General features: G+C 35.2%; 49 protein-coding genes and 4 tRNA genes (1 of these 53 running past the window's edge). 27 read left to right on the top strand and 26 right to left on the bottom strand.

Annotated features, from left to right (window positions below; translation table 11 throughout):
- From NBRC110019_RS07915 to NBRC110019_RS07880, 8 genes are all read right to left on the bottom strand, one after another.
- Positions 1 to 219, bottom strand: the beginning of a protein-coding gene (locus NBRC110019_RS07915; protein ID WP_281753836.1) for a DUF262 domain-containing protein. 1,749 nt of this gene lie to the left of the window's left edge; the window shows 219 of its 1,968 coding nt (coding positions 1–219); it begins with the start codon at positions 217 to 219; its stop codon lies beyond the left edge, outside the window.
- Positions 207 to 1,634: a DUF262 domain-containing protein gene (locus NBRC110019_RS07910; RefSeq protein ID WP_281753834.1), complete on the bottom strand. Its 1,428-nt coding sequence runs from the start codon at positions 1,632 to 1,634 to the stop codon at positions 207 to 209. Before NBRC110019_RS07910 ends, NBRC110019_RS07915 begins: the two co-directional genes overlap by 13 nt.
- A gap of 306 nt (positions 1,635 to 1,940) precedes the next feature.
- Entirely contained in the window at positions 1,941 to 2,900 is a 960-nt protein-coding gene (locus tag NBRC110019_RS07905; RefSeq protein WP_281753832.1) for a restriction endonuclease subunit S, read from the bottom strand.
- The gene (locus NBRC110019_RS07900) at positions 2,900 to 4,990 is read right to left on the bottom strand and encodes a type I restriction-modification system subunit M (RefSeq protein ID WP_281753830.1); all 2,091 of its coding nucleotides are present in this window, start codon (positions 4,988 to 4,990) and stop codon (positions 2,900 to 2,902) included. The genes NBRC110019_RS07905 and NBRC110019_RS07900 overlap by 1 nt, the downstream gene beginning before the upstream one ends.
- Positions 4,991 to 5,131 carry a helix-turn-helix domain-containing protein gene (locus NBRC110019_RS07895; RefSeq protein ID WP_309297643.1) on the bottom strand — a complete coding sequence of 47 codons (141 nt, stop codon included), beginning with the start codon at positions 5,129 to 5,131 and terminating at the stop codon, positions 4,991 to 4,993.
- 441 nt (positions 5,132 to 5,572) lie between these two features.
- Positions 5,573 to 7,420, bottom strand: a complete 1,848-nt coding sequence (gene glmS / locus NBRC110019_RS07890) for a glutamine--fructose-6-phosphate transaminase (isomerizing) (protein ID WP_281753828.1) — start codon at positions 7,418 to 7,420, stop codon at positions 5,573 to 5,575.
- Between the two features lie 11 nt (positions 7,421 to 7,431).
- The gene (gene bamH / locus NBRC110019_RS07885; protein WP_281753826.1) at positions 7,432 to 9,078 is read right to left on the bottom strand and encodes a BamH family beta-barrel-assembly machinery protein; all 1,647 of its coding nucleotides are present in this window, start codon (positions 9,076 to 9,078) and stop codon (positions 7,432 to 7,434) included.
- Between the two features lie 7 nt (positions 9,079 to 9,085).
- Complete coding sequence (locus NBRC110019_RS07880; RefSeq protein ID WP_281753824.1) at positions 9,086 to 9,904, bottom strand: glycogen/starch synthase; 819 nt, start codon at positions 9,902 to 9,904, stop codon at positions 9,086 to 9,088.
- A 105-nt stretch (positions 9,905 to 10,009) separates the two neighbouring features.
- On the opposite strand from NBRC110019_RS07880, the gene panC reads away from it, so the two are divergent.
- The 10 genes from panC to NBRC110019_RS07830 all read left to right on the top strand — a co-directional run bounded on the left by panC (position 10,010) and on the right by NBRC110019_RS07830 (position 16,605).
- A complete protein-coding gene (panC, locus tag NBRC110019_RS07875; RefSeq protein WP_281753823.1) occupies positions 10,010 to 10,858 on the top strand; it encodes a pantoate--beta-alanine ligase in 849 nt (282 codons plus the stop codon).
- A gap of 13 nt (positions 10,859 to 10,871) precedes the next feature.
- The gene (gene panD, locus NBRC110019_RS07870) at positions 10,872 to 11,222 is read left to right on the top strand and encodes an aspartate 1-decarboxylase (protein WP_281753821.1); all 351 of its coding nucleotides are present in this window, start codon (positions 10,872 to 10,874) and stop codon (positions 11,220 to 11,222) included.
- 8 nt (positions 11,223 to 11,230) lie between these two features.
- Positions 11,231 to 12,187 (top strand): lysylphosphatidylglycerol synthase transmembrane domain-containing protein, encoded by a 957-nt coding sequence (locus NBRC110019_RS07865; RefSeq protein WP_281753820.1) that lies wholly within the window; start codon positions 11,231 to 11,233, stop codon positions 12,185 to 12,187.
- A 47-nt stretch (positions 12,188 to 12,234) separates the two neighbouring features.
- Positions 12,235 to 13,374: an alpha/beta hydrolase gene (locus NBRC110019_RS07860; protein WP_281753818.1), complete on the top strand. Its 1,140-nt coding sequence runs from the start codon at positions 12,235 to 12,237 to the stop codon at positions 13,372 to 13,374.
- The gene (gene radA / locus NBRC110019_RS07855; protein ID WP_281753816.1) at positions 13,374 to 14,741 is read left to right on the top strand and encodes a DNA repair protein RadA; all 1,368 of its coding nucleotides are present in this window, start codon (positions 13,374 to 13,376) and stop codon (positions 14,739 to 14,741) included. Before NBRC110019_RS07860 ends, radA begins: the two co-directional genes overlap by 1 nt.
- Before the next feature lie 163 nt (positions 14,742 to 14,904).
- Positions 14,905 to 15,303, top strand: coding sequence for a lipocalin family protein (locus NBRC110019_RS07850; protein WP_281753814.1), 399 nt, complete (start codon positions 14,905 to 14,907; stop codon positions 15,301 to 15,303).
- Between the two features lie 729 nt (positions 15,304 to 16,032).
- Positions 16,033 to 16,115, top strand: a tRNA-Tyr gene (locus NBRC110019_RS07845).
- 12 nt (positions 16,116 to 16,127) lie between these two features.
- Positions 16,128 to 16,199: transfer RNA gene (locus NBRC110019_RS07840), tRNA-Cys, on the top strand.
- Between the two features lie 162 nt (positions 16,200 to 16,361).
- Positions 16,362 to 16,432: transfer RNA gene (locus NBRC110019_RS07835), tRNA-Gln, on the top strand.
- Between the two features lie 100 nt (positions 16,433 to 16,532).
- Positions 16,533 to 16,605: transfer RNA gene (locus NBRC110019_RS07830), tRNA-His, on the top strand.
- A gap of 4 nt (positions 16,606 to 16,609) precedes the next feature.
- Here NBRC110019_RS07830 and NBRC110019_RS07825 read toward each other — a convergent pair.
- The 8 genes from NBRC110019_RS07825 to NBRC110019_RS07790 form a co-directional block, all read right to left on the bottom strand.
- Positions 16,610 to 18,913, bottom strand: a complete 2,304-nt coding sequence (locus NBRC110019_RS07825) for a TonB-dependent receptor domain-containing protein (RefSeq protein ID WP_281753812.1) — start codon at positions 18,911 to 18,913, stop codon at positions 16,610 to 16,612.
- A gap of 52 nt (positions 18,914 to 18,965) precedes the next feature.
- Positions 18,966 to 19,979 carry a response regulator transcription factor gene (locus tag NBRC110019_RS07820; protein WP_281753810.1) on the bottom strand — a complete coding sequence of 338 codons (1,014 nt, stop codon included), beginning with the start codon at positions 19,977 to 19,979 and terminating at the stop codon, positions 18,966 to 18,968.
- Between the two features lie 99 nt (positions 19,980 to 20,078).
- Positions 20,079 to 20,372 carry a hypothetical protein gene (locus NBRC110019_RS07815; protein WP_281753808.1) on the bottom strand — a complete coding sequence of 98 codons (294 nt, stop codon included), beginning with the start codon at positions 20,370 to 20,372 and terminating at the stop codon, positions 20,079 to 20,081.
- 69 nt (positions 20,373 to 20,441) lie between these two features.
- The gene (locus NBRC110019_RS07810) at positions 20,442 to 21,161 is read right to left on the bottom strand and encodes an RloB family protein (RefSeq protein WP_281753807.1); all 720 of its coding nucleotides are present in this window, start codon (positions 21,159 to 21,161) and stop codon (positions 20,442 to 20,444) included.
- Positions 21,154 to 22,440: an AAA family ATPase gene (locus tag NBRC110019_RS07805; RefSeq protein WP_281753805.1), complete on the bottom strand. Its 1,287-nt coding sequence runs from the start codon at positions 22,438 to 22,440 to the stop codon at positions 21,154 to 21,156. The genes NBRC110019_RS07810 and NBRC110019_RS07805 overlap by 8 nt, the downstream gene beginning before the upstream one ends.
- Before the next feature lie 176 nt (positions 22,441 to 22,616).
- The gene (locus tag NBRC110019_RS07800) at positions 22,617 to 24,155 is read right to left on the bottom strand and encodes a TolC family protein (RefSeq protein ID WP_281753804.1); all 1,539 of its coding nucleotides are present in this window, start codon (positions 24,153 to 24,155) and stop codon (positions 22,617 to 22,619) included.
- A 20-nt stretch (positions 24,156 to 24,175) separates the two neighbouring features.
- On the bottom strand, positions 24,176 to 27,376 hold the full coding sequence (locus tag NBRC110019_RS07795) for an efflux RND transporter permease subunit (protein WP_281753802.1): 3,201 nt from the start codon (positions 27,374 to 27,376) through the stop codon (positions 24,176 to 24,178).
- Between the two features lie 32 nt (positions 27,377 to 27,408).
- Positions 27,409 to 28,572, bottom strand: a complete 1,164-nt coding sequence (locus NBRC110019_RS07790) for an efflux RND transporter periplasmic adaptor subunit (protein WP_281753801.1) — start codon at positions 28,570 to 28,572, stop codon at positions 27,409 to 27,411.
- A 494-nt stretch (positions 28,573 to 29,066) separates the two neighbouring features.
- Between NBRC110019_RS07790 and NBRC110019_RS07785 the strand changes: the two genes are divergently transcribed.
- The 3 genes from NBRC110019_RS07785 (at position 29,067) to NBRC110019_RS07775 (ending at position 30,524) form a co-directional block, all read left to right on the top strand.
- Positions 29,067 to 29,273, top strand: a complete 207-nt coding sequence (locus tag NBRC110019_RS07785) for a hypothetical protein (protein ID WP_281753800.1) — start codon at positions 29,067 to 29,069, stop codon at positions 29,271 to 29,273.
- A 43-nt stretch (positions 29,274 to 29,316) separates the two neighbouring features.
- Positions 29,317 to 29,718 carry a hypothetical protein gene (locus NBRC110019_RS07780; protein WP_281753798.1) on the top strand — a complete coding sequence of 134 codons (402 nt, stop codon included), beginning with the start codon at positions 29,317 to 29,319 and terminating at the stop codon, positions 29,716 to 29,718.
- A 203-nt stretch (positions 29,719 to 29,921) separates the two neighbouring features.
- Positions 29,922 to 30,524 (top strand): hypothetical protein, encoded by a 603-nt coding sequence (locus NBRC110019_RS07775; protein ID WP_281753796.1) that lies wholly within the window; start codon positions 29,922 to 29,924, stop codon positions 30,522 to 30,524.
- Here the strand turns inward: NBRC110019_RS07775 and NBRC110019_RS07770 are convergent.
- Positions 30,521 to 32,302, bottom strand: coding sequence for a helix-turn-helix domain-containing protein (locus tag NBRC110019_RS07770; RefSeq protein ID WP_281753795.1), 1,782 nt, complete (start codon positions 32,300 to 32,302; stop codon positions 30,521 to 30,523). The two genes, NBRC110019_RS07775 and NBRC110019_RS07770, sit on opposite strands and share 4 nt — an antisense overlap.
- 132 nt (positions 32,303 to 32,434) lie before the next feature.
- Between NBRC110019_RS07770 and NBRC110019_RS07765 the strand changes: the two genes are divergently transcribed.
- The 11 genes from NBRC110019_RS07765 (at position 32,435) to NBRC110019_RS07715 (ending at position 44,228) form a co-directional block, all read left to right on the top strand.
- A complete protein-coding gene (locus NBRC110019_RS07765; RefSeq protein WP_281753793.1) occupies positions 32,435 to 33,496 on the top strand; it encodes a serine hydrolase domain-containing protein in 1,062 nt (353 codons plus the stop codon).
- 37 nt (positions 33,497 to 33,533) lie between these two features.
- Positions 33,534 to 34,115, top strand: coding sequence for a putative outer membrane beta-barrel protein (locus NBRC110019_RS07760; RefSeq protein WP_281753792.1), 582 nt, complete (start codon positions 33,534 to 33,536; stop codon positions 34,113 to 34,115).
- Between the two features lie 167 nt (positions 34,116 to 34,282).
- The gene (locus NBRC110019_RS07755; RefSeq protein ID WP_281753790.1) at positions 34,283 to 36,274 is read left to right on the top strand and encodes an alpha/beta fold hydrolase; all 1,992 of its coding nucleotides are present in this window, start codon (positions 34,283 to 34,285) and stop codon (positions 36,272 to 36,274) included.
- 6 nt (positions 36,275 to 36,280) lie between these two features.
- Positions 36,281 to 36,910, top strand: a complete 630-nt coding sequence (locus NBRC110019_RS07750; RefSeq protein ID WP_281753788.1) for a CatB-related O-acetyltransferase — start codon at positions 36,281 to 36,283, stop codon at positions 36,908 to 36,910.
- Between the two features lie 393 nt (positions 36,911 to 37,303).
- Positions 37,304 to 37,891, top strand: coding sequence for a hypothetical protein (locus tag NBRC110019_RS07745; protein ID WP_281753786.1), 588 nt, complete (start codon positions 37,304 to 37,306; stop codon positions 37,889 to 37,891).
- 534 nt (positions 37,892 to 38,425) lie between these two features.
- Positions 38,426 to 39,586 carry a DUF418 domain-containing protein gene (locus NBRC110019_RS07740; RefSeq protein ID WP_281753784.1) on the top strand — a complete coding sequence of 387 codons (1,161 nt, stop codon included), beginning with the start codon at positions 38,426 to 38,428 and terminating at the stop codon, positions 39,584 to 39,586.
- Between the two features lie 357 nt (positions 39,587 to 39,943).
- Positions 39,944 to 40,426, top strand: a complete 483-nt coding sequence (locus NBRC110019_RS07735; RefSeq protein WP_281753782.1) for a DUF6265 family protein — start codon at positions 39,944 to 39,946, stop codon at positions 40,424 to 40,426.
- A 744-nt stretch (positions 40,427 to 41,170) separates the two neighbouring features.
- Positions 41,171 to 42,034 (top strand): sigma-70 family RNA polymerase sigma factor, encoded by an 864-nt coding sequence (locus NBRC110019_RS07730; RefSeq protein ID WP_281753780.1) that lies wholly within the window; start codon positions 41,171 to 41,173, stop codon positions 42,032 to 42,034.
- Positions 42,035 to 42,430: 396 nt separating this feature from the next.
- The gene (locus NBRC110019_RS07725; protein ID WP_281753778.1) at positions 42,431 to 43,546 is read left to right on the top strand and encodes a DEAD/DEAH box helicase; all 1,116 of its coding nucleotides are present in this window, start codon (positions 42,431 to 42,433) and stop codon (positions 43,544 to 43,546) included.
- Positions 43,547 to 43,579: 33 nt separating this feature from the next.
- Positions 43,580 to 44,014: a cold-shock protein gene (locus NBRC110019_RS07720; RefSeq protein ID WP_281753776.1), complete on the top strand. Its 435-nt coding sequence runs from the start codon at positions 43,580 to 43,582 to the stop codon at positions 44,012 to 44,014.
- A gap of 22 nt (positions 44,015 to 44,036) precedes the next feature.
- Entirely contained in the window at positions 44,037 to 44,228 is a 192-nt protein-coding gene (locus NBRC110019_RS07715; protein ID WP_281753774.1) for a cold-shock protein, read from the top strand.
- 407 nt (positions 44,229 to 44,635) lie between these two features.
- Here the strand turns inward: NBRC110019_RS07715 and NBRC110019_RS07710 are convergent, their stop codons facing one another.
- Complete coding sequence (locus NBRC110019_RS07710) at positions 44,636 to 46,192, bottom strand: M1 family metallopeptidase (protein WP_281753772.1); 1,557 nt, start codon at positions 46,190 to 46,192, stop codon at positions 44,636 to 44,638.
- Between the two features lie 393 nt (positions 46,193 to 46,585).
- Here NBRC110019_RS07710 and NBRC110019_RS07705 point away from each other — a divergent pair, with 393 nt between their 5' ends.
- Complete coding sequence (locus tag NBRC110019_RS07705; RefSeq protein WP_281753770.1) at positions 46,586 to 47,335, top strand: helix-turn-helix domain-containing protein; 750 nt, start codon at positions 46,586 to 46,588, stop codon at positions 47,333 to 47,335.
- 35 nt (positions 47,336 to 47,370) lie between these two features.
- Positions 47,371 to 47,772, top strand: a complete 402-nt coding sequence (locus NBRC110019_RS07700) for a VOC family protein (RefSeq protein ID WP_281753768.1) — start codon at positions 47,371 to 47,373, stop codon at positions 47,770 to 47,772.
- 272 nt (positions 47,773 to 48,044) lie between these two features.
- Here NBRC110019_RS07700 and NBRC110019_RS07695 read toward each other — a convergent pair whose 3' ends face one another.
- The 6 genes from NBRC110019_RS07695 to NBRC110019_RS07670 form a co-directional block, all read right to left on the bottom strand.
- Positions 48,045 to 49,073, bottom strand: coding sequence for a cytochrome-c peroxidase (locus tag NBRC110019_RS07695; protein ID WP_281753766.1), 1,029 nt, complete (start codon positions 49,071 to 49,073; stop codon positions 48,045 to 48,047).
- A 58-nt stretch (positions 49,074 to 49,131) separates the two neighbouring features.
- Positions 49,132 to 49,992: an MbnP family protein gene (locus tag NBRC110019_RS07690; protein ID WP_281753764.1), complete on the bottom strand. Its 861-nt coding sequence runs from the start codon at positions 49,990 to 49,992 to the stop codon at positions 49,132 to 49,134.
- Between the two features lie 31 nt (positions 49,993 to 50,023).
- A complete protein-coding gene (locus NBRC110019_RS07685; RefSeq protein ID WP_281753762.1) occupies positions 50,024 to 52,012 on the bottom strand; it encodes a TonB-dependent receptor plug domain-containing protein in 1,989 nt (662 codons plus the stop codon).
- Position 52,013: 1 nt separating this feature from the next.
- On the bottom strand, positions 52,014 to 52,937 hold the full coding sequence (locus NBRC110019_RS07680) for a hypothetical protein (protein ID WP_281753760.1): 924 nt from the start codon (positions 52,935 to 52,937) through the stop codon (positions 52,014 to 52,016).
- Between the two features lie 221 nt (positions 52,938 to 53,158).
- A complete protein-coding gene (locus NBRC110019_RS07675) occupies positions 53,159 to 53,527 on the bottom strand; it encodes a hypothetical protein (RefSeq protein WP_281753758.1) in 369 nt (122 codons plus the stop codon).
- A gap of 252 nt (positions 53,528 to 53,779) precedes the next feature.
- On the bottom strand, positions 53,780 to 54,163 hold the full coding sequence (locus tag NBRC110019_RS07670) for a hypothetical protein (RefSeq protein ID WP_281753756.1): 384 nt from the start codon (positions 54,161 to 54,163) through the stop codon (positions 53,780 to 53,782).
- Positions 54,164 to 54,499: 336 nt separating this feature from the next.
- On the opposite strand from NBRC110019_RS07670, the gene NBRC110019_RS07665 reads away from it, so the two are divergent.
- A complete protein-coding gene (locus NBRC110019_RS07665) occupies positions 54,500 to 55,108 on the top strand; it encodes a hypothetical protein (RefSeq protein ID WP_281753754.1) in 609 nt (202 codons plus the stop codon).
- Between the two features lie 566 nt (positions 55,109 to 55,674).
- On the opposite strand, the gene NBRC110019_RS07660 is transcribed toward NBRC110019_RS07665, so the two are convergent.
- Together NBRC110019_RS07660 and NBRC110019_RS07655 are read right to left on the bottom strand one after the other, a co-directional pair.
- Positions 55,675 to 56,589 carry a helix-turn-helix domain-containing protein gene (locus NBRC110019_RS07660; protein ID WP_281753752.1) on the bottom strand — a complete coding sequence of 305 codons (915 nt, stop codon included), beginning with the start codon at positions 56,587 to 56,589 and terminating at the stop codon, positions 55,675 to 55,677.
- A 59-nt stretch (positions 56,590 to 56,648) separates the two neighbouring features.
- Positions 56,649 to 57,473 (bottom strand): SDR family oxidoreductase, encoded by an 825-nt coding sequence (locus NBRC110019_RS07655; RefSeq protein WP_281753750.1) that lies wholly within the window; start codon positions 57,471 to 57,473, stop codon positions 56,649 to 56,651.
- Positions 57,474 to 57,671: the final 198 nt, after the last annotated feature.

Here is a 57,671-nt window from a genome sequence, read left to right as displayed (position 1 = left end):
GTCATACAACTTATCGCTGTTTTCATTATTTACGGTTATGACTCCACCTATGTAGTATATGTCCTTATCTGCTTTATAAGCTGTAAGTAAATCTTCAAATAAGGTTTTTACTTGCTCCTCTGTCCAAACATATAAGCGTTGATAAATAGGAATATTGAACTCATATTCTTGTGCTACAATAGACTTTATATCTGTTAAATTTGATGCTATGCTATCCATTGCTTTCTGCTCTTAACTTCTATTAATCTATTATCAATATCTTTATGATATAACTTGCACAACCTTTGTATATATCTGTCTATTACCTTGTTTTTTACTTCTTTTTTGCCATTTAAGAACCCATTATTGACATAGATGCTTTCAGTAGCTTTTGCTTTATTAATAAAGCTAAACACCTCATTTGGCAAATAGGCATTACATATGACATCCAATAAGCTATTAGACGCATTTTTTAAACTGTTTTTTATGGCTTCTTGACGCACATAATATTTCTCTAACCTAATGGCTCCTAAATAATAATCGAAATACTGTATGGCTTTAAAGAACAGTTCTTCCTTAAAATTGTCATAGTAGGCTACTAAACACATTTGCATATAATACCGTAAATACTCCGACATATCTTTAGTGTACAAAGCATTATAAAAATGCAATGCATTTTCTATTTCAAGAGACTTCTGTTCTTTGGTGTTAAAAAGAAAACGAAATATGGCGTGATATTTATCTGTATAATCAAAAAAGTTTTGTCCTTTATAGATGGGTTGCCTTATAGCAAAAGGATAGTCTTTTTTAGCTAAAGGTTTTTCTGCTGATACCAGTAGTACACCATTATCTGTATATTCTAATTGATGATAACGCATATTGTTATTATTAGGAAATAAACGAAAAGCGTTTTTAGTCTCTGTACTGTACGTGTTTTTTTGAAACTCTGTTAACACTTCCGTTTTATTGGGATACGGAAAATGCGATTGTCCTTTCCATTGTCTCACCTTAAACAATATTTCATTGAATAAATGTTTGAGGTCTAGCAAATGGTTATCTTCTTTTCTGGCTTTAAAGGTAATGTCTTCCCAAGATTTTGCTTTTTGCTCTTGTAGTTTTTCTGGTAATGCTCTAAGATGATATGCTTTTAGATAATCATCTACGCCAAGACTAACACCTCTATTGTTTTGTGAATCGAAAAACGCAAAAGCGTGGTCTTGATTATCACTTACAATTACCGTAAATTCTAGCTTGTGGAAAATTTCAGAATCCTTTAATTTTTCTAATCTAGCTATGGATTGCTTTGCAAAGTTTAAGTTTTTGGCAATGTTAAAACCTGAAACACTTTGATTGTATTGTACATTTTGCCCTTTTAGCAACGAGCCAAATAGTTGGTAATAGATTAGTGTTAATGTTGTAAGTCTTTGTTGACCATCTATAATTTGAAAATTAGCATCTTTAGTGTTGGCAAACAACAATACAGAACCCATATAATAGGTTTGTTTAGGACTTGAAGCAATGTATTCTTCCCAATCTTGTAGCAACTCTTGTACTTTGGCAACATCCCAAGTATAAGCACGCTGGTAATCTGGTATAACCAAATTTGGAAATTTCTCATACAAGTCAAAAAAGCGGTATGTATTAACTTGTATCAAATTAGTTTGTTTCTTTATTATAATTAGCAGCTTCTTCAGCTACCATTGCCAAAGGTGTTTCTGCTGTTGGTATTTTAAAATCTCTTACATCTATTTTGCCTGTAACGGCTTCTGCTATTAATGCTTCTTTGTATTCTTCTACTAAAGTGATTTCTTTTTCTACTAAATCATTTAAAGCAATCTCACTTTTTATAATCTCGATAAGTGACTTTTGTTCCGATAGAGAAGGAACAGGAATCTTCTCTTTAATTAACTTCCTAGGGTTTAATGGACGATTTCTTCCTGCTGCACCTATAGAATTAGTTTCTAAAAGAAAATGCCCATCAGAAATAGTGAAAAAAGAAATTCAGGTAAAATAAATTTTTGATTACATTCTAAAATTGGATATCTATGTGAAGCAATACAACCCTCGTCTGATTGTTTTGCTAACGCAACTGAACCTTCCCAAGCGAATTGACCACTTAAAATCACATCTCCTTTGTTGATTTTAAAAAATGTAGAATCTCCTAAATCCTTTCCTAAAGTTTTTGGTTTATGAAAGATTCCTCTTCCTCTATTGTATAAACCTATCGGAATAAAACTACTATTATCCTTACGGTTAATAGGTCTTTCAATTAAATTTGTAATTACAGATAGCCTTAAATATTTAACAGTATTAGAATTTATTATTTGAGTAGTTATGGATTTTCTGCGTTCAATTTTATGCAAAAGAAGTTGCCTTTTATTTTTAATAAAACGGTCTATTTTTTCCGTTTTGTAGTCGAGAAAATTAGCTATAGCAATTTGTTCTGGTTTTGGTGGAATTGGAATAATCATATTCTTCATTTCAGAATACCTAGTAGTCCAAAGGTCTTCTACAATACCTCTACCATATCTATAATACTCTTCTTTAAAAAAGTATGATTTTAATAGATATTGAGAAAAAATAGGAACTATGTCTATCGGTTTTAAGACAATATTTATTAGCGAAACAGAGCCATCATATATAGATAAGCCACTAGAACCTTTTCTATCTGAACGACTATTAATTGCAAAATCTCCACTTAATACTAATTTTCTGTTATCGCCATCATTAGATTTAGCCGCATTATCTAATTGTGGAACAACTCCATTTTTAGTAACAGAAAGCGGTGAGAAATCTTTATCAGATACCTTCTCTTTTCTTTCATTAAAAACACTTCCAAGTCTAACTTCTTTCCAATGATTTGGAATTTTATTTAGCCAATCAATTTTTGATGTATTTATATAACTGTGGTTGTTTTTCATTAGTCAATAATTTCTTTTAACAAACCATCTGTTTCTTGTTCTAAAGAGAGTATTTCTTTTGTGATAACATCAAGATTTCTAAGTTCATCATACTTGTAAAAATGCTTAGTTAATGGAATATTATAACCTACTTTCATTTTCTTTTTATCGTACCAAGCGTCAGGTGCAAATGGTTTTACCTCTCGTTGAAAATATGTTTCAATATTTTCAGTCATTGGCACATTTTCAAAATCTTTTAAATCTTTATCAATTATATATTTTGTATTCTCTACTCTTTTTTCGGGTTGAGTTTTATGTTTCTTATAATCATTTATATTTTTAAAGACTGGTTTAGCATCACTATTTGTTTCTGCAAATACAGACAAAACATCCCTTATGGTTTTATTTATAAATCCTTCCTTTTTAACTCCCAAATGACTAGAAAAATCAATTATAGATTTATTGAAATCTAAATGGATATCATCTCCAAAAAAGTCTGCTATTACTTCAATGTTAAAACCTGCAACATTCAATAAATCTTCTAAATAAGCTCCTTTACCATTTCTAATTTTTTCTTTACAATTAGTAATAGCTAATTTTAATGGCTGTTGCGTTGTAATTTGGTAAAAGCCAAAATCCTCATTATCGAATATTTTAGAATATTCATTTTCTTCAAAGGCAAAATATAAATTTTGAATATCTAAAATATGGCTAGGATTTAATTCAACTCTTTTATCTCCTAAAGGCTTTCTCATTTTTTTAGAAAACTCACCTTTAGAAGAGGCATTTATCAACTGTACTTTTCCTTTTCGTTTGTCTTCTTTTACATTGCTTAAAATCCAGATATAGGTGGCAATACCTGTGTTGTAAAACATATCGTTGGGCAATTGTATAATACACTCTAGCAAGTCGTTTTCTAAAATGTATTGGCGTATACCACTTTCACCACTCCCTGCATCTCCTGTAAATAGGGCAGAACCATTGTGTACAGAAGCAATACGGCTACCACCATCTTTTGGGGCTTTCATTTTAGAAAGCATATGTAGCATAAACATTAACTGTCCGTCATTGCTACGTGAAGTCAAACATGTTTCTTCGAGTTCGCCTTTAAAGTTTTTAATAGGTAGGTTAAAACGTGTATCGTTTATTTCTATTTTTTTGGCTGTCCCTACGTTCAGTTCTTTTTGGTCTTCTTTCCAACTTGTACCGTATGGTGGGTTGGTAAGCATAAAGTTAAACTTTAGGTTTGGGTCAAATCCATACTCGCTTAGGGTAGAGCCAAATTTTATTTTATCTGGGTCTTCGCCTTTTAGTAGCATATCTGATTTACAAACCGCATACATTTCACCTGTGTTTTCTTGTCCGTATAAATGAAAGGTTGCTTTAGATTTTATTTCTCCATCAGGATTGGTTGCATATTTTTTGGATTGTGTTAGCATTGCTCCAGAACCCGCACAAGGGTCGTATACTAAAAACGTTCCGTTTTGTATTTGGTCTTTTACAGGCAAATACACCAAATGGGTCATTAATTCAATAATCTCTCTTGGTGTAAAGTGACGTCCAGCAGCAGCGTTTGTTTTTTCGTTAAATCTGCGAATTAAGTCCTCAAACATATAACCCATTGCCATAGGTGATATTTTTTCAGGGCGTAATTCTATTTTTGGATTACAGAATTTTTCGATAAGTGAAAAAGTAATACCACCATTTTCAAGTGTTTCTAATTGGTTTCTAAATTTGAATTTAGAAATGATGTCTTGTACGTTTTCTGAGAATCCGTTTAGATAGTCCTCAAAGTTACTGTCAATGTTTTTTGGGTCATCCAACAACTTTTTCATTGTGTATGGTGAAGTGTTGTAAAATGCCAATCCAGAACCGTGTTCTTTACTTGTTAGTAAACCTAGAAGATTATCTATTTTACTCTTAAATTCTTTATGCGTTTTAAGTACTTGGTCTTTGGTAGGCTCTAACGCCAAATCTAAACGTCTTAACACTGTCATCGGTAATATAACGTCTTGATATTGGTTTTCTAAATACTTATTGATTAAAACATCATCTGCTACTGTCCAGATGAAGTTTATAATAGGTTGTAGGCTTTGTGTATCTAAATTCATTTATTTTCTCTTAAAATCTCGTTTCTCAATTAGTTCTTTTGCCTCCATATTCAATATTTCAGCTATTTCAAACAGGACTTCAATACTCGGTTGTCTTTTGTTTCGAGCATACTCATTAATCGTGTTATAACTTTTACCCATTTTGTAGACAAGCCAAGTCTGACTAATTTACATAAATCCATCAGATTATAGTGTTTTTTATACTTGTATTTTATTGGATGATAAGTAGTGATACTAATTTAATGTGTTTTTATAGCAGTAGTATAGATTTATTATTATTTTCCAAATAGTTAAAATAGGGTATTAATGAAAGAGACATTACACATATTAGTTAGAGTTAGTACATTAATTCACGAGGAAGAAGGCACCTCTTTGAAAACTCAAACTGATATTTCTGAATACTGTAATAGATTCGATAATTGCAACCTATAACAAAGAGAACAAACTATCCCTTTTTGAATATTCATTTTAAAATACCCGTAGTACTAGATAAAAAAAGGGTTCCGAAAACGGAACCCAAATATCTATAAAGCCTGTTAAATAAGGCTATAAAAAGTCAAACCAACTCACCCACGCTTGTTACTACTCCACAGTAACAGACTTTGCTAAATTACGAGGTTGATCTACGTTACATCCTCTCATAACAGCAATATGGTAAGACAATAACTGAAGTGGAATGGTAGCCACTAACGGGGTTAAAAATTCGGATGTCTCCGGAATTTCAACAGCAAAATCAGCCATTTCTTTAATCATGGTATCCCCCTGAGTAACAATAGCAATAATGCGTCCGTTTCTAGATTTAATCTCTTGAATATTACTTACAATTTTTTCGTAATTACCTTTCTTTGTGGCAATTACAACCACCGGCATTTGTTCATCTATCAGCGCAATAGGCCCGTGTTTCATTTCTGCAGCAGGGTACCCCTCTGCATGTATATATGAAATTTCTTTAAGCTTTAAGGCTCCCTCAAGTGCTACCGGGAAATTGTATTTTCTTCCTAAATATAAACAGTTAGATACATTACTATAGTTATTAGCTATTTCAATAATCTGATTGTTTACCTCTAATACTTCATCTACTCTTTTAGGAATCGCTTCTAAATCGAACAAACACTTTTTATAATCACTGGTAGATAATGTACCCTTAGCATTTGCTAATCGTAACGCAATTAAGGTAAGCACCGTAATTTGTGTTGTAAATGCTTTGGTAGAAGCCACACCTATTTCAGGTCCGGCATGGGTATAAGCCCCAGCATTGGTTTCTCTTGCAATAGAAGAACCTACTACATTACAAACTCCAAATACAAAGGCTCCCATTGATTTTGCCAACTTAATAGCAGCAAGCGTATCGGCTGTCTCACCAGATTGTGAAATAGCTATTACCACATCATCTCTCTTAATTACCGGATTACGGTATCTAAACTCAGATGCATACTCTACCTCTACAGGTATTCTGGCAATATCCTCAAATAAATATTCGGCTACTAAACCTGCATGCCATGAAGTTCCGCAAGCAATGACAATAATACGGTTGGCACCGGTAAATTTAGAAAGGTTATCCTCTATACCCGACATTTTTATAATGCCTTCATTTGGCAATAACCTACCTCTAAACGTATCTAAAATAGCACTTGGCTGCTCATAGATCTCTTTAAGCATGAAATGATCATACCCTTTCTTCTCTATTTGCTCAAGGCTAATCTTTAAGTTTTGAATATTAATATCTATTTGCTCATCGTCATTAATACTTCTTACCCTTACCTCTCTACCAATTCTAATAATAGCCATTTCTTCATCTTCTAAATAAATAGCATTACTAGTATACTCGATAAACGGAGAAGCATCAGATCCAATAAAATATTCATCTTTACCAATACCAATAGCCAACGGGCTACCCAATCTGGCTACCACTATTTCGTCTGGTTTTTTCTTATCGAATACCGCAATTGCATAAGCTCCAACAACTTCCTTTAAAGCAATCTGAACAGCTTTACCTAATTTTACGCCCTCAATTTTCATTACCTCTTCTATAAGGTTAGCCAATACCTCGGTATCGGTATCCGAATGAAAAACGTATCCTCTTTTGGTAAGCTCTTGCTTTATAGATGCATAATTCTCAATAATTCCGTTATGGATAATAACAATATCTCCAGAATTAGATTGGTGTGGATGTGAATTTACATCGTTTGGCACCCCATGAGTAGCCCAACGCGTGTGCCCTAAACCTAGAGCTCCCGTGATTGCTACAGCCCCTTCAACCTTTTCTTTTAGGTCAGACACCTTTCCTTTGGTTTTACAAATATGAACTTCTTCTCCATCATAAAGCGCAACACCAGCACTATCATATCCGCGATATTCTAATCGCTCTAAACCTTTAATAACAATAGGATAAGCTTCTCTGTAGCCAATATATCCAACAATTCCACACATATTTTATAACTTTAATTAGAGGGTTTTGTATAAAATACCTCCAGTCGCAAACGCTTATCTTCCGGTACCGTTGCACTAGACCCGTATAAAATGGTTCCCGACGGATTTGTTGTTGATCCAGCAGGAATAATAACTTCTTCTTCAGATACGGTTCTAACAGTCGATGTTGTTACCGCATTAATATCGGATAACACTACCAACCCTAAAGAAACGTTTACAGAATCATTTCTAACAATATTATTTAAATGCTCAGTTAAACGAATTTTATATTTAACGGCATCATCATCGTCATCTTTTTCTATAATACCTCCATGAACATATCTTGATGAATATGCTACAGAGGTTGCTGTAGGATCGAACGCATAGTCCATTAAAGGAATCCCTTCTTCATCTAGGTTAAACAAAAAAATACGATTTGGCTCTATAACTCCATTACCATCCAAATCGTCTCTATCAACATAAAATGTTAGGTTCGCCTCATTAATCAACCAATTTTCGTCACGCATGGTTTCTAAATCAGTAGCGTCTAATAAATCTATTTGCGCCATACTACCTTGTACTCCCTTCAGATAGATAAGCTCCGTATCATCAGAGGTATCCATACTAGGGAAATCTGTTGTGGTAGTTTTCTGAATCATATTCCCATTAAGGTTGATATCAAAAGAAGATGTATTAGTCGTATCATACTCCACTACACCTTCATCATTTTCTGAAGCCGACGTATATGAATACTCGATAGTTATTTTTGCTTCAGACAAGTCTAAAAGCATCAATAAATTATCACTTATATCGTATGTATTAATAACAATACCTCTCATGTACTCTTTAAAATTCGAAACATTTTTAAATGCCGTATTATCTTCCTGATCAATTATGTACTGCTGAAAAAAAGCGGTATCTAAATCTAAACGTAAACGCGGCGTTAATACTTCCTCTATTTCTTCAGACTCATCTACATCTTCTGTATCAGGATCATCCTCTTTATAGATTTTAATCGTCTCATTACTAATTTTAAAATCGCCTTTATCTGCCAATACATCAGACGTATAGTTAGTTAAGAAATCAGGCGTTGGATTTGACGAGTAATATTTCTCATCATCTGTAAAATCAGGAGCTGCGTAATCTCCTAAATAATACGTTAATCGTTGTACCTTAATCCCAAACTCTTGATCGCTGTCTCCATAAATAGAATCCAACTCATACGTAGTTGTATCATCGTCATCTAATACTGCACTCCCCTCTTCATCTAAAACTACATTGGTAAAATACGGTATATCTAAATACACCCTTGTTACCAACTCTTCTTCATCAATGGTAGACACCAATGTATCGTCTGCCATTTCTCTTTCCTGAGAATACAACCCAAATCGTGGGCTTGTAGCGTTTAAGGTTAACTGAGAAACAATATACGACTCCTCTGTACCGTAAACACCACTAGTGTACTTTCCTAACTGATACAGACTCAACCCATCTGTTTGTACAGAGTTAAGTCTTACATTCTTGGCATACGTTTTAAAATATGCCACGTCAGTTTCAAAATCTGGACTTACCCCCGGTAAATCCAAATTACTAAAATCTTTCTTGCAAGATGACAGTACCATTAGCAATAATATTCCCCAAGCTAAGGTCTGCACGCAAGTCTTCGAGTTTTTAATCATGCAATTTTTAAGACGTTAAATTTAAAATTTCATTTTTATAAAATTCCATGTAAGCCTCTTCAAATTCAAATACAGGAACAAAAGGCAGTACCGGAACTTCTAATGATGAAAGGAATTCCTGTAAATCATCTGGCAAGGTTTCAGAGGCTATGATGACCCCATCTGAGTTTTTAGCTGCCAGTTTCATTATATTGGAGTAATCAGGTTCTTTGATTACAGAAATTTCAGATTCTACAAAACCATCAAACAAAACCTTATCCATCATCTTTTCATCTAACGTTCCGTCAAAGCCTTTGTTGTATACAGAGGTTACAATTTTACTTTCTGCAAAAAGTGGTTCGTCTCCATAGTACTTTTTCAAGTATAATGGGAGCAAAGAGGCCATCCATCCATGCACATGAATAATGTCTGGAGCCCAGTTTAATTTTTTCACTGTTTCTACTACCCCTTTAGCAAAAAAGATAGCGCGTTCGTCATTATCAGGAAACAAATTACCGTCTTCGTCTTTAAAAGTAGCTTTACGTTTAAAGTACTCTTCATTATCAATAAAATATACCTGAATACGCTCTTTAGGAATAGATGCCACTTTAATAATTAATGGCATATCCATGTCGTTCACCACCAAATTCATTCCAGATAAACGTATTACCTCATGTAATTGATGTCTTCTTTCATTGATATTTCCGAATCTCGGCATAAATATGCGTATTTGCCCCCCCCTGTCATTTACCATTCTTGGCGACTCGAACGACATTAATGAAGTTTCATTTTCAGGCAGGTAAGGCATCACTTCAGAGGACACAAATAACACTTTCTTATCAGTCATAAAATCTTTTCTTTGGTTAAGACTCACTTTTAAACATGCAAAATTACAAAAATTATGTGTATTTGACCTAAAATATATAATTTTGCACCGTCCAAAGACGAGAAAATGAACCTTTTTACAGAGAAAGAAAAACTAAAGAATTTCTTTTCAAACCAAAACCAGACAAATACCCTAGTGGGTTTGGTTCCTACTATGGGAGCCTTACACGAGGGGCATATATCACTTATTGACAGAGCTGTATCTGAAAATGATGTGGTGATTGTCAGTATTTTTGTGAATCCTACACAATTTAATAACCCGGAAGATTTGGAGAAATACCCGCGTACCTTAGAAGCTGATGTAGCTAAAATAAATGCCTTTAACGATACGGTACTTATCTACGCTCCTAACGCAAAAGATGTGTACGAAGATGAAGTTATGTCTGCTTATTTTGATTTTGACGGACTGGAAAACCAAATGGAAGGTAGTCACAGACCCGGACATTTTGACGGGGTTGGCACTGTGGTTAAAAAACTGTTTGAGATTACAAAACCCAACAATGCTTATTTTGGAGAGAAAGATTTTCAACAGTTACAGATTATAAAAAAGATGGTTCATAAAGAGCAAATGCCCGTTACTATTATTGGCTGCCCAATTTTAAGAGAAGCGAATGGTTTGGCAATGAGCTCTAGAAACGAACGTTTACTACCCGAAACCAGACAAAAAGCTGCCTTTATTTACAACACATTAACACATGTCAAAAACTGTTTTGGCACTAAAAATGTTGAAGAAATAAGTAGTTGGGTAAGCAATGAGTTTCAAAATTATGCCGGTTTTGATTTGGAATATATTGAAATTTGCGATGAGGAAACACTCATTCCCACAAAATCGATGTTAAACACTAAAAAATACAGAGCTTTTATTGCAGTCTATGCCGATGGTGTACGACTAATTGATAATATAGCTTTAAATTAATTACTTTTGTGCCATGCAAGTACATGTTGTAAAATCTAAAATACACAGAGTTAAAGTTACAGGAGCCGATTTAAATTATATTGGCAGTATTACTATTGACGAAGACCTGATGGAAGCCGCTAACATTATTCAAGGAGAGAAAGTACAGATTGTGAATAATAATAATGGCGAGCGATTAGAAACGTATGTAATTCCGGGACCACGAAACAGTGGCGAAATTACATTAAACGGAGCAGCAGCCCGTAAAGTAGCTGTAGGTGATGTGTTAATATTAATTGCCTATGCAGTTATGGACTTTGAAGAAGCCAAAACTTTTAAACCTGCTATTGTATTCCCTAACGAAGAAAACAATCTGTTGCAATAGCAGTGAAAATGAATATTAAAAAAATAGCTAGTTTTATACTCCCACTTTCGTTGGGAGTTTTTTTAATATGGTATTCGCTCAGTAAATTTACTCCGCAGCAGATTACCGAAATAAAACACTATTTTAAAAATGCCAATTATTGGTATGTTATTATTTCTATCTCCTTCGGTTTTTTAAGCCACCTCTCACGTGCTTACCGTTGGAATTTTATGTTGAGACCCATGGGGTATAACCCTAGTTTGGCTAACAATGCGATGGCTGTTTTTTCAGGATACATAATGAATATGTTTATCCCGCGCTCAGGTGAATTTTCCAGAGCTTTGGTGGTAAATAAGTACGAAGATGTACCTTATGACAAAGCTTTAGGAAGCATTATTGCAGAGCGTGTTGCCGATCTTATTGTATTAGGACTTATTGTAGCCACCGCATTTTTTATTCAGATAGATATTTTAAAAGAATATCTTTTAGAAACCGTTAACACTACCCTCTTATTAAGTCTTATGGCAGGAGCCACTGTACTAGGACTTACTTTTTTATGGTTCATCTACAAAACCAATACTAAAATCAGTCTTAAAATACGTGGTTTGGTATCGGGTATTATGACAGGTGTATTGTCTATAATTAAAATGGACAAAAAATGGGCATTTATTGCTCATACCATTTTTATTTGGATAATGTATTTAAGCATGTTTTACATTAATATTTACGCCTTACCACAAACCCAAAACATGGAATTTGGGGTTGTACTTTCGGCCTTTATTATTGGCAGTTTTACCATTGCTTTTACCAACGGTGGTTTTGGATCGTACCCTTTTGCTATTGCCGAAATTCTATCACTTTTTGGGGTTACTTTAACCGTAGGTACTGCCTTTGGCTGGATTATCTGGATAGCTCAATTTGTAATGTTGGTGTTTTTTGGAGGGCTTTCCTTAATTTTATTACCCATTTACAACAAAAACAAATAATTTACTAACTTGCACAGGCTCATTAACCAATGCATATTCTTAAGCTTATGAAAAAAATCTTACTCGGTTTGCTTTTCCTATTTACACTTATTGCAAACGCTCAGGTTATCAACGAAGAAATTGAATCTGGAATTCTTGAAGAGAAAAGATCGTTGAAAATTCATATTCCTGCCAATTATACCGAAACCAAAGTATACCCTTTAGTTATTGTTTTAGATGCCGATTATTTGTTTGATCCGGTAGTATCAAACATTAACTACTTAACTTACTTTGAAGAAATGCCCGAGGCTATTGTGGTTGGGGTTAATCAATTTGAGAGCCGTTACAGTGATATGGAGTTTGATGAAGAAAATGGACTCCCTAAAAACAAAGGAAGTTACTTTTTTGATTTTGTTGGTATAGAGCTTATTCCTTATATAGAAAGTAAATATACCATTGCTAACTTTCGTCTTGTTATTGGACACGATTTAAGTGCTGGTTTTATTAACTACTATTTACTTAGAGAAGATGTACTATTTAATGCATATATTTCATTAAGCCCTACTTTTGCTCCTAAGATGCAAGATCGTATAGCTACACGACTGCAAACTATTAACTCTCGTAAATTTTACTACCTAGCCACGGCAGATAATGATATTAGAGTTAACAAAACAGATGTTGCTAACCTAAATACACAATTAGAGCTTAACAATAATAAAAACCTTTATTACTACTACGATAAGTTTAAAAGTGCTAATCATAACACACTTGCTATTAATGCCATTCCTAAAGCATTAAGTGATATCTTCTCTATATTTAAACCTATTAGTACGCAAGAGTATAAAGAAAAAATTATGCCTATGGAAGATCATGTAGTTAACTATTTAAATGATAAATACAATACTATTGAGCAACTTTTTGGGTTTAAAAAAGAAATTCTTATCAATGATTTTATGGCTATCTATGTAGCTTCTAAGAAAAAAGAAGATTTTGAATCTCTTGAAAAATTAGCACAATTAGCTAAGAGAGATTATCCTAAAACCATGATGTCTGATTATTTTTTTGGTGAGTATTACGAATTGACAGGGAAGCCTAAGAAAGCGTTGAAATACTATCAGGATGCTTTTGCTAAAGAAGAAATTGACTTTATGACCAAAGATTTGGCTTACGAAAAAATGCAACAAATTAAAATAGATTTCGGGCTGTAATGGCAAAACTGAAAACTACCTTTTACTGCCAAAACTGCGGTGCTCAATACGCCAAATGGCAAGGACAGTGTACTTCTTGTAAAGAGTGGAATACCATTGCCGAAGAAATTATACAAAAAGAAGATCCTAAAAGTTGGAAAAATGCCGCTACAAGCACCAGTAAAAAACGTGCTACTAAGCCCATTGCCATTAAGGAAATTGAGAGTGAGCACGAGTTTAGAATGCGTACCCCTAATGGCGAATTTAATCGTGTATTGGGTGGTGGATTGGTGCCTGGTGCAGTAATTTTATTAGGGGGTGAACCGGGTATTGGTAAAAGTACCCTGCTTTTACAAATTGCTTTAAACTTACCGTTTAAGGTATTGTATGTATCTGGTGAGGAGAGTGAACGCCAAATTAAAATGCGAGCCGACAGGATACAGCAAACACCAAATGATTGCTACATACTTACCGAAACTAAAACGCAGGTAATTTTTAAACAAATTCAGGAATTAGATCCCGACGTATTGGTGATTGATTCTATACAGACCTTACATTCAGATTACATAGAGTCTTCTGCGGGTAGTATTAGTCAGATTAAAGAGTGTACTTCTGAACTAATAAAATTTGCGAAAGAAACCCATACACCCGTATTATTAATTGGTCATATTACCAAAGATGGTAACATAGCTGGTCCTAAAATACTAGAACACATGGTAGATACAGTACTTCAGTTTGAAGGCGACCGCAACCATGTATACCGCATTTTGCGGGCACACAAAAACCGGTTTGGATCTACCAATGAGTTAGGTATTTATGAAATGCAAGGTGCCGGACTAAGAGAGGTCTCTAACCCTTCAGAAATTTTACTTTCTAAAAATGCCGAAGAATTAAGTGGTACGGCCATTGCTGCTACCGTAGAAGGTTTGCGTCCGCTACTTATAGAAATACAGGCATTAGTTAGTACCGCTGTATACGGTACACCACAACGTAGTGCTACCGGGTTTAACGTAAAACGTTTAAATATGTTACTGGCAGTTTTAGAAAAACGTGCCGGATTTAGATTAGGTGCTAAAGATGTGTTTTTAAATATTACCGGAGGAATTACTGTAGATGACCCCGCTATAGATTTAGCAGTAGTAGCCGCTATTCTTTCTTCTAATGAAGATATTGCTATACAAAGCCATGTATGCCTTGCCGCGGAGGTAGGTTTAGCAGGAGAAATTCGCCCTGTTACCCGCGTAGAACAACGTATCACTGAGGCTGAAAAATTAGGCTTTAAAACTATTGTAATATCGGGCCAAAGTAAACTACCAGAACTTAACACAAACATTGAGGTTAAAAAGGTAAATAAAGTAGAAGAAGTAGTGAGCTTTTTGTTTGGGTAAAAGTGTATTTACTTATTACAACTATCTGTATATCTTTATTTAAATACACCACAGCAACCTAACTCCACACCTATAACTTGCTCTAACACACCATTTTTATTGTTTTTTACGCACGCAACCTTTTTAGTTTTCTGCATCTTATAAGCAATAAAACCATTATAACTTGAGAAATTTTACACTATTATTACTATTTATCGGATTCACTTTTTCTTGTAACGACACCAAAAATGACGATAGCATAAACGATAATGCTTTGGTGGGTGAATGGAAACTTACCGCTATGAAAGTTTCACCAGGTAGTGTAGTCCCCTTTGTAGAGGTAAACAGCAACAGAACACTTACATTTGATACCAATGGTACTTTTACTTGCAACGGAGAATTTTGTTCAAGTACTATAGATGCTACTATGACCACAGATGGCACCTACTCGTTAAACAATTATACACTTAGCTCTACTGCATGTACCGCCGTATGGGACTATACCTTTACCATATCTGCAGATACTTTAGTTATAGACTATCCTAGTATTGAAACGATACAAGCAAAGTATACAAGACAGTAATTTAGGCTAGCCAAGAGGAACATCCCTTTGTGCTATAAAAGCATATTTACGTAATAAAACACTACTTTTGTAAGATTATATGAAAACAGTTACCCTACATAGCATACAGCAACATAGTGTACAACTATGTTATTCTTGTTCATTATATAGTGAACAACACAGGATGCTGCGGGCTAATTTAAGGTGATTCATACGATAGAAAAACAACTAAAATCAGTTATACAAAGCGTCCAATATAAATTGGACGCTTTTTTTTTAATTTTTTTTGAGATGCAAAGTTACTGTAGTACAAAACATAACAAATAATTGAATTGAAAACAAAACAATTGGGAGACAGTCAGTTGTATACATTTCAAGAATCCGCATGATGCCGGACAGGAATTCAACACGCTAAAATCAACACACAAAACACTGATTATCAACATTTTAAATGTAAAAATAATTTGTGTAATTCAAAAAAGGTTTCCATCTTTGCCCTGTCGAAATAACAAACACCATACAAATGAAAACACATACACTACATACACAGCAGCAATCGCAACTTAGTTTGTGTTATTATATACATTATTGTGCCTGTAGTACAACACTATATAAAATACCTAAAAAGGAGATACGACTTATAATGCCCTAGCGGCTATTATATAACCAAGTAAAAAAGCATCTCCTTTTCCCGGAGATGCTTTTTTTTTAAACATGTGGGAAAAAAACTATTGAAAAAGAAAAAAGGAAGGAAGTGTTGAGCAATTGGTTGGCTCGCCAGACTGTAAATCTGGTCCTTATTAGGCGTGTAGGTTCAAATCCTACCACTTCCACAAAAATGATTTGATAAGGTGACTGAATGGTTAGGTAACAGACTGCAAATCTGTTTTATATGGGTTCGAATCCCATCCTTGTCTCAATTCCACTCATGGAATAAAGGGAATAACCTATGCTTACGGCTGTCTCCCGTAGGCATAGCGCTTATTTCCACTTACAAGAGTGGCGTACAGGCACACGCACCTGATTTAGAATCAGGGTTTTTAGAGCTGGAGTCTCTTCTCTTGTACTATTTTATGTTTAAACCTATAGTGTAACGTTAGCACGTCAGTTTTTGGCACTGGCAGTACAGGTTCAAATCCTGTTAGGTTTACTAAATAATTGAGGTTAACTACTTTGTGGGCTTGCTCCGAAGTAGTTTACTAGATAAACGAGATTCACTTTCTAAAAAGTAGTTAGTCAATACTGCAAACGGTAGCTCTAGTTTAACCGGTAAAACGCCTCACTGTGAATGAGGAGAACAGGGTTCGAGTCCCGGTGCTACCCTAAACTACTTCACCCTGTCTAACTGTTCGTCTACATTTTTGTTTTTAAAATTCTTTTTAACCAGCTTGCCAAAAGTATACGTAACCGATAAACCTACCCCATGATTATCGGTAAAATAAGTGGTCTTACTATCAATGCCATTGGTAGTATATGCTTGTGTAAATTTCAAGGTATTAAACACATCATTGGCATATAAAAAACACGTCCAATGCTTATTGAACTTTTTGCTGGCATTTATCCCTAACGAACTAAATCCGGCACTGGTACGTACGCCTTCTTCATGCTTCATCATGTAGAAATAATTCACCCCAATAGTAAAGTCTTTTTTAAACTTTAGCTCGTTATCGGTATAGTAATAAAAGTACGGAGTAGCCCCCATATGTTGCGCGTTTACATTGTTCACATCTACCAAACCACCATACAAGTAATTGGTAGAATTCCATATTTTATGACTAAAAGGAAGCATTAAAATTAACTGGTATCCGTTTTCCGAAGTTACATTGGTAGCTCCTATTTGTAGTTTCTCACTATCGGTATCATAATTGGTTAAATAGTATACTGTATTGGTTGCTCTATAGGCCACAAAATGGAGTCCTTTTTTACCACGTTTGTATTCTACACCCACTTCATCGCGTATAGAAGGTTGCAGGTTTACATTGTTTACAAAATCTAAATACTCATTTATATATACCTTAGCATTGTTAGCTTGTGAAAATGATGGACGCGAAATACTTTTATTATAACTTACACTTACGGAGTTTACACTGTCTATTTCCCAGGTTGTATGTACCCTTGGGAATAGGTACGTATTGGTATTATCTACCTCTGTTTCTCCGGTTTCTATATAACTTCCGTTACGGGTGTTATGCTCTAAACGCAAACCTGCGGTAAAGGATATTTTCTTCACTTCTCCTTTTAATTGCGAATAAGCCGCATACGTATGTTCTTTATAAAGATAATCTGGAGTCGTTTCATTACGATTACTCGATTGAGAGGTTGTTTCCGCTAAGTACAGATTTACGCCCGACTCCCACTGTGTTTTTTCGTTAAGTGCAACCTCAACATCGGCTTTGGCGGAAAATACCTCTATGTTCGATTTTTGAATGTTTTGTGCCGTTAAGCTTACAGTATTGGGTATTGTAACATCGTAAACATTACTGTTAGACTCTCTTTTTTTATACGTGTATTGTGCCCCTGTAAATAAGCCGGTTTTAGCGGTTAGCTTTTTATAATAATTAAGATTCGTGCTAATATAATCACGGTTACTTTTATTGCTGCTATAGTTGTCGTAAAAGGTAGTTACCCCATTATCGGTAATATTGGTCTGACTGTATATAGGACTTGGGTCTCTATGTATCATAAAACTGGTTTGAGTAGAAATATAGTCGGTCTCATTGAGGTTATACGATACCCCAACCGACCCCGGAACTTGGGCTCTATTTCCGTCTGATAATACCACATACTCATTGGTAAACCCTTCTGCTACATACCTAAGTTTAGAGGTATTGCTTTCCCAATGCTGCAACTGGTTATATCCTAACGATAATTGCATGCTCATCTTCCCCAGCCCTACATACGCATTACCACTTAAGTAATTATTAAAATTGTGTTGTTGAGAAGCATCTTCTTTTAGTTGTATTTGGTACCCTTTATCGTTGTTCTTTTTTAAGGTTATTACCAGCACTGCGTTTCCATCGGCCTCGTACTTAACAGACGGATTCTTAAGCAACTCTATTTTTTCTATAGCATTAACCGGAATACTATTTAATTGCTCTATAGTAATACGCTGGTGCCCCAAATACAAAATAGGACTCCCTTTACCCAATACATTAATAGACTCTTTATCGGCACTTACAATAACACCGGGTAACTTACCTATCACATCTGTAGTAGCCGACATGTTTGCCAATACACTATTTGCCACATTAACAGATAGGATTCCGTTTTTGTAGGTCATGCTTTTTTGTGCCGAGGTAACTGTAACACCCTCCAATTGGGTAACATCGATAGTTAATACAATACTCTTTTGAGTGGTTCTATTTAGGGTAATGGTTTCCGTATAATCCTTATACCCCAAAGTAGCAATAAACAATTGATACGTACCTAAAGGAAGTTCTTCGGTACTCACCTTGCCATCAATTATAGTAAAATAAACAGGGGATGTTGTACCTTCTTGGGTAAGTTGTAACGTACCATAAGGTAATGGTTCATTATCTTCTACCGTAACAGTACAAGAAAGGATTGCTTTTTGTTGTCCAAAACCAATGACAACCGATAAAAAACATAGCGTAGTAAACAGTAATTTCATGTTGGTTATTCTTTTGCTGCAAATAACCGATGCCTTACTGCATTTCTATACCTTATTCGGGTACCAAATAGGTACTAGTACCCGTTGTATTTTGGTATTGTTGTATGAGGTCTTTTCTATTACTCACCTGTAACTTACTGTATATATTGGTAATATGAGTTTTTACCGTACTTACACTAATAAACAGGGTGGCAGCAATCTCTTTATTGGTTTTACCCTCTAAAATAAGATTCTTTACCAAGGTTTCTTGTTTGCTAAGTGCTATAGCAGGTTCTTGCTTTTGCTGTTTTCTGGCTCTTAACCATTTCACAACTACCCATACTAACAACACCACTAATAGTAAATTTACAATAACACTGGTTTTAAAAAATGTATTGGCTTGCAGGTAATGGTATTGGTGTAGTTTGCTTTCTAAATACATATAGTACTCTGGTTTTACATCGCTCTCCTTTAGTTGTACTAACAATTGCTCGTAATAATCAGGATTCTCTTTAATATCGGTATCTAACAAGTGCTTAGCATCTAGCTCTTGTATGCTCATTAACTTCACCAATAAAATTTGTAGGGAGTCTTTAATGTATCCTTTTGTAGAAGTTAAGTAGCCTGCCACTTGCTGTGCATCAAACGCCTGTGCATGCCTTGCTTTCTCAAACTTTTTAAACTTGGCCCATTCCTTATCGGCTGCACTGGTGGTTTCATACTCGGTAGTAGTGCCGTTAAACACCATATAATCGTCTGCCGACAGTATAAACGTTTTCAGAGTTTTAATCATTTGCGGAAATCCGGTAGTACCATTATACTTCTCCCCCGCCAAAGCTAGCTGGTACACCTTTTCGGTAGGCTGAAACAATTCTTTTCCAAAACTAAACTCACCGTTTTTGCCAATAGCCGATGTAGCCAATACCTTGGTGCTATCCTTTACTGAGGGCGCAGATGGGTCTACCGATAATAGTACCACCTCTTTAGCCATGGCTAACTCAGCCGGATTCACATATCCGCTAATGGTATTTTGTGCCGTTACTACCGTAACCGCCAATACCGCACACAAAAACAGCAAACGTTTCATACTACAGAATTTAAAATTGATGCGTAACAAAGGTAGGAAAATGTTTGAGGGGATTGGCGAACGTGTTATGGATAGCTGTGTTAAAGGATGTGGTTTATGTTACCACAATTCCCCTTTCACCGCTAACCTTACCAGCCACACCAATAATAGCACCCCAATGTGAATACCTACCACAAAACCAGGTATCAGTAACATAACTAAACTACTACCGTATTTAAAGTTATCAGGATTGGTAAACTTCACAATAAACAACGCAGTATACAACAGATAAATAACAAGGTTAATTTTATAATACCCTTTCCGTTTAGACTTGTACGTCATAAACACCAAGTACCCTAAAAAAACGATAAACAAACTATATAAGGTAGTAAACTCGGAGTCTGTTGGAAACATGTTTTTTGCGGTTTTAGGAAATATAAGGATTTAGGGATATTTATAAACGATATTTTTTTAATACGCAAACTAAATGCTTTGTTCTCTAACATAATCTTCTGTTAACTTTATTAATTCACATACCAAATTATGTACCCTCGTAGATGGATTATGCCTAGCAAAATTTCTATCCAAATATTGCTTTTCTAACCTTTCTGCATTGGTAATTGCTTTTTTTTGATCCCCATACTTATTTAAAAGAGCAAACATATCTTTAGAATTTTTTAAATATCGATAATCTCTTCTATTACTCGCACTATTTATTTCCTTTTCTATAAGATTTTGATACTGCCTTCTTGAAATTCCTGTATTATAATAATTAAAATGCAATAAATACCATAACTCAAAAGCTTCATTCGTCCAAGCACAATTAATCTTTAGTTTTGAATTCTCTCCTTTGTTTATGGCATTATTAAAATTTTCATCAGGAAAACTATCTTTATCAAATACAGCCCAAACTTTGTCTATTGTTCGTAAATATTGACTATAATATTTATCCCTTAACTTTTTAGCTTCATCAATAATTGAAAGAGTATTCTTACCTGTTCCATCAATATCTATATTTGTTAATTCTAAAACTCCTTTAGGGAGAGACTTCTTAAGTGATTCAAAATAGTTAGGCTCCGTTTTTTCACCTTCACAAACAATTAGGTAAAACATTCTTTTAGATTTAAATTCAGTTTTACGCTTTTGTTCAGTCCTTCGCCTTCTTTTGAGAACAGCGTTATCAATTTTTATAATATTAGCCATTTCTTAAAATTTCTTCAAAGTTTCCAATAAAGGGTATGGCTCCATATCTACCTTTAATATAATCTTTTTCAAAGGATCTATCTTTTCTGATTTTTTTCTCAGAGCCTTCTTCTTTGTACTCTATTAGTGAATATAGATCACTAGCTTCAAATTTATCTTTTTCCAAAAAGTAGATTTGATCCCTTCTAAATTTACCGTATGATAGTAAGTTAGTATCATGAGTAGCAAAAATTAATTGAGCATTATTGTTATTAAAATCAGGAGAATTAAACAAGTTTGTAATAGCTGCGGTCATTAAAGGATGTAGTTTCGCATCTAATTCATCAATAACTAGAACCCCACCTGCTAGTAAAATATCGAAAATTGGACCAGAAATATCAATTATCTTATTTGTTCCTGACGATTCCTGCTCTCTTAATTCAAAATCTTCTAAACCAACTTGATTACCATTGTCATCAAATATTTTATGAACAGTATTAATTCTAGCTATAGTTTTCCCTTGTAAATCGTTTATGATATCATCGAGAAGATCTGATGGAATGTCACTTGGTAATATGCTTTCTTGAAATTTCTCTTTTCGGAATTTTAACTGCTCAAAACCTAAATCTAGGTCTTTGAAAAAATCTAAAAGCTTTTCTTTTGATGTTTTCTTATCTAATAAAGAAAATGTGACGCCTCTATAGTTTTCATGGCTTAAACCGGAAATTGTTCCTAAATTATCGAACCATTGAATAATTCTGGCTGAAATCTCACCATTAAATTGATCTACAACAGAAACAAAAAGGGCGTTTTCTCTAGTTTTAGATTCAAGCCCCCTTCCTTCTACAAATTCATCAGTTACTCCGATACCATTTTCTTCTCTTATGAAAAGAGGTACCTCGTCATGCTTTTCTAATTTAAAAAGCCATTCTCCTAAGATTGAATTGCTATCAATCTCAAAACCATATCTATATCTAGTTTTTTCAATTATAAAAACAACCTCAAAGAAAGTAGGTTCGTTTTTTGTCGTTGTATTAAGTAAAAAGGGAATAACTTCAAATTTTGATGCAGATGTTCTTTCAACAGATGTTAATACAATCTTTTTCATGGTGGAAATTGCTTTGATAAAATTAGATTTACCACTTGAATTAGCACCATAAAGAACAGCACTTTTTAAAAGTTTAAAATTGCCTATTTTAAAAGTAGAATTATTATGCTCTGTTATATTAGTTGCTTCCAAGGATAATGTTTTATTTTCCTTAAATGACAAAAAATTACCCACTGTAAATTCAATAATCATATTTTCTTTTTCTTTATAAGAAATCTTTCTATTTACAAATATAGATTATAAATGAGAAAAAATCTCACTAACTTTAGAATATGTTTTATTATATTTATTTTCACCACAAAAAAGAACCCCCGAACCTAGAAGAAAGATGGTCCGAGGGTTACAACCTAACCTAACTCGGGAAGCGGTTATTGCCAGCCGCCCCCCAAACTTCTATACAACTCTACATTGGCAATTAATATCTGTTTCTTAATTGCAATTAAATTCAGTTCGCTTTCCAATGCATCGGTTTGTGCGGCAATCACCTCTAAATAGTTGGCAAAACCACTTTTAAACAACAATCCGGCATCTTTAAGTCCCTGACGAGTCACCTGTATACGTTCTTGTGCTATGGCATATTCTTCCTCTAGCTTATCGAGTGTAGCTAAGGAGCCCGAAACATCACCAATGGCATCTATTAATGTATCTTTAAAATCTAATTGCGCTATTTCTTTTTCAGATAAGGCAACACGGTAGTTTGTTTTTAACTTACGGTTATTAAAAATGGGCTGAAAAATAGCACCGTTTAAAATGGCAAACCCTGAGCTTACCGGATTTAAAAATCCGTCTAAGGTTCTTGAATTTAATCCTAAACTAGCATCAATAGTAAGTTGCGGATACGTAAGTGCTTCGGCTACTCCGGCTTTAGCATTTCTCCTTATCAGTTCATACTCTGCCATAGCCACATCAGGTCTGTTTTTAATAAGATCTAACGGCACTCCTGTTTCATAAATATCCTGAAAACGTACCTCATCTAATTCAGATGTAATTACAATGGGTTGTGGGAACCTACCAAGCAATTGGTTTAATTTATTTTCTTCTAGTGCATAAGCACATTGCAACTCGGGTATCAACGTTTTAGATTTTAGCATACGCGATTGCGTTTGGCGTACCGCCAACGAGGTGGTTTCGCCTGCATCGTATTGCAACCTTACGATGTTAAGGGTACTATCGTTTAACTGAAAATTCTGTTTGGCAACTGCTATCTGTGCCTTTAGCATTAGTAGGTTATAATAGGTAGCTGCTACTTCTGAAATTATAGCGGTTTGCAGAGCCTTTTTAAACGCAACACTTTTCATGTATTGGGCACGAGCGGCTTCCTTCTTCCAACGTAGTTTACCCCATATATCGGCTTCCCAACTGGCTTGCAAAGCACTGCTATATTCTAAACGCTCGGTATAGAAACTGTTGGGTATAGCACCTTCTCCATGGTTCTTTCTTGCTCGGTTAGACCCATAATTGTTATAATTCTCAGAATAATAATCGCTTCTATAACCTCCCGGTGTACTGTTTACCGATGGAAGGAAATTGGCTTTCGACTGCTCTAGCGATTCCATCCCTATATGTAGGTTTTGCAATGCCTTTTGCATGTCGATATTATTTACCAACGCCTCCTCGATGAGTCCCACCAACACGGTGTCTTGCAGGTACTCCCCCCACGGAATTTCAGACAGTAACATACTATCTTTTACTTCCTGAGTAACTAACAATAACGTATCGGTGGGTACTCCACCGGGAGTATAGTATGTGGGGGTACCGGTATATAATACCGGTCTTTTATAAGGATTGCCTACCTTACAGCCTACTACAGCTGTCCCAACTAACAAGGTAAACACAATCCTTCTAAGCAGCAGCGCCCCACGGTACTGCTTATGTTGTAATGTTATATGTTTGAATTTGAATTGCATTCTTCCTTTTTCTATCTAAATTACTCTTCTGCTAGTTCTATTACTTCTTCTTTGGATCCAAAACGCTCCAGATTAAACTTGTCATGTAACAGTTGGAATATGTACGCCAATACAGGTATAATGAAAATACCTAGAATAATGCCGCTTAACATACCTCCGGCAGTGCCTATACTTACCGAATGATTCCCCTGAGCTGATGATTCGTGCGCAAACATTAGGGGTATTAACCCTACAGTAAATGCCAACGAGGTCATTATAATTGGGCGTAAACGCAACGAGCTAGCTTCTAAAACGGCTTCTAACGCCGGTAATCCTGATCTTCGTTTTTGTACCACAAATTCTACAATAAGTATGGCGTTTTTGGCCAACAACCCTATGAGCATTATAATACCAATTTGCACATATATGTTATTATCTATACCTGCTAGATTAATGGCTACAAATACCCCGAAGATACCCGCCGGCAACGATAGCATTACAGCTAATGGCAGCAAGAAACTCTCGTATTGCGCAGCTAGTATAAAGTATACCAACAGAATAATAATTACGAATACAATAATGGTATCGCCACCCGAGTTTTTCTCTTCCAAACTCATGCTTGTCCATTCATAGCTTAAACTGGCTGGTAATTTGTCTGCTGCTAGTTCTTCTATCTTACTCATTACATCCCCGGTACTATATCCTTTGGCTGGGGTTACGTTTACCTTTGCTGCATTATACAGGTTGTATCGGTTTACCACCTCTGGTCCGTAGGTTTGTTCCAATCGTACCAAGGTATTGATAGGCACCATTTTCCCTGCGGTGTTCTTTACAAATACGCCGTTAAATGATTCGGGCGATTCGCGGAATTGGATGTCTGACTGCATATACACTCCATACTGACGACTAAAGCGATTAAAGTCTCCTGGTTGCACACGTCCGAAATACGACTGTATAGTAAACATCATATCTTTTACACTAACCCCCATGTTTTTCGCCTTCTCGTAATCGATGTTAAGCTTATACTGCGGAAAATTAGGATTGAACGAGGTAAATGCTGTTTCTATTTCCGGTTGGCTATTCAGGTGATGAATAAACTCGTTAATCATTAATCCAAACTCTCCCAAGTCTCCATCGGCACGGTCTTGTAACATAAACTGCACACCATCAAAATTACCAAACCCTTGTACCGTTGGTCTCGGATACATATTAAACGAGGTTTCGTCTATAGTATCTAGCTTGGTTAACAAGCGTTTGATGACTTCTTGTATATCGTGTACTGCTCCACGTTCTGCTCCGCGTTTTAATTGTACATACCCCATTCCTGAAGACGGACTCTCGGCGTTTACTACAATATTAAAACCAGATACCGTGTTGACTCCTGCTACCGCTTCATCACTTCGTAAAATAGAATCGGCTTTACGCAATGCCATATTGGTACGGTGTAACGATGATCCTTCTGGCATCTTTAATGAAAAGATTAAAAAGTTATCGTCCTCCGTTGGAATAAATGCTTTTGGTGTACTAGTAGATAAAAATACGGTTAAACCAATAAGCACTACTAGCGCCCCTAAACCAACCCATTTTCTTACTAAGAACCATTTTACAATACGTACATACGATTGGGTAAATCGGTAGAAATAAAAATCGAACTTACGGAACCCTTTCTTTCCAGCGGTTTTTCCTTTTTGCCCTAGTTTAGTATTGCTAACCCAAGCAGTAAGTCTTCTTTTGCGCTTCGGATTTTTAGGTGACCCGAAGAACATTTTGGTTAATAGAGGAGTTAATGTAAGTGCATTAATTGCCGATAGTAATACCGCAAAAATAATTGTATAGGCAAACTCACTATAAAACACCCCAACGGGCCCGCTTAAAAACCCTACCGGAATAAACACTGCTGCAATTACAATGGTAATAGACATAATGGCCCCGGTGATCTCGTCCATAGCAACTGATACTGCTTTAGTAGCTACCATTTTATGGTGGGTCATTTTTTCGTGTATGGCCTCCATTACTACAATGGCATCATCTACTACAATACCAATGGCTAATACTAAAGAGAACATACTTAATACATTCATGGATACCCCAATAACCTTTAAGAAAAAGAACGTACCCAATAACGAAACCGGAATTGAGATAGCTGTAATAATGGTAGCTCTAAAATCTTGCAAAAAGATAAATACTACCAAGAATACCAATATAAAAGCCTCTACCAAGGTATGCTTTACCTGCTCCATACTTTCGTCTATCTGATGACGAACACTATAGGTAATTTGGTAATGTATGCCCTCTGGGAAACGTTTCTCCTGCTCTTCTAAAATTTCACGTATTTTTTTATCTATTTCAACCGCATTGGCTCCGTTTTGCTGAACAATATCTATGGTTACCGCAGGCTTTCCGTTCAAACGGTTTTCACTGGTATAGTTAGAGGCTCCAAACTCTATACGAGCCACATCTTTAAGGTGTAAAGTGGTTCCTTCTAAGTTTGATTTTATGACCAGATTTTCATAATCTTCAATCTGGTTTAAACGTCCGCCATGCTTTAGTACAATCTCAAACAACTCATCGGAATTCTCTCCAAACTTACCTGGTGCTGCCTCAAAGTTTTGATCTTTAATCTGATTGTATACATCTCTTGGCGTTAACCCATAGGCAGCCATTTTTTGTGGATTTAACCAGATGCGCATCGCATAATCTCGCTGACGTAAAATACTGGCTTCTGCCAAGCCTTCTACACGTTTCAGTTCACGACGAATGTTAATGCGGGTATAGGCATTTAAAAAGGTTTCATCGTAGGTAGTATCATCACTGTAAATATTTAATGTCATGATACTTCCTTTCATACGTTTGGTTACTGAGATACCCGCTTCCAGAACTTCCGGCGGAATTTTCTCAGTTACGGTAGACACACGGTTTTGAATGTTCACCGCTGCAATATCGGGATCTGTACCGGGCTTAAAGTATACCGTTACTCTACCAGCCCCAGAGTTACTGGCGGTAGAGTTGGCATACGTCATATTCTCGGTACCGTTAATAGCCTCTTCTATTGGTAATAAAACCGACTTAGCAACTGTTTCTGCATTACCTCCAGGATACTTTACTCCTACACTTACACTAGGTGGTGCAATTTCAGGGAAACGCTCTATAGGTAACGAGGTTATACTAGCCGCACCAGCCAACACCAATATTATGGTAATAACCAGTACTAAAACGGGCTTTTTAAGTATTTTCTTAAACATGCCTTTTTTCGGGTTAAGGGTGATTATTGGGCTTAATTAGCATTGGCTACTTTTGCTTGTACAAGTAGCTTTCCTCTATCTACAGGCTGCACTTTTATACCACTTGCCAGCTTATATAAACCAGCGGTAACAATACGTTCTTCAGGAGCTAAGCTTTCTGAACTTACTATGTAGCTATCACCCGAGCGGCCTTGTGTAATAATCTCTCTGCGCTGTGCACAACTATCTTTGTCTAGAACAAATACAAACTTTTTATCTTGTATAAAGGTGGTTGCACTTTGTGGTACCAAAATAGCTTTCGGATAAATTTCTTCCATTAGTATTTTACCGGTGTTTCCTGAACGTAATAACGTATCCGGATTTTGGAATCGGGCACGTAATGTGATCGATCCGGTTGACTTATCTATTTGTCCGGAATTGGCATCGATATGACCAATATGCTCATAGATAGATCCATCGGCTAATACCAATTTTACATCTCTGTTTACACGGCTACTCAGGGTATCGTTCTTAGCACGTTCAAAGGCAAGGTAATCGCCTTCGCTCATAGAAAAATACACATAAATATCGTTTACATTAGATAGTACTGTTAGTGGTTCCGAATCTGTTTTTTTAACCACGTTACCTATCGATTTTGGGATTCTTCCCATAAAACCACTAACAGGTGCTTTTATAGTAGCAAAATTTAAACTAATTCTCATATTAGCCGCCTCGGCTTGTGCTTTTTGCAATGAGCATAATGCTACCTTATAATCGGCCTGAGCAGTTTTAATACGTACCGGAGATAATACTTCATTATCTATTAGCGGCTGCAAGCGCTCTAAATCTGTTTTTGCTTTTTCTAATTTAGCCTTCTCTAAGTTTACATTCGCCATAGCATTTTTGTAATCTTCCATATAAGGCTGACTATTAATTTTAAATAAGGACTGACCTTTTTCTACAAAATCTCCTTCATCTACAAAAATCTCTTCAAGAATTCCATCTACCTGAGGACGAATCTCAACAGTCTCAACTCCTTCAATAGCCCCTAAGTACTGAAACCCTTTGGCTGCACTTTCTTGCTTTACAGTCATTACTGGTAACGGCACACCTTCATCTTTCTTTTCTTCTTCTTTACACCCTACAAAACTTACAGCAAATGCTCCGGCAATAACGAGCGCTCCAAGTTTTTTAAATTTATATAAGTAATTCTTCATCGTAAATTGTATAAAGGGTTACATAGTTATACTAAAGAGTATAGAAATAAGTGTGCCTAATTTTAAAAAGCACCCTTCAACACGCATTAATAACTGAAAAACAATCACTTACATAAAAATACATTTTATTACACACCTTTAAAACATGTGTAATACTTACACAGTGTTTCACAAAAAAGTTGCAGTGGGTAACAATGGCGTAATCGAAAAGATATAGAACAAGCAATATATTTCCTATTTTTGAAAGACAACCAATAGATAAGTCTATGACCAATATCTATTTATTTCTCATAGTAATTTAATAGGAGCTTTTTGCTTTCTACTATCAAGGAAAAGCCCGTAAAACAATAGCAACCAAAAAAGAAGAAGGCTTACCATTTGATGTTCATGTTATAGACCATATACCCATTAAAAACTTATATTTTGTACGTACTGCCACATGGAAATATACGGGAGACCAAATAACTATTGTTTCTGAAAACATGGAATACACCATGAACCATACGGAAGAATTACTTTTTTTAAATGCTACAAGTACTAGTACTTTAAAAGACTTTATAAAGCAACAACACCTTTCTAAAAAGAAAACTGAAATTGCCAAGCAGCTAACCGCCCTTAAAAACTTGAAAGCATATAATCTTATTTCCTATTCGGTACAACCGTTACAAATAGCCTCCAAATTTTTGCCTCCGGTCTCCTGATTGTAACTTCTTTTAAATACTATCTTTATAAAAAATAAAATTGATGTCTGTAACCGATGTATTATTAAACGACCCTGAGATTTCCTTTTTAACAGGAACCTGGGAATGGCGTGAAACTAAATTTGTAGATTCAGCGGCTCCGCTGTTGGTGCATTACAAACGTTTGGCTAACAGCAAACACACCTATCACATACATATTGCGGCCAACGGGGTTATTTTATATCTTAAAGATAACGAGATTTTTAATGAACAGGAAATTATAGAAATACGTAAAATACAAAACATCGAAGCCAACTCCTTATTACTACACGTACTTGAAGATAATGAACCGCGCATTATTGAAATGCAACGGTTGTATTTAGATGATGTAATGAATGTACCTTATGAATTTCCGTATACTAAAAAAGACAATGGTACGTATAATTGGTTTTATAAAGTGAAATGATTTTTTTATACCCCTTTAGAACTTCTATTAGTAGCATTACTTTCTACCCTCTTCTAGTTTGTTTCGTTTGGTATTATTTTTAGAAATGATGAGCTCTTTATAGAACTGTATAAATCTTATATTTTACGTGTTAAAAACTCAAATATTAGTTACTTGAAAAGTATAAATAGGTATATTTAAGGCAAATAAACTTACTAGCTAGAATGACCTCATTCCTATTCACCCCTAAAGAGCTGGAACTAATTAATGAATTACCCCAATCTACTCCATTAAAAATATGGCACGATTACCATAGATATGTTTTAGATTATGGTAGTTATTCCATTCAGCTTTCAAGTGAAGTAAACGAAGCCCCTTCACAAAACGATTTTGACGAAGCCATACGCACCATCATTATAAAGGTTAACGAACCCTTTACACCTACTAACCTCTCCTACCTTATTTCTGAAAACAGTACCATTACGGAAGTAGCCATTATGCAAACCAAATTGTTTTTTACCAATGCTTATAAATATAGCAATGCCCAACCTGAGTTTTCAGGTATTGGTAAAAAACTAACCGATACCCTAGGCGACCATGACGAAATTATTTGTCACCCCGACACAGTGCTATCCGACTACCTAAAAAAAGAACACATACACCTGATTGATGCTGGTTTGCTACTTACAATAAACAACACCTACCTTAAAACCTATACCCAAAACAACGCCTTTGGCTACCCCGATTATTTTTACAGGAAGTTCTTTTTTACCAAAGCCGAACTAACAGAAGAGTTCTCTCTTTATAAAACAATTGAAATGGGTTAGGTTTCTAATATCCCTTTTAACCATACCTTAGGTGTAACACCTTCTACCTTTTTAAAGTAAGTATTAAACACGCTTTTAGAGTTAAATCCGCTTTCATAGGCCAAACCTACTAAGGTTAACGACTTATTCTCTGGTAATGCAGCTATCGATTTAAAATGTTCTAATCTATATCTATTAATAAATTCATTAAAGTTAATCCCTAATACCTCATTAATCATATACGATAACTTATTGGACTGCATATTCAATTCGTTCCCCAATCCTGTTAACGATAGTTGAGTATCTAAATAAGGTTTTTCCTTTTCTATATAAGCAATGAGTACTTGCTTCATAACCGTCAACTCATTGCTATCCATTCTGTTTTTGACACTTACTTCTGGCTCTCCTCTATCCCCTGGTAACAAGTCGATACGTAGTAAATTAGAAACATGTAGCTCATGAAACCCCTCAACACCGTGCAAGTTCTCTAACAGCACTTCTTGGCGGTAATTAATAATTTGCCCCCTACGCTGATCTATATACTTTTTCAACAGTATAAACGCATGTTTTTTGTATCCGGCACTTGCCATAATATATAATTCATAAGGAGCTAATTGCACTTCAGATTTATCGGTATCCATCCATTGTGTTAAGGTATCATCTGTTAATTCCACAGTATCATTTACAGCATGGTATAGAAGCAATTGTAAATCGGCCAACGGATCGTTCATAATAGCACGTTCAAAAGCATCTTTGTCTTTTAACTGTATATAACATAGCACTAAAAGATGTTTGGAAAGCTCTAAATCGGGGCGTACTTCTAACGACTTCTGCACCCATTGCAACGCTTCCTTATAATTGCGTTGATAGTATAAAATATGAGCATAAGTATATAAGTTATTTGCCGATAACGGATCTACCCCCAGCAATTTCTTAGCATATACAGTAGCTTCTTCAAAAAAGCCCAGTGCAATAAACATTTCGGCCATGGCCTCTAACCCATCTATATGATTTTGGTTTACCCCAAGTGTTTGTTGTATATAACCATAAGCTGCCTTAAAATCCCATTCCCCCCAAAAGCTTCGCCCCACAAAAGCCAACGGATATTCAGGCAAACTCGCATCTATTTCTTTGGCAATCATTAAATTACCAATAGCTTTCTCCATCGCCGTTTCATGTTCCATATACCCCCAAATAGCCAATAACCCATAACATTGTAAATTACCATAATACGCTCTGGCAAAGTTCTTATCCTGAGCAATGGCCATATCAAAAAAAGCAATAGCCTTTTTCATAGAATCGGGAGTCCATTGTAACTGCTGATATCTTCCCTTTAAGAATAGCTCGTAAGCAGTAAAACTAGTAGTGGGCTGCTTTACCAAATGTTCCTGAATCTCTAAATGTCCAAAATTCTCACGTATTTGGTTTGCAATAAGCAAACTCACCTCATCTTGTAGCTTAAAAATATCATTTAATTCTCTATCAAAATTCTTAGACCAATAGTGCACCCCTGTTTCTGCATCTATAAGCTGAGCCGTAATACGCACATGGTTTTGTACCATACGTACACTTCCTTCCAAAATATTATGAACTTCTAATTGTTTGCCAATCTTACGAACATCAATATTCTTTCCTTTAAATGCAAAGCTAGACGTACGGGCAATAACCTTGAGTCCTTTTACAGAGTTTAAGGCATTAATAATCTCTTCAGTGATCCCATCACTAAAATAGTCATTATCTGAGCTATTGCTCATATTAACAAAAGGCAGTACTACAATAGACCTGTTGTTTGTATACACGAAAGTTGAGTTTTTGGGTGATGATAATTAAAAAAGTTCGGAATTATAATTCCGAACTTTTTCAAAGTAAATCAAAACTTTTGAGTTCTCAAAATAAATCAAATTTGCATCTATAAAATAAATAAAACTCATATGAAAAAATTAAAAACAATCGGAATAGCTCTTATAACCCTTACAGTATTCTCTTGTTCAAACAGTGATGACACTACCATTACTAACAATATGAATATAGAAACCTTATTGGAAGAAATAAACTTTAATGGGTACGCTATTATTACCAAAAATGGAACAGATGTAGTACGAAAGGGATACGGTTTGGCAAATACAGGTACCGGGCTAGCCCAAGCTGCTACCCTACAATACCGATTAGGATCGGTTAGTAAAACACTTACCGCCGCCGGAATTGTACAATTAAAAAGAGATGGTTTAATTACCGGATTTAACCAAACTATTGCCGACTTTGACCCAGAATTTCCAAATGGAAATCAGATTACCTTAGCGCAGTTGTTATCACATCAATCGGGCATCCCAGATTATCTAAGCTATGTAGAAGACGATGCCTTTAATGGTACCGAATTTACAGCAACTACTCTTTACGAAGTTATTGAAACCATTGTTGCTCAGGAAGGATTACTCTTTACACCAGGCATGCAAAAGCAATACTCCAACTCAAACTACGTGCTTTTAGCCTTGCTAATACAAGAAGTATCAGGCACCGATTATTACCAATACATTACCCAAAATGTATTAACTCCCTTAGGTATGACTTCTACAGAAAAAGGAGCTAATGCCATTAATACCTCGGTACATGCAGAGGGGTATAACCATAGTACCCCAGCAAGTGACTATCCTATAGAAATTACTTTTGGTGCCGGTGATTGGAGCAGTACGCCTAACGATATGGAGCTTTGGGCAGATGCCGCAAAAAACGCATGGTTTACCACTGAAGAAAAGGCACTCATTTTTGCTACCAATGTAGAAGATGGCTACACCGATTATGGCTTGGGGTGGTTTACATCACAAGAAAGTGATACAACCCTCTACTGGCATGGTGGCGATATTAACGGATACTGGAGCATGATTGGCTTTATGCCCAAGTATAACAGTACAATTGTACTATTAAGTAATAACCAAGGGGATGCTTATAGCTCACAACGTAACACAATTTTAGAAGCCTTAATGACTTCTTTTTAACACATATAAATCAAAAAACTTTTAAATCAATTGAAAAATGAAACAATTTATATTTTTTACCATATTGCTTTTATTAGCTATAACAGCTAAATTACATGCACAAGACACTACAGATCAAATGGAACGCAAAGGATTTGTTATTGGGTTAGGTATTAGTGGTGGTGCCATTAGTATTTCTGATACCGAAACAGGCCAAGATTTTGACAAAGGTCAAGGGAGTTTAAGCTTACCAAACATTAAATTGGGGTATATGGTAAACGAGCGTCTTGCGGTGTTGTTAAATACCTCGGGAATGATTTACAGTCAGAATGAGTACGACCGTAGTTTTGAAACTTTTTTACCATCGGTACAATACTGGGTAAAAAACAACCTTTGGATTAGTGGTGGTATTGGCTTAGCTATTGACATGCCTGCGCTTTATGATGTTGAAGACAACCTAAACGACGATTTTAACGCAGGATGCGCAGTAGGATTAAGCGTAGGACACGAAATCTATCAACAAAAAAACTTTGCAATAGATTTACAACTGCAAACTACTGCTGGAAGAACATTCTTTAAAGGAGACGGGCACAGAGATGCAGCAACCATTTCTGTTGGTGTTGGTTTTAACTGGTATTAATCTTTTATCTTAAACGGTAATTAAATTTCTGGTCTTAACTTAGGTTAGGAAGTTGAGATCAGAAATTAAAAAAGGAAGCACTTACCTAGCATTGGATATTTTAAAATGATGCATTAAACAAAATCAGTTTTGTATTATCATAAAACTTTAAAACACGTTGTTTAGTTATGAAGATTACGCTTTACATATATACTTTATTTTTTAGCCTTATGGTGGCGGCACAAACTTCTGCTAAAGCAGTAGACCATATAGAACAAATACGTATTGGAGGTATTTCTCAACAACTAACCGAAAAAGGAACCAATGCAGACTTACCCATACTATTGTATTTACATGGCGGCCCCGGAGCGGCTACCTCAGCGCATCAAGAGCATATTACTAAAGATTTAGAAAAACACTTTATAGTAGTTCATTGGGATCAGCGTGGCTCTAAAAATTCTAAAAACGATACCACTGCTATTTCTTTAAAGGTGATGAAAAAAGATACAGAAGGGGTATTGCACTACTTATTAAACAAGTATCAGCGAGACAAGCTTTATATATTAGGAAACTCATGGGGTACCGTACTTGGTTTTCACCTAAGCGCAACATACCCCGAAAAAATACATGCTTTTTTTGCAGTAAATCCTATTATAGACAACCTGAAAAGCCAACAATTGCTACAACAGAAACTCATAACTCATTATAAACAGCAAAAAAACGAGCAAGCCCTTACCAAACTCGCATCCGTTCACATTCCGTACCAAACCGTAACCGACTTATGTACACAGTACAAGTGGCAAGCCGACTTTGAAGGAAACCCTATACCCGATGAGCATTACAAAGGACTCTGTGCCTATTTTGAAAATTGGGGAAAACTTTACATGCCTTTATACAAAGAGCTGTATGCACATCCTATTAAAACTAAGGTAACGCATTTAGATTGTCCGCTCATTATAATGGCTGGAGAAACAGACAATACAGCTAATTATATGCTAACCAAAGCCTATTTTGACTCGATAGCTGTTTCTGAAAAACTATGGTATCCATTTCAAAAAACAGGCCATAACATACCACAAACACAGGCAGCTAAAATGCAACAAATAGTAATTGCCTATACCGATTCTATAAAAACATTAACCCATCAACATACCAATACAAATACCCAAACCAGAACCAGTGCCATTAGCATATACCTTGAAAATCAACAAACAGGTAACATCCATACTGCAATAAGTACAACAGAAGCAGCGGCTACTTACACTACCCAAACTCCGTTTAAAATTGCCAGTAGCACTAAACTATTTGTAGCAACCATAATACTGCAATTAGCAGAAGAACATAAACTAACGTTAACAGATTCCTTAGCAACCTATATGGCAACCGACTCGCTAATGCTGTTAGAGGGCAAAAACTTAGGGCATACCATTACTCTTAAACAATTACTTAGTCACAAATCGGGACTTGCAGATATTTTTACAGATAAACTAAACCCATTTTTAACCAGTGTGGTTACTAACACCACAAAACAATATAGCCCAGAAGCTATTTTAAAATTGTATTATACATATGGGCTACATAAACAACCCCATTTTACACCCGGTACCGGATTTTACTATTCAGACATCAACTACGTACTATTAGGAATGCTAATAGAACAGATAGAACAAAAGCCCTTAGCTGAATGTATACGCACTCGAATCCTGAGCCCCTTGCACATGCAAAATACGTATTTGCAACATTATGAACCCGCTACTACAACACTCCCATTATTAGACCAGTATATAGGTACTTATAATTTTAAAGATATAAACACCTCTTTTGACTGGGCTGGTGGCGGACTGGTGTCTACCCATCATGATTTAGCTATTTTTATAAAAGCCTTATTTAACGGTAAACTAATTTCACAACAGAGTCTTCAAAAAATGATGGCTACTCAAAAAACCGGAGAAAATAATAGTGAGTACGGACTAGGCATGTATAAAACTATCTATAACCAACATACATTTTATGGGCATTACGGATTTTATGGTAGTTATATTGCCTATGCCCCAGATACTCAAACTGTGGTATCGTATAATGTAAATCAGGCAGAGACTCCATTTAATAAGTTTGTCTTACTTAACCAGCTTATTTGTATTTTTGAAAATCACTCCTTCCATAAAAAAACCGATAACTAAATAACCATGACAGGACCTGATAAAAATACCCCATTTCCGTTAAACGGATATAACAACTTATGTTTTTTAAAAAACATTGTTACCAACCCTAACATTATAGTAGGCAACTATACCTACTATGATGACTTTGATGATGTTTACAATTTTGAGAAAAATGTAAAATACCATTTCGACTTTATAGGCGATAAATTGATTATAGGGAAATTTTGCCAAATTGCCTCAGGAGCCAAGTTTATTATGAACGGGGGTAATCACTTAACCGAGTCTTTTTCTGCCTTTCCGTTTGCTATTTTTGGTAACGGTTGGCAAAAAGCCATGGACGGTAAAACCTACCCTACTAAAGGAAATACTATTATTGGTAACGATGTATGGATTGGCCATAATGCCACTATAATGCCGGGTGTTACTATTGGTGATGGTGCCATTATTGCTACCAATGCCACGGTAACAAAAGATGTAGCACCCTATACCATTGTGGGTGGTAACCCTGCGAAAGAAGTTAAAAAACGCTTTAGCAACGAGGTAATAGAACTCTTATTACAAGTAGAATGGTGGAACTGGGATGTAGCAAAAATTACTAAAAATTTACACACGTTAACCTCGGCTAACTTTGATGAATTGAAAAAAATAGTGTAGTTGTTTTTTATAAGTACGTCAATAAAAGTAGCACTCCGAAAAAATAATCAATCGCGTATGAATATCATGGTAGACAAATCTGACGGGAAAGTAGTCTTTAGAACAATAGGACTCTATCTGGAGGTTAAAAAAGAAGTAGAATAGTCTAAAAAATAGAGGTGCTCTCTACTATAGAAAACACCTCTTCCATTTATAAAAAAATTAATAGCGATTGTTGGTTATTGAGGTAAAATTACGCGGTTTTTTAATAAAACAAATACCCTTTTGTTGGTATTTTTCCCTGTACCAGAACTGTACTTTTTAAACCTATCAACAAAATTTAACTTTTTTAAAGTAGTCCAATTACATATATTTTACGATATTCCCACTTTTAAAACAATTAATTTAGAACCAATGAGTATTAAAAAATACGTTTTTGCATTTTTATTTGTTGCCATCAGTTTTACTGGTAACGCACAAGAGTATAAAAAAGAAATTAAGACAGGATTCTCTGAATATCTTACAGCACTTACGAACAAAGATTTTAGAAAAGCGACCGACTATATGATGCCGGAGATTTTTACCCTTGTACCAAAAGAGCAATTAATTGCTTTAATGGAACAAATGCTTAACAACCCTACTATCACTATAGAGCAAAAAAACCCACAAATTAAAGATGTGGGCGATGCTAAGGAAATAGAGGGAAAATATTATTCTCATGTAACTTATAGTGTTACTATTAGAATTAAATTTAATGCGCAAGGTGAAGAAACACCTGAAGAAAAAGCGAATCGTATTGAAATGATGAAAACCAACTTATCGACTGCCATGGGTGCTGAAAATATAACCTACGATGAGGAAACAGAATTTTTTGAAGTTTTTGCTGAAAGAGATGGCTATGCAGTTTCTGCAGATGGTAAAACCAACTGGAAGTTTATTGCCATTGAAAAAGGACAAGAAGCAATATTAGCTCAAATTTTACCAGCTGAGTTATTGAATTAGTAAACCACTTCGAGGCAAATACACGGAGCATTTAATCTCAATTATTGAGTAAATAAAATTACTCACCAAAAATATACAAAACACCAGTGCCTTTAGGTACTGGTGTTTTATTTTTTATATACCTCAGAAAGTCATAACATTTAGTGCCATTTTGATACCTAAAACCAAAAAGAATGAAATGAAAAAACGTTCCTTATAGTAGCTAAAATGTTTACCGACACCACGCAAACCATTGTTTTTTCAGACTGTAATAATAGAAAACTTACTCGCGGAGAACTTGCCATTATTGTAGAGGGAATGCCCTATACACTACTTACAGGGGTTCAAAATTACACGCTGGATTTTTGTCCCATAATTCGACCTTAATAGAATATTATTTCCCGTGGATAGAAAAAGACGGGGTGCTGCATTTACAGAAGAGTATATTCAACGGTAAAAATTAATTATACCCCCACAATTTTCCTATCTTTATCGTACCCTATAAAACCAAATTGAATTAAGGTTCAGATTTTATTATTGTTTAAAAAACACATTATGGGTAAACGACTTCATGTAATTGATGCATTACGAGGTTTCGCTATTATTTCTATTATGCTACTGCATAACATTGAGCATTTTGACATGTATTATACCGCAGAAAATATTCCTGAATGGATGGTTCCGATTGATCAGGTGATATGGCATATTCTCTTTTTCATGTTTAGCGGTAAATCATTTGCTATTTTTGCTTTACTTTTTGGTCTCACCTTTTACATACAGTTTGAAAACCAACGGATAAAAGGAAACGATTTTCGTCTGCGTTTTGCCTGGCGAATGTTGCTACTTCTCTTGTTCGGAGTGATTAACTCCGCTTTCTTTCAGGGCGATATCCTTACTATTTATGCTGTTGTTGGGTTGTTTATGATTCCGCTTGCTAACCTAAAAAACAGTGTTTTATTAGTTATTGCTTCCCTATTACTGCTACAGCCTTTGCAACTTATACAAATATACCACGCTATACAGCATCCCAACATAATACTCCCCAACCCTACCTCATGGACCTACTTTGGTAACATGGGTACGTATATACAATCGGATTCGTTATTAGATACCCTATATGGTAACCTAACAAATGGACGCAAAGCAGTATTACTTTGGAACTATGAGAATGGTCGTTATTTTCAAATTCTAGCCTTATTCATACTAGGATATATATTAGGACGTAAAAAGCTTTTTGAATGGAATGAAACCACTAAAAAATTCTGGAGAAAAACGGCCTTCGCCTCTTTGGTACTGTATGTACTATTTTACGTACTAAATACCAATTTGGAAACACTTACCTCCTCTAAAGCTATTAGCGCAACGGTACTTGTTATTACCAGCTCGTTTATGAATCTATCATTTATGCTTTTATTGGTAGCTGGTTTTATTTTATTGTTTTATACCTCGTGGGCTCACAAAGCCTTACAAGCCATTGCACCTGTGGGTAAAATGAGCTTAAGCAATTATGTTTTTCAGTCTATAGTGGGGTCGGTAATCTACTACGGTTTTGGTATAGGGCTGTATAAATACACCGGAGCCACCTATAGTTTTATTATTGGCTTGTTGTTAGCTGCTATCTTTATTGTACTGTGTACATGGTGGAACAAATACCATAAACATGGTCCATTAGAAGGTATTTGGCATAAACTCACGTGGATAAAGTTCAAGAGTTAGAGATGCATTTTATATAGCCTAGCATTATTCAACCTTCAGGAGGGGGTTGTTTAGGTTGGACTCTAGCCGAAGCTAACGAAAGTGATACCAACTGGATAGCCATCGATAAAAGAATTGCCGTCTCTTGTAGGACTACCCAAGCGGAAATAGCAAGTAGCTACACCTATCAACTATTTTTATAGTAAATGGTAATGTATAGGCATTGCAACACAATAATAAACATGAGTACTTTACTTACGGGTGTTACTTAATAAAAGATATCAAGCAAAGGCATTTACCTTCATAAAGAACAATTGTAAAATAAATTGGTGTTACTATTAGATATTTTCCATACTTTCATACCTTATTTTAATAACCATGAAAACAATCCGTTACTTTGTTTATACCTTAGTAGGTTTACTACTAATTATTAGCTGCGCCAAAGCTACGCCTTCACTACTAAATAAAGTAACATGGCTTAAGGGCACATGGAAATATAACTATTTTGAAAGACCTGTTTTTGAAGAATGGAACCACACAAGTGATACGTTATTTACAGGAAAAAGTTATATGATTAACGAGCAGGAGGATACACTAGTATTGGAGAGTGTACAACTTATTGAAAAAAACGATCGGCTTAATTGTATTATTATTGTACCTACTCAAAATAACAACCTGCCTATTACATTTGTATCTACCACAATTACAGACACCAGTGTTATTTTTGAGAATCCAAAACACGATTTCCCTCAGGTAATCGCCTATAAAAAACTATCAGCCGATTCTTTACAAGCAACCATATCGGGAATAGCAAACAATGAAAAACGTGAAATAGAATTTTCGATGAAACGAGTTAAGTAATTCCTTTTTTGAATAGAAATGAACATCTTGTACTTTTACTAGTGTATATAAAAATACAACTACCAAACGAGTAGTATTTTTCAGTTTTGTATGGTTGACCATGGTTGTTTTTAACAACCTTAAGTACTACCACCTTTTTACTGAAAAGTTTGTTTAAGAACATTTATACCCCCATGTACTTCTTACTAACATGGGTTACCCTTACTGTTACAAGCATGCATATAAACTATCGGAAAATTAAAAATTAAACTACTTCGGGGTATTTAGTAAGCATTGCATTTCTATTTCAAGACAAGTCTCGGAGCATTTAATCTCAATTATTGAGTAACCGAAACCATAGATTACTCTCCATTTTAAAATTGGACGAAATACCTTGTCCTTTTCTATTGTGTTTCTATCGCCTTTATAATTCTTTACCATGCATCTAAAACTACCTCTGTTACCATTTTAAGGGTGATTAACAACCCCCACCTATTCTAAACTGCACAGAAAGGAATAGGTTAATTATTTAAAAATAATAGGTTTATCAGTTTATTAAAACTATATTTATCAAAATCCATTTCAGGTAGATTTATTTGTATTCATAGATTCGTATAAATTCAATACATCTACTCCTTTCATTTTCACTATTCCTTTAATTACCTCACAAGGAAGTTATCTCAATAGCGAATGTGTTATCTGAAACTCACATTCAACGTATTTACAGTCCAAAAAGGAGTTTATTAACCTTATTACAACAAATCAATGAGACAATTAACGATTACTAGACAGATAACGAACCGAAAAGATCATTGTTTAGATAAATACCTACAAGATATTAATAGGATACCTATGATATCTGCTGAAACAGAGGCCGAGCTAACTCAAAAAATAAAACAAGGAGATCAAAAAGCACTAAACTTACTTATAGAATCTAACCTACGGTTTGTAGTCTCTGTAGCTAAACAATACCAACATAAAGGACTAACACTATCCGATTTAATCAACGAAGGGAATTTGGGCTTAATGAAAGCCGCCATGCGCTTTGATGAAACAAGAGGGTTTAAATTTATCTCGTATGCCGTATGGTGGATACGACAAGGCATTGCTCAAGCCATTACAGACAACTCGCGTATTGTAAGATTGCCCCTTAATAAAATAAGTATTATTGGCAAAATAAATAGAGCATCGTTAAAGTTACAACAACAATTACAACGAAAACCCTCGGTAGAAGAACTCGCTCAGTTTTTAAATATCTCTGAAAAGGAGATAGAAAACTGTTTGCAAAATTCAGAACGAAATCTTTCATTAGACATGCCTTTTAATGATGGTGAACCCAGCACCCTTTATACAACAATTGCATGCAAAGACTCACCCAACCCCGAAGGTAATATGCTTAAAGCATCTCTTACAATAGATATAAATCGTATTCTGAAAATACTATCCGATCGCGAAAAACAAGTTATTGTCTTACTGTTTGGATTGCAACATACTGCCCCACAAAATCTAGAAGAAATAGGCGAAACATTACAACTTACTCGAGAACGAGTTAGACAAATAAAAGTACGTGCTATATCCAAATTACAAGGGTCTAATATATCGTTAGATCTTATAAAATACCTAGGATAAAATTAAATTACAACTATACAAAATACTATATAACAACCCCTTACAAATTTTTTTTAAAAAATAAATATAAAACTGTGTAGATATTTGGTTTATTTACAATACCTTTGCTTCATAATTGATTTACAGGCTTCTGCCTTGCTTTTTCTGACACAGTTTTATTTTACACCCTATTATATCACCTTCAGTTTTTGCTTTTCCAGTTGCCAAATTATAACCAATTAGTATATATATTGGCGATAGCTATGCTATAACACTTATGGTGTTTCGTTTTTTTATTAATAAAATTACTACCGGTTAAACGGTACTGCTTTCTCTTCAGAATATACATGAATTACAATTGAAAGAAGACCAATAAAGTGCTTCTATAAGTCCGGTTGTTCCGGTTAAAAAACATGTATGAATTTCAACGAATTAAAATTATCAGGATCTATTTTAAAAGCCATCTCTAAAGCGGGGTATACTACTGCAACCAGCATACAGAGTGAGGCTATTCCTAGAATTATAGAGGGGAGAGATGTACTAGCTTGTGCACAAACAGGTACAGGTAAAACCGCAGCTTTCGCCATACCTATTTTACAACAGCTACAACAAAACCCTTCTCGTAAAAAAGCAATTAGAGTTTTAGTAGTTACTCCTACCAGAGAACTAGCAGTACAAATACATAAAAATTTTAATGCCTATAGTGCATTTTTACCTATAACCTCACAAGTTATTGTTGGGGGAGTATCACAACAAAAGCAAATTATTGGCCTAAAGAAAAGAACAGATATTGTAATAGCTACCCCTGGACGGTTACTAGACTTGGTAAATACCAAACATATTAACCTATCGTACATAGAAACATTGGTACTAGATGAAGCAGATACGATGCTAGACATGGGCTTTATAAATGATATTAAAAAAATACTGTCGCTGTTACCTAAAAAGAAACAAATCTTATTCTTTTCGGCAACATTACCTAAAGCCATTCGTAAATTCGCGTTAAATATTTTATATCAACCTGAAGAAATAGTGGTAGCTCCTGTATCTTCTACCGCACATACTGTAGAACAATCAGTATGTTTTACACCAAAACAGGAAAAAAGAGAGGTGTTGGTTTCCTTATTAAAAAATAACAAATCATCACGTTCCCTTATTTTTACCAGAACCAAACGAGGTGCAGATAAATTGGTGAAGCATTTGGACAAAACCGGAATAAAAGCAGCAGCTATTCATGGTAACAAGTCTCAAAACGCACGCCAAAAAGCACTAAACGATTTTAAAGATAGTAGAATTGCCATTTTGGTAGCTACAGATATAGCCTCAAGAGGTATTGACATTGCTGGCTTGCCACAAGTAATTAATTACGAATTACCAAACGTACCCGAAACGTATGTACACCGAATTGGACGTACAGGGCGTGCAGGAAAACCAGGGCATGCAATATCATTATGCGATACCGATGAAAGGACCTACCTAAAAACCATTGAAAACCTCATTGGTTTTAGTATCCCCAGACATCAGGCAAAATAACATGAAACGGATTATTAACTAATTATAAAACATATGGCAGACTCTTTTTCTAAAAAAGAAAAGGCAAAAAAGAAAGCTCAAAAACTAAAAGAAAAATCTCAAAGAAGAGAGAATAGAAAGTCTAATAACAATAAAGGTAAAAGTATAGAAAGTATGTTTGCCTATGTAGATGAAAACGGGCACTTACACGACACTCCTCCAACAGAGGAAAGAAGTGAGATTAATCTAGAGGACATTCAGCTAGGAGCTGCTCCTATAATAGAAGAGTCTCCTATTAAGACCGGGACTGTAGAAAAATTCATTCTTGAAAAAGGATATGGATTTATAAGGGAAGATGGCGGAATGGGAGAAACTATATTTTTTCATACAAACGACTTACTTGATTTAGTAAAACAGCAGGATCGCGTTACATTTGAAAAAGAGAAATCACCAAAAGGCTATAAAGCCATAGAAATAAGAAAACAATAAAATTTATTTAATTATTATAGAAATGCAAAAAGGAACGGTAAAATTTTTCAACCAAAGTAAAGGATTTGGTTTTATTACAAACGAACAAGGAGAAGATATTTTTGTTCATATTTCAGGATTAACTGACGAAATCCAAGAACAAGATGAAGTAACTTTCGATGTTGAATCTGGTAAAAAAGGTTTAAACGCGGTAAATGTACAAGTTACTAAATAAGACCAAACGTTAAAAATGACGTACAGAAGAGCCCCTTTTAAGGGGCTTTTTTTATGTCTTAATATTTAAAAAATTACCCCCTAAGTTAAATACTATCTGTTAAGAATAGAAATACCTGTTACTCCTTGTAATGAATAGCTATATATCGCAACACATATACAAACAGAACCAATGACCTAATTTTTCAGATCTCTTCTTAAAAGACGAGCCGACCAAAAATATGTATGAGTACTGAAAATCCGTCTTCATTTGAAGCTATTAATTGTATCAAAAAAGTTACAGACAACCTGTATATGGCTTTAATCGTATTTACTACAAAATCAATGCTATATAGTAGAAATCATTAATAACTAACGCCTAAGTAAATCACTATGAATTACTTATATATTCACCAGTCAAATTCCTTCCTACCCCTTCTCAAACAATAAATTCGTATTAGGATCTAATACTATAGTTGTTGGGGTTTCGGGCACCTCTACTTCAAAAACCTGTTCTTTTTTGGTTACCTGAACCTCTATTACCTCAGCATCTTTATTTGCATAGGTAATGCGTAGTTGTAATGGAAACTCAAAATTACTTTGCTGTAACTGGTGTATCGTAATCGTGGCCTTCTTATTTTTATAGGTATAGTCCAGTTTCAACTTAGGTTCCCCATATTGTGTTAACCATTGCTTAAAAAACAATTCTAAGTCGGTACCGGAAACCTCTTCAAATACTGCTTGTAAATCATGCGAAGTAGCATTGCTATACGCATAGGTTTGGTAATACTTTTTAATGGCTTTCCAGAAAATGGCATCCCCTACTTTTCTACGTAGCATGTGCAACACCCAACCACCCTTTTGGTAAGAGTTCGGGTTTAATAACTCTATAAGCTCCGTTCTACTGCTATCTATAATAGGCGTTTTGGCATACTTGCTAAATGCAATTACCTCGGCACGCTCCTTTTGCAAACGTTCGTCTAACTTTTCCTTGCCGTAGGCATATTCTGCATACAAATTGGTAAAATAGGTAGCAAACCCCTCACTTAACCAAAGCTGTGGCCAATCGATCTCTGAAGCCGAATCTCCAAACCATTGGTGTGCTATTTCATGGGCAATGATAAACTCATACGAACGTTTTCCATCAACAGACTTTTCTGAATAGAATATATTCCCTGCATTCTCCATACCTCCATAACGTGTAGTTGATTGTACGTTTGCTAACTTCGTAAACGGGAATTCTGATATATGTTGGGTAAAAAAGTTTAGAATGGGTTCGGCTATGGCATAATCATAAAATCCGGCTTTTTCATTTTCAGGATACACCCAACTGGTTAAAGGTACGTTGGCTACGGTACCTAAATCTTCTACCGCAAATTGTGCCACTCCAATAACCATTACCTTAGTAGACAATTCTACCGGCGATTTATATAGGTACTTTTTGGTAGAACCACTCTCAAAGATCTCTTGTAATGTACCGGTAGCAATTACCTCGTATTTTTTAGGTACGGTAACATAAAAAGACACCTTAGCCTTATCTGTAGGATGATCTATAACAGGCAACCAATGGTGTGCCCGGTTGGGCCAGTTGTCTCCAAAAAAAGTACGATTTCCATAAATGTTTTTGCTAATAATCAATCCGTCTTTAGGAATACCGTGATAGTAAACAGCCACTTGAGCATCAGATGAAGTATATATACTTAACGTCTCCTTGTCTTGCGCAAACTTTAGCTTGTTATGCTCTTGTACCACACTGTCTACCTTCATCCCCTTACCTTTAGCATCAACAGCCACAAAATCCAGTTGCAATACATCGGTAGTATTCACAAAGTCAAAATCAATCACTGCCTTTCCTTTAATCTCATTATTGGTATCGGTTACTGAAAGGTGAAATTCATATTGTTGTATATCTACATCTGGGTTTTGCGCCAATAGTACCGTGGGCAAAGCACATAACAACCATAAGAAAGAAAAGTGAAGCTTCATTACATATATTTTAAACTACTAAAATAAGTTTTTTGCTTTAGGTATAGCACTAAAATAAAGTTAAAGGGTAAAATGAATTACAGAACATTATTACAACTCATAAAATAGACATAAACGGGTATAGTGATGCCATAGACAAAACCTTTTGGGCATGAAAATATAAGGTTCTGACAGTACGAATAAGTGCCCTAAACCAAGAACGCATTGGCACCCCAGTGCATGGTGTTAAAGAAGCTATTCCTATAACTAAAGGAAGTCTTCTCCAAAATACATTTGAAAGAGCATAAGAGTATATTATTTCAGAAATACCAAAAGTTAGTTCAGCAGGCTAAAGAGTATTTAAAAACATATGTAAAAACACCTTATCTTTGAAAAAACCATACAACACGATACATGGTATACAAAGAGTTTGAACCCACTGCATTACTAACCGACTTTGTAAAGAGTTATTGGTGGTTTGACAATACTACAAACAAACCTCTGGATTATACCATTTTACCCGATGGCTGTTTTGATCTTATCATTTCATTTACGAAACAGCAACAGCAAGAAATTTCGCTTACCGGACTTTGGACAAAACAGGTAGCGGTTTCCATACCACCGAATACACAACTCTTTGGGATACGGTTTAAATTATTAGCAGTAGACTATATGTTGCAACAAAAGATTGCTCTGCTTCTTAATAGTGAACAATCTAAAGAACCTAGCTTTTGGCAATTAAACGAGTACACTTTTACTCATTTGGAAAGTGTTACCGAAAAGCTGAATAATACAATGCTTTCTCTCGTAACAAGTCATGAAAGTATAGACCATAGAAAACGGCAACTTTTTAACCTTCTGTACCAAACCAACGGTGAGCAAACCGTTACGCAATATGCAGAACAAGTATGCTGGTCAAGTCGACAAATCAATAGGTATTTTTCAGATCGGTTCGGACTTCCGCTAAAATCCTATTGCACCATTTTAAAATGTCATGCCTCTTACAAGCACCTCAAAAAAGGACAGCTCTACCCTGAACAAGATTATTTTGATCAGTCACACTTCATTAAAGACCTAAAAAAACATACAGGCAGTAGCCCTACCCAGCTCTTCGAGAATAAAAACGACCGATTTTTACAATTGACTACAATGACAAAAAAGTAATTTTACTTTATTATGAATACATAAATAATAGTGAAATGAAATTCAATAATATCAGACTTTTAGTAAACAACTTTGATACCTGTTTTACTTTTTACAAAGACACACTTGGTTTGGAATGTACCTGGGGGAAACTTGGGGAAGCCTATGCTAGCTTTAACGTAGGAGTGCCCTCTGGTCTTTGCTTATTTAAAGCCGAATTTATGAACATGGCTATTGATAATACCGATACACATACCCATGAACATATACAAGACAAAGTGGCCCTAATACTAGAAGTTGACAATGTAAACGAAACTTATACATTCTTACAAGCTAAAGGAATTGCATTTCTTACCGAGCCTAAAGACATGACTGACTGGGGTATTAGAGTTACCCATTTTAGAGATCCCGAAAATAATTTAATCGAACTATTTTCTGAATTATCAAAAAAACAATAGTACTAAGACAAAATTGAAAACAACAAATAATCATGTAACGAAGGTTCTTAACGATTGATTGATGAATTTCTCATGAAAAGTATCTTACCAAAATATAGTATCTATTGTACTATATTTTGGTAAGATACGTCATCATCAAAGTAAACTACTTCCGGGCAAGCCCACGAAGCATTTAGTAAGCATTGCATTTCTATTTAGAGACAAGTCTCGAAGCATCTAATCTCAATTATTGAGTAACAGCTCTTTGAAATTTTAGTATTGTTAACTGATCTCTAATCATTCAATACCGAAACAAACTCCGCATCGCTCAGTGTTTTCATAAAAGCTATTAAATCTTCTTTTTCCAATTCGGATAACGGAATACGATTGCTGTTGTTTTTAAAAATAGGATCTAAATTATCGGCATCCAAAACACCATCATCAAAATAATCGAGTACTGCTCTTAACGTTTCAAACTGACCAAAACTACCATAGGGTGCAGTATACTCAACATTGCGTAAAGACGGAACTCTAAAACTCATATAATCATCCATATCTCCTGTAACTCTGGCTCTACCAGCCTCGTCAACACTTGTATTTACCGGAAAACCTATATTTCTAAAACTTTGATCGGTAAACAATTCGGTACTATGACAACTCACGCATTTTTGCTGAAAGGTTTCGTAGCCTCTTGCTTCACTTTCTGTAAACGCAACCCCTTCATTTCTTATCACCTTATCATAGGTACTATTAGCTGAGATTAATGTATACTCATACTGGGCAATACTAGTGTAAATTCTTTCGGGAGTTATTTCTGCATCTCCAAAAGCATTCCGGAACATTTCGGTATAAGTATCATCCCCTTCAAGTTTACTCATTACCTCCAGTATAGAAGAGTCCATTTCTTCATGCGTAATAATAGGCACCAAAGACTGATTCTCTAATTGCAACCTGCTACCATCCCAGTTATAAAAATTCATAAATGCTAAATTTTGAATAGCAGGCACATTTCTTAATCCTATCCTACCTTCTACACCAACACCTTGCACGTTATGATCGGCATAGGCATTACCGGGCATATGGCAACTAGCACAGGCTATTGTATTATCGGTACTTAAGCGTACATCAAAAAACAATTCTTCACCCAATGCTACCCCGTATTGGGTAGGCCTATTGGCATAAACAGCCGCATTAAACTCCGGAAAATTAAGAGGTATATCAACACCAATCTGCGGATTAGCTATCACTATCGGCTCCTCATCAGTTGTACTGCAAGACAAAAACAAGAAAACCACAGCCAGCATTGTTATTTCTTTTAACATACAACTACAGTTTTATAGAGCCGTCTGTATTACAACAGACGGCTTTGAAAGGTTATTTTTAGTTTTCTACATTCTCAACAGAAAACATTCCGTTTACATCGTTGGTACCATCGCCCCCTAAATTATCTACAAACAATTCCATATTAGCAGCCGTATGAACGCTAGGTGTTGCATTATTATCGCCTAATGTAATGGTATTGGTTTGTCCGCTTAATAATTTATCAAAATCAGCTTTAATTGTAATGGTTGGTGCACTGCTACCCACCACTGCATTGGTAGTTAAGTCTAAGGTAATTCCTCTATAGGCATCTACCCCTTGTGTATAAGTAGACTCGTCTCCTTGTGTTCCTTCAACAGTACTACCTGTATGCACAGAAAGTGTTAAGTCATCGGCACTATAAAATCCTTCGATTTTGGTAAAACGGTATCCTGTTCCCCATTCCCAATGCATTTCGGTATCGTTTGCACCCGCCAATGCATAAAACTCAGGAAAACTAACCTCGTCTAAGGTGTTTAAATCGCTTCTAACTCCTAACCCAAATTTAATTTGTGTATACTCACCAGAAGGAATAGTTGTTAATACATAATTCAACGTTGATGCATCGGCTACATTTACCACCGTTGCACCATTGTCTAAATCGTTAATATAGTATGGAAACTCTGTACCATCTGCTTGTACCAAAACAATGTTACTAATTACATATTTCACCTCAGAAAAATGATGTACTTGTCCGGCCTCTGAAGTATTTACTGTTGCAGTTTCAGAAGTAGCATCTCCTAACACAATGGTTTCGTCTCCAAAGGTATTATGAAACGCTAAGGTAATGTTATTTGCTGCCGGTATATCATCATCGTTACCACATGAGATGAAGACTATTGAAGTAAGTGCTAAAAAAAGTATCTGTTTAATATTTTTCATTTTTATAAAATTTAAATTGTATTGGTTCTTATTAGAATTTGATTTGTAAAGAGGTGAAAATATTTCTCCCCATTCTTGGTATATTTCCCCAATCAGCATAGGTGCTATAATATTGGTTCAATACGTTTTCTGCTCCTACCTGAAGCACTGTTTTAAAATCTTTTATACGAAAGCTATAATCGGCCGAGAAATTTAGAATGGAATAGGCAGGTGTTAAATCTTCCCCATATAACGGACTGTAATGTTGTTGTTCCAAATCACCACTAAAAGCGGTTTGAAAACCAAACGCCTTGTATTTATAATGCAATGAAGTTTGGTAACTTAACGGACGAATAAACGGCAGGTTGCCTCCGTCATTATCTAGCCCTCTGGCATATGCTAGAGTACCTTTCCAATGCAAATTCTCTGTAATGGCGTAACTTGCATTCATAGAGAAATTGAACAAGGTTGCATAGTCTAAAGAAGTATATCCCTTTACCCCAACCGATTGATAGTTCATGGGGCTTCCTAAACTTAAAATTCTTCCTATAATATAATTCTGTATATAGAAATAATTTACTTTGGCCTGCACGGTTAGCTTTTTACTACTAAAGCTTGCCGCTGCATTACCTTCATAAGAAATTTCATTTTTTAAGTTTGGGTTTCCAACATAATCGTACCTGTCAAAACTATTATAGATATAATAGCCATATCCTTCCGAAACGGAAGGCGCTCGGTGTCCGTAACCTGCTCCCACAGCAAAATTAAATTGCTTTACCGTTACATTGTAACCAGCATGTAAACTAGGCAATAACCTTGTTTTTTCCTGCGGTGCTCCCGGATTAAAAATCCAGTTAAAATCTATATACTTAGAACGATTGTAATTAATCCCTAACGAACCTCCAAAGGTAAGCTCACTATACTCAGCAATGTCTAATGAATTATTCATAGAGAGTCCGGCATAACGGGTAGTTACCCAAGGCCAACTATAAGCAAACATGGTTCGCTCGCTTCTATCCTGCGGATACATACGCATTTCTGCTATCGATAAATTGTTGTATGCATTCAACTGAATTTCTGAAGCAACGTTATTTTTGCGTATGTTAATTTTAGACAACAACCCATAGGTAGTACTCCAACCAGGCATATCCATATGTACTAAATTCTCTGGGCGGGTGGTATCGTCCATATAATGCTCTATGGTATTAAAATAGACTTTGGTATCCCAAACTTTCACCAATCCTTTTTCAAACAACTGCTTATATGTAGCCGAAGTAATAAGCGCTCTGGAAAGCCATAAATCCATTGGTAATGCGGGGTATCCCACATTTTTAGCCTCATCAAAAATAGCATCTACACGTACCGATGCTAACGGGCTTGTTTTATATGCAAACCCTAATGAGGAATTGATTTTGGTATACTGAGAATGCGCTACCTCAGTATTGTTTCCATCGCTATAATCATCGGCTTTACGGTACGATATACTTCCTTCTGCCACCCATTTACTATTGGCGTACGATACATTTCCTAAGTTAAACAACTGTTGGTTGTTAAACTCAAACCCTGTTTGGTAGGCGCCCTTCCATTGCTCTTGCATGCTAAAGGTACTCGCCTTTCGTTTAAGGTCTATACTACCCGCAACCGTAGCACCATTCAGTCCGCCCTCCTGACCCGATTTTACATCTACCGCTGCTAGGTTATTACTTTCTACATACGCCGTAATAGGATCCATCTTATCGGTACATGCGCCAAACACATGCATCCCATCAATGGTAATGGTAGCACGTTCGGCACCCATATTGTTAAGTAAAGGCTCCCACGCATACGCCCCCCGCTTAATAAAGCTAATAGCAGTAGACGATGCTAAAAATTCATCTACTGAAACTGCCATTTTCAGATCCGTTTCAATTTTCTTCTTAACATGCTTTGATATCTGTACTTCCTCTAAAATTTCTATACTATCCTTTTCTTTGGTTGTATCCTGTGCTATTACGGGTATTACACACAGTAAAAAGAGAATCGTTATTACTAATTTCTTCATCTTAAAACAGTATATCTATATGGAGTTCGCTTTTCTCACCCGTTATACCCGGAGTAAAATCGGTTGGTACCTCAGTTCCTTTAATAACCGCTCCCCCTTCATTCTGAAAAATAAAATTGAGCGTCCAATTACCGGTCATAGTATAGTTCACAACCCCATAATACAGTCCGTCACTACCCTGCGTTAAATCCTCATTATTAGGTGACGAATGGTTGCCCATAGAAGGTTCAGGCATTCTGGGATCTAACAACAAGGTTGCCCCTTGTACCTCACTAAAAGAAAACTGTGTAGGATCGGGAAAATTACCTATAGGAACCTGAGGTTCGTTATACTGGTATATCCCTGCAATCAACTCATTTTCTGACACACCCGGACTCACAGGGGCTATTAAAGCAATGTAATACTGCACGCCATTGTTACCTGTAAACGAGGTCATATTTAAGTTGAGATTAGGTTGTGAAGCTACCGTAACTCCGTGTTGTAGGGTAAACGTTTCATTAGCTATCGTAACGGTTAAATAAAATTCCCACGTAGCATTGGTATTACTTACCTCATCAAATACAGCATACCCTAAATAGTATTGGTTATCTGCTTGATACCCCACCTCATAAGCATGCGGACACGAATAGGCATCCTCATTAGCATCTAACCGAATGGGTAAAAAAGTAACTGTAGCATTTTGTACAGTCTCATTGTTTTCATCGGTTATAAATAAGTGTATTTCATTATACCCTTTATAAAAAGTACCGTTTAGTACTTCCACACTTATTTGATACCCGTTGCTAGTTAATAAAAACGCTTGTTCAAAAACGTATTCATCTGTAGCAACCTCACTTAACTCAGCTTCATAATCGGTTTTCTCTAATGTACACGAGGTAACCACTGTAGCCAAAACTACACCAAGTAAAAGATTAAAAATCTTCATGAATAATTAATTTAAAACGTATTAAAAATTACTGCTTTAACTACATACAGTAAACTACTTAAGGGCTAGCCCACAAAGCATTTATTGAGAATTACATTTGCATTTCGAAACAAGTCTCTAAACATCTAATTTCGATTAACTAATAAATGTATTCATGTATTGTTACAACAGTTTTATACCTGTGAATTGCAATAAAACTTAAACAATTCACGCATTTAAAATTAACTAATGGGAGGACGCAATAAGGTTGATATTCTTAAATGCGTATATAACGAGTTATAATACTTGATAATCGTATTTCCTAAATCTGTACAACATAAATCAAGACCTATACCAGCAGGCAACTCCTGACAAAAAACAATACTGGTTTCTAACGAAAACTGCTTTTTATCTTTGGTTTCCTTTTCGGCATCTGATGCCTTGGCCAATTGCTTTGCCAAATGACATTTACCATTACAATGCATAGCTGGTTTATCCTTGTTCTCGCAGAGTTCATTTTTAATGTAATCATAAAACACTATGTATTCCAACACCGGAATAATAGGTTTACAAAGCATAAATAATGCAACTATGATTACAATTTTCTTCATAAAAGTTATACTGGCAAAAACAGCAATTCATCACTACAAGGTATAGCATACTGCCTTAGCCTACTCTTTTTAGTACTATTAGGATAACATATTGTATGAGCATCTACCATAACAACACGAAGGCATTATTAGATGCATTAAACGGATGTTTTACATAGCAATTTGAAAATCAAACAGCACATAATAAACGCTACACTCTACGTACCAAAGTGAAACCACCATTATAAACTGTTAGAAAAATTCGAATATCACCTATGAAAAAAAACCTGAAATAGGAGGTTTAAAAAGAAGATTTACAAAAGAGAACGTATAGTTGCTTTCTTTAAAAGAAACTGTATCCTCTTTTATAACTTTAATGGTATGTACCAGTGGCACACGTGTTATTTCTTGTAAAAAAAGTGTCATAAAGAGCACATTTAACTTGGCTTCCGGAAGGTTTTTTTCCTGATTGTCATCAGTGTTTTTGGCTACCATTTTTGCCAAATGACACTTCCCGTTACATTGCATTTTAGGCTTGTCTTTATTCACACACAACACTGTAGAAATATAGTTGTAATTAAGCGCATATTCCACAAAAGGAATGATTGGTTTAACCGTGTGAACTAAAAATAATATAGCCAACAATGTATGCTTCAATGCTTTACTAAATTTTGGTAGGCAAAAATAATGAAAATTATGATTATTATCATAAAATTAACAGTAAACTACCTCGGGGAAAGGTCAGGAAGTATCTAATAGAGTAATACTATTTTAAAAATAAAGTTATTAATACATATTGAGTTCAGAAACCTCATAAATCACTATTAATTACACAGCTAAAGTAGTTCTTATAGAAACAAAAGAAATAGGTATTGAGGAAACCAAGTACGATTTTATCCCTTTTGAAGGTTGATAGAAGTAAGGAATATAAATTTAACTGTTCTATTAAATGCGGGATTACTATTTTTGCTATACACTAAAAACCATCGAAAAATGATTGAAAAATTCTTAAAGGCAAAACATTGGCAGTTATTCTTACTAACATTTGGCATACCTTTTATCCTTCAAATTACTACAATAGTATCCCTATTTAGAAATTTAGTATATGATAGCAATGATGATACCATATATGAGCTATTTTTTCCAATTTTCATGGTAATAACAGTAATGTATGCAGCATCATTATTTGGTTGGTATTATTCGGTGGCAGTTGGGTTACAAACAAAAGTACCAGCAGTTACAATGAAAATAAAAAAGTTTAAACTATTTTTCTTTACTCCTCTAGTCTATTTTTTAATCATTATCACCTATATTTCTCTTATATCAACAGCAGACGATGCAATGCATGCTGTATTTATACTCATTATATTTCCGCTACATTTTTTCTCCTTATTTTGTATGTTCTATACTATTTATTTTGTTGCCAAAACTATTAAAACTGTAGAGCTGCAAAGAGAAGTGCGCTTTTCTGATTTTGCAGGAGAATTTTTTATGGTTTGGTTTTTTCCAATAGGGGTATGGATTTTACAACCTAAAATCAATAAATCAATGGAAAGAAAAGAAGGGAAAGAAGAAAAAAAATCGTTTATACAAAGGTATTAGAGGCTTAAAATTAGGCTAACATCAACACTAGTACTTTCTTTATATAAACTACTTCGGGGCAAACCCATGAAGTAGTTTATAGGAACAAAACTTTTATTTCGAAACATGTCTCGGAGCATTTAACCTCAATGATTGAATAAATATTTATGACCAAAAAAATAATTTGTGGTTGGCTGTGAGTTTCCTCTTTTTAGATCTGCTTATTTGTACATTTAATTTGTTAGAATGGATTTGCTATATTAGACTGGACATAAAGATGAGAGAATATGTTAGCTAGTTATTATCTTAGAGATTATAGAAATTAAACCATAACAAAGCTCACATAAAAGTAGATCGGTTTGTATCACAGAACAATGTAGGTGGCCTGCCGTTGGCAGTGACCACATTGGTTAGCAAGTGATCAAACTTATTATGACTTATAATCATACAGATGCTGGTGAACACCTGAAAAAGGGCGTATCAAATATAGGATGCGGGGCAAGTTATATCAAAAGAAAATATTGTTTAACTTTAGGGAACTGGACTAAGGCTTTTCATAGAACACATTGTTAGGCGCTAGACTTTTTTTAATTCAGATTTTTCCTAAATTCATTTGGGCTCATTGTTGTTTTCTTCTTGAAGATTTTACTGAAATACTGGGGGTATTCAAATCCTAAAGCATAAGCGATTTGACTCGCGCTTTCATTGGAATTTAGTAGTCTGTTTTTTGCTTTTTCAATAATGTATTGATGAATATGGTCTTGTGTGCTTTTTCCAGTTTCTTTTCGCAGTAAATCACTTAAATATTTGGGTGACATATTCATTGATTCTCCACAGTATTGAACTGTAGGAATCCCTAATTCCAATTGTTTATCTTGGTTATAGTAATCTTTTAAAAATTGTTCGAACTGACTTGCAATATCTTGATTTAGATTTGTTCTTGTATAAAATTGTCGGTCATAAAAACGAACACAATAATTCAATAGCAATTCTACATTTGAAATAATCAACGTTTGACTATGTGTGTCCATATTATTGCTGATCTCTTTCTCTATTTTCTCAACGATATCTGTGACAGTTTTTCTTTCCTCTTCGGATAGGTGCAAGGCTTCATTCGAAGCATAGGAAAAGAATGAATAGTCTTCTATGTTTTGTCCCAATGGTGATTTCCGAATCAAATCCGGGTGAAATGCTAAAATCCAACCTTTGTCAGTTTTGGTTGTTTCAGCCTTTTTATATTCCATTACTTGGTTTGGTGCCGTAAAAATCATTGTACCCTCTTGAAAGTCATATGAATTTCTACCGTAATTGACAATACTATAAGGACAATTATCCTTTAAGCTGATTTTGTATAAGCTTGGTAAATATTTTAGATTCTCAACTTCTAAATTTTTTCGAGCATCACCTAATCGTAATACCGATATTAGTGGATGTTTTGGCTTTTCTAAACCTAAAACCTGATGAAATTCCGATATGGTTTCTATTTTTATAAAATCTTTCAATGTGTGTGTTTTTGTATAAAAAAGCACACTTTATGGGTGAAAGTGTGCTTTTCTATTTCTTATTTAATGTTTAGGTTCGTTTTCATCATAGTAATGAATTCAGCATCATTCATCGTTTTTCTAGCTGCTAACAAATGTTCAGCATCCGCACCCGCTGCATATCTAAGCGTGTTCGTTCCGTCAGTTGCGGCATTGTAAATTACATCTGCTACTAGTTCTGGACTATTCCTGTTTTCAGAACTCATTAATTTTTCAAAAGTATTCATAACCCCCGATGCAAATTCGTTATATTCTGTTAACTCATCATTGTGCTGAAAATCCATCGAGCGACCTGAAAAATCTGTTTTTATGCTACCTGGTTCTACTATTTTTACTTTTACTCCAATGGGCTCTAATTCGTATTGTAAAGATTCTGAAAAACCTTCAACAGCAAATTTTGTAGAATGGTAAAGTTGCATCATTGGAAAGGTTGTTTTACCTCCAACCGATGATATATTGATGAACATTCCGTCTTTATTTTTTCTAAAATGTGGCAATACAGCTCTTGTTACATCAAAGAGACCAAGGACATTTACATCAAACTGTCTCGAAATATTTTCTCTAGCTACAGATTCAAAAGTACCTAATATACCGTATCCAGCATTATTTAGGACAACATCGATTTTCCCAAACTTATCAATTCCTTCTTCAATTGCACTTGCAATACTTGTTAAATCTTGAACATCTAGTTTGGTTACTAAAACATTTTCTAGAGAGTTTAGCTCCTTTTCTTTTTCAGGACTACGCATTGTAGCAATTACATTCCAACCTTCTGCTTGAAACTTTTTGGCTGTAGCTTTCCCTATTCCTGATGATGTTCCTGTGATTAAAATTGTTTTGTTCATTTTTCTTTTTTTAAAGATTCACAATTAATTCTGAAACAAAATTAGAGCAACTATAAAGTATGGATGTATTCAAATTGCTGGTTTTTGTATGCTTTTTGCGTATTCGTTGTTTTGTATGAATTACAGTTGCTACTTAGTGAGTATGTATCTAAAACAATTTGCATTGTAGGTTGAAAACCGATACTTCAACTGGTGTAG

Source organism: Neptunitalea chrysea, assembly GCF_027924145.1.
Lineage (GTDB): Bacteria > Bacteroidota > Bacteroidia > Flavobacteriales > Flavobacteriaceae > Neptunitalea > Neptunitalea chrysea.
This window is presented reverse-complemented; position numbering and strand designations above follow the sequence as displayed.

Bases quoted from the DNA above. Each gene is read 5' to 3' on its own strand.
- NBRC110019_RS07665 (WP_281753754.1), top strand. From the start codon at position 54,500: ATGATTGAAAAATTCTTAAAGGCAAAACATTGGCAGTTATTCTTACTA.
- NBRC110019_RS07860 (WP_281753818.1), top strand. From the start codon at position 12,235: ATGAAAAAAATCTTACTCGGTTTGCTTTTCCTATTTACACTTATTGCA.
- NBRC110019_RS07745 (WP_281753786.1), top strand. From the start codon at position 37,304: ATGAGTATTAAAAAATACGTTTTTGCATTTTTATTTGTTGCCATCAGT.
- NBRC110019_RS07765 (WP_281753793.1), top strand. From the start codon at position 32,435: ATGAAAAAATTAAAAACAATCGGAATAGCTCTTATAACCCTTACAGTA.
- panC (WP_281753823.1), top strand. From the start codon at position 10,010: ATGAACCTTTTTACAGAGAAAGAAAAACTAAAGAATTTCTTTTCAAAC.
- NBRC110019_RS07750 (WP_281753788.1), top strand. From the start codon at position 36,281: ATGACAGGACCTGATAAAAATACCCCATTTCCGTTAAACGGATATAAC.
- NBRC110019_RS07735 (WP_281753782.1), top strand. From the start codon at position 39,944: ATGAAAACAATCCGTTACTTTGTTTATACCTTAGTAGGTTTACTACTA.
- NBRC110019_RS07810 (WP_281753807.1), bottom strand. From the start codon at position 21,161: ATGGCTAATATTATAAAAATTGATAACGCTGTTCTCAAAAGAAGGCGA.
- NBRC110019_RS07740 (WP_281753784.1), top strand. From the start codon at position 38,426: ATGGGTAAACGACTTCATGTAATTGATGCATTACGAGGTTTCGCTATT.
- NBRC110019_RS07720 (WP_281753776.1), top strand. From the start codon at position 43,580: ATGGCAGACTCTTTTTCTAAAAAAGAAAAGGCAAAAAAGAAAGCTCAA.
- NBRC110019_RS07805 (WP_281753805.1), bottom strand. From the start codon at position 22,440: ATGATTATTGAATTTACAGTGGGTAATTTTTTGTCATTTAAGGAAAAT.
- NBRC110019_RS07655 (WP_281753750.1), bottom strand. From the start codon at position 57,473: ATGAACAAAACAATTTTAATCACAGGAACATCATCAGGAATAGGGAAA.
- NBRC110019_RS07790 (WP_281753801.1), bottom strand. From the start codon at position 28,572: ATGAAGAATTACTTATATAAATTTAAAAAACTTGGAGCGCTCGTTATT.
- NBRC110019_RS07775 (WP_281753796.1), top strand. From the start codon at position 29,922: ATGACCTCATTCCTATTCACCCCTAAAGAGCTGGAACTAATTAATGAA.
- glmS (WP_281753828.1), bottom strand. From the start codon at position 7,420: ATGTGTGGAATTGTTGGATATATTGGCTACAGAGAAGCTTATCCTATT.
- NBRC110019_RS07730 (WP_281753780.1), top strand. From the start codon at position 41,171: ATGAGACAATTAACGATTACTAGACAGATAACGAACCGAAAAGATCAT.
- NBRC110019_RS07900 (WP_281753830.1), bottom strand. From the start codon at position 4,990: ATGAATTTAGATACACAAAGCCTACAACCTATTATAAACTTCATCTGG.
- NBRC110019_RS07895 (WP_309297643.1), bottom strand. From the start codon at position 5,131: ATGGGTAAAAGTTATAACACGATTAATGAGTATGCTCGAAACAAAAGA.
- NBRC110019_RS07755 (WP_281753790.1), top strand. From the start codon at position 34,283: ATGAAGATTACGCTTTACATATATACTTTATTTTTTAGCCTTATGGTG.
- NBRC110019_RS07695 (WP_281753766.1), bottom strand. From the start codon at position 49,073: ATGTTAAAAGAAATAACAATGCTGGCTGTGGTTTTCTTGTTTTTGTCT.
- NBRC110019_RS07880 (WP_281753824.1), bottom strand. From the start codon at position 9,904: ATGACTGATAAGAAAGTGTTATTTGTGTCCTCTGAAGTGATGCCTTAC.
- NBRC110019_RS07795 (WP_281753802.1), bottom strand. From the start codon at position 27,376: ATGTTTAAGAAAATACTTAAAAAGCCCGTTTTAGTACTGGTTATTACC.
- NBRC110019_RS07690 (WP_281753764.1), bottom strand. From the start codon at position 49,992: ATGAAAAATATTAAACAGATACTTTTTTTAGCACTTACTTCAATAGTC.
- NBRC110019_RS07700 (WP_281753768.1), top strand. From the start codon at position 47,371: ATGAAATTCAATAATATCAGACTTTTAGTAAACAACTTTGATACCTGT.
- NBRC110019_RS07820 (WP_281753810.1), bottom strand. From the start codon at position 19,979: ATGAAACGTTTGCTGTTTTTGTGTGCGGTATTGGCGGTTACGGTAGTA.
- NBRC110019_RS07785 (WP_281753800.1), top strand. From the start codon at position 29,067: ATGAACCATACGGAAGAATTACTTTTTTTAAATGCTACAAGTACTAGT.
- NBRC110019_RS07675 (WP_281753758.1), bottom strand. From the start codon at position 53,527: ATGAAGAAAATTGTAATCATAGTTGCATTATTTATGCTTTGTAAACCT.
- NBRC110019_RS07825 (WP_281753812.1), bottom strand. From the start codon at position 18,913: ATGAAATTACTGTTTACTACGCTATGTTTTTTATCGGTTGTCATTGGT.
- NBRC110019_RS07715 (WP_281753774.1), top strand. From the start codon at position 44,037: ATGCAAAAAGGAACGGTAAAATTTTTCAACCAAAGTAAAGGATTTGGT.
- NBRC110019_RS07705 (WP_281753770.1), top strand. From the start codon at position 46,586: ATGGTATACAAAGAGTTTGAACCCACTGCATTACTAACCGACTTTGTA.
- NBRC110019_RS07760 (WP_281753792.1), top strand. From the start codon at position 33,534: ATGAAACAATTTATATTTTTTACCATATTGCTTTTATTAGCTATAACA.
- NBRC110019_RS07680 (WP_281753760.1), bottom strand. From the start codon at position 52,937: ATGAAGATTTTTAATCTTTTACTTGGTGTAGTTTTGGCTACAGTGGTT.
- NBRC110019_RS07800 (WP_281753804.1), bottom strand. From the start codon at position 24,155: ATGCAATTCAAATTCAAACATATAACATTACAACATAAGCAGTACCGT.
- NBRC110019_RS07710 (WP_281753772.1), bottom strand. From the start codon at position 46,192: ATGAAGCTTCACTTTTCTTTCTTATGGTTGTTATGTGCTTTGCCCACG.
- panD (WP_281753821.1), top strand. From the start codon at position 10,872: ATGCAAGTACATGTTGTAAAATCTAAAATACACAGAGTTAAAGTTACA.
- bamH (WP_281753826.1), bottom strand. From the start codon at position 9,078: ATGATTAAAAACTCGAAGACTTGCGTGCAGACCTTAGCTTGGGGAATA.
- NBRC110019_RS07815 (WP_281753808.1), bottom strand. From the start codon at position 20,372: ATGTTTCCAACAGACTCCGAGTTTACTACCTTATATAGTTTGTTTATC.
- NBRC110019_RS07685 (WP_281753762.1), bottom strand. From the start codon at position 52,012: ATGAAGAAATTAGTAATAACGATTCTCTTTTTACTGTGTGTAATACCC.
- NBRC110019_RS07725 (WP_281753778.1), top strand. From the start codon at position 42,431: ATGAATTTCAACGAATTAAAATTATCAGGATCTATTTTAAAAGCCATC.
- NBRC110019_RS07865 (WP_281753820.1), top strand. From the start codon at position 11,231: ATGAATATTAAAAAAATAGCTAGTTTTATACTCCCACTTTCGTTGGGA.
- NBRC110019_RS07905 (WP_281753832.1), bottom strand. From the start codon at position 2,900: ATGAAAAACAACCACAGTTATATAAATACATCAAAAATTGATTGGCTA.
- radA (WP_281753816.1), top strand. From the start codon at position 13,374: ATGGCAAAACTGAAAACTACCTTTTACTGCCAAAACTGCGGTGCTCAA.
- NBRC110019_RS07780 (WP_281753798.1), top strand. From the start codon at position 29,317: ATGTCTGTAACCGATGTATTATTAAACGACCCTGAGATTTCCTTTTTA.